The following is a 57,671-nucleotide window of genomic DNA, read 5'->3' on the forward strand; positions in this document are numbered from 1 at the left end:
TTTTAAAATATCTGGATGGACAGAGTAAGAAAGTAACTGAACTGGAGATACAAGATATAGCGGATTATGTATCTATTTTGGATGTGTCCGATATTAAATATTCCACGTTTAACCGATATATAACTCATATACATACATTTCTACAGTTTTTGAAAATGAAAAATATTGAAGTGTTGAAGTTTTATCCGGAACGATTTTTTAAAAAAGGTTTTCCAGAACACAACGAAAGAAGTGTTCCAGAAAAAACAATTGCTCATCTGATTAAGGAGTTGCCGGCATTCCCAGAGCATTTACAGTTGATGTATTTGATTTTGTTTTGCACAGGAATTAGGAAAAGCGAGGTTTGTACAATAAAATCGGGAGCCTTTTATTCACAAGGCAATGAGAATTGGATGCGCATATATCAAAGCAAAATGCGGAGGGAAAAAGTCATTCCTGTTCCGAGTTTATTGGTTGGACTGGTGAACGATTATGAAAAAAAGTACGGAATAAAAAATGGGGAGTATTTATTCAAAAATAAAAAAGGTGGTGCATTTAATGGACAGACATTTTCAAATCAGATGATTCGGGAGTGTAAGGCTCGTGGGATTGCCTGTGGAGATTATATCTTTAGAGCACACGATTACAGACATAACCTTGCAACTTCAATGTACGGAAATGGAGTTTCTATACAAGGGGTACGAGATTATCTGGGACATTCAAGTGAGAATATGACAAAACAGTACATTGATTTCATGCCGGAACGTATTGTATCGGCTGAAGATAAATATTTTTCAAGAAATCAGTCATTTAAATTGAAAGGAGTAGAAGATGATGAAAGGTAATATTAATTTGATTTCTTATGACTGTTATCAACAAGCTACAGAAAAACAGTTGGCTGGGCTGAAATGGAAGGAAAACAGGGTGTACTACATATCAGAGATTCGTAATGAAAAGATACAGGATGAGATTTATGGGTATATCGATGATAGATGCAGACGTTTATCATTATCAACAGCCGTAAATGATATTTACAGATTTGATCTGTTGAAAGAATTTCTGAATGAGAAGTGTACAAGCTGTAGCAGCATTACTGATAAAAAATGGGAAGAACTGGAGAGAAGCTATAAAGCATTTTTATATAAAAAAGGATTGGCGCTGTACGTTAGAAGAAATAGACCGGATAGGCGGAATGTTGAGCAACAAAATAGCGCTCAGGTTTCTTTTCTGAAAATGTATTATGAGTATGTTGTGAAGTGTAAAACAGCAGATATTCCAGAAAATGAAAAAGATGTATGGGATATGAGAAAGCTGGATATTGTGCCAAGGAGTAATCCGATTCGTGGAAGATATAGATTAGATTTTCGTGAGATTAGGCAGAGAGAATTTAAAGAGATAATAAAGAGAATATTGTATAGCCACTGCCAGACAAAAGCAATGGGTAGTATAAAAGGCGAATTGTGTGGATTCCGTCGGTTTGCTAGATTTATGTATGATCGGTTTCCAGAAGTAAAGCATTTTACAGAAATTAGCAGGGATATGATAGAAGATTATCTGGTTTATATAAAAACGGATACCGGTCTTACATCAGTCAGTTACACAACAGAACTGTCGGTTTTGGATAATCTGCTGGATGAAATTGGGCGGGAACTGGAAATAGAAAATTTATGCAATCTTTTTCTGTCCAGTGATTGCAGAGCATATGACAACGCTTTGCCAGAAGCGTATTCAGATGCAGAAATCAGGAGATTTAATAGTGCATTAACAAAATTAAAGCCCCAGTTAGGAAGATGTCTAATAATACATCAGATGCTCGGTACAAGAATAGAGGATACGTTGACTTTGCGAAGGGATTGCTTATCTGAGAAATCTGGGCATTATTTTATAACTATTCTCCAGCATAAAACAAGGAAATACAAAAGACCAGTCAGCGATCAGCTGGCAGAAGTGATTAGAAAAGCAATAGAAGTTTCAGAAAAGGACCATCCAGATTCAGAATATATTTTTCTGCAAGATAATGGGAAATTATATACAGATTCAATGCTGAAATATCATGTAAATATCATGATTTATGAAAATGATATCAGGGATGATAATGGAAATTATTTTGAGTTTCGTACACATCGTTTTAGACACACTTTTGGAGTAAAACTTACAGAAATGAAATTAGATGATGATAGCATTGCAAGGCTGTTGGGGCATAAGGATACACGAACCATACCACATTATCGGCGGTTAAGAAACGAAGCATTAGCGGAGGATACAAAGGCTGTACGAGATGAAATGAATGAATTATTAGCACAATACAGGAGGGAAAAGGAAAATGCAGAAACACGATAAAATGGTAGCACTGGCAAAAGAAAAAAGTGCGGAAATGACGGAAACAGCAATAACAGCTATTGAAACAATGTATAGAAAAAATATAAAAATTTCAGTTGCTGAACTTACAAAATTAACAGGACTTTCCAGAGGTTTTTTCTATAATAATCCGAATGTGAAACAGGTCATGATGGAATTGAAGGAAAAACAACAGGGAATGATATTGCGAAATCCTAAAAGCGATGCTATTGCAAAAGCACAGGAAGCACGGATTAAGAGTTTAGAACAGAAATTATCCGATAGTGTTCCGAAAAACGAATATGAGAATCTACAGAAAAAATATGAAGAATTACAAGTGAAATATAGTCAAATGAAAAAGGGAACACTGTTGAAGATGTACGACCAATTATAGGAAGAAAAGGAGAATATTTTATGCAGAACGAAATTTACGATGAGAAAAATGGACTTACTTATATGTTATGTGGTGATTATTATTTGCCGGAATTGGCACTTAAAGATATTGAACCAACATATGGGAAATATGGGATGCTTCGTAAAAGCTATTTACAGGAACACAGAAGGGCAAAATATCAAATATTGTTGTTACAAGGAAAACTTGTTGAGCATTTGAATCAGATTGATGCAGAAGCAAGGGATAGGGAAGAACAATTAGTAAAACAGATGATGGAGAAACAAGGAATTACAGAGAAATTAAAAAGACAGGACAACATGGAATGGACTAGGAGGATGAATACCATTTGTCATGATGCAGAAGAGATGATTTTGACGGAAATGATATACACGAAAGGATAATGAACTGTATTGGATAGCAAGAATTTTGCAGCCCGGATAGCAAAAAAGTGGAAGTCCGGATAGCAAAAAAATGGAAGTCCGGATGGCAGGATTCTTGCTGTCCGGAAAGATAAAAAAGTGAGGGATTAAAAATGTTGGTTAAGTACATAATAAAAGTGTTTTTGTGTTTGATTCTTGTAGTAATGACATTGATTTGCTGGTTATTAAAAATTCCTATGATGTTGGGAAATATTTTTCTTTACTTTTTATCAATTATATTTATTCTGACAGGTGTTTTGAGCTATGGATTTGCATTGGAATCTGCAAGAGAATGTGGTCGAATGATAATAATTGGGATGGCATTTGGTGCAATACCAGACTTTGTCCCATTTTTGGGAAAAAGTTTAGAGACATTGGTTGACAAACTGTTGAGTATGACAAATGAATGAGAAAGTCGATATGAAAGAGGGCTGTGAAAGGTTCTCTTTTCTTTTTGCAACTGTGAAATGGCAAGATAATAACGTTATATACATTGTGTATTAAGTACAGATATTGTATTTCTGCATGATGGGAACATAGGGAGTCCATATAAAGGCACTCAATACCGGGCATGCGGGATCTTTGAGCACGGCACATGCAAACAGCGTGAAAGATATGATCTCCCGTCTGGAAACGATGGTGCTGATGGGAGTGCAGCTCCCGTTGGAAGCAATCCGCCGCCAGATTGCATCGGGAATCGAAATTCTCGTGCATTTAGGACGCGGAGAGGATGGAAGCCGTCGGGTGGAGGAGATCGCAGAGATCACAGGGATGGAGGAGGACGAAATCAAAACGGTTTCTTTGTTTCGAAGAGAATATGGGAGAGGCCTGCAAAAGACAGGCGAACTGGTACACAGAGAAAAACTGGAGGGGAAAACAGGATGAGAATACGTGCGGGAAGCCAGGCAAAGACGGGCATGGCAGAGGAGAAGGAGACGAAGGGGATTGACTATCAGACCTGGGAATTTACCGGTCGGGAATATCTCGAAATAGCGGGAATCAGTCTTGGGATTGCCGCCGCTGTGAACCTGCTCTGTTACCGGGCGTGGTGGGCATGCATTGCTGTGGTTCCGGTTGGAATCGTATGTTTTCACACGTATCGGAAAAACCGGATTCAGAGACGGAAAGAGGAGCTGTACGACAGCTTCCGGGATCTGATTGCGTGGATGCACACGGCACTGCGTTCCGGCTATTCCATGGAAAATGCAGTGCTGGAGGCGGCAGGACAGCTGGAACAGTCGCTGGGAAAAGAAAACATTCTGGTACAGGAACTGCGCCGGATGCGTCATAAAATGATGATTTCCGTGCCGGTGGAACAACTGTTTCAGGATCTTGCGGTGCGAAGCCGCATTGACGATATTGCGACGTTTGCAAGTGTACTGGTGATTGCGAAGCGGACAGGAGGAAATGTCTGCGAGATCTTTCAGAATACGTGGGATATTTTCTGTACGAGAATTGACACGATGCGGGAAATCCGTGCGGGCGTTTCTTCCCGGCGGTTCGAGCAGAATATTATGAGTGTTGTGCCGTTCGGAATTCTGGGATATGTACAGCTTTCCTTTCCGGAATTCTTAAGTGTGATGTATGGGAATGTAATCGGAGTTTTCTTCATGAGCGGATGCCTTGCCGTGTATCTGGCAGCATGGGTGCTTGGAAAGAAGATTCTGGACATTGAGTTTTAAGAAGCAATTGAAGTTTAAAAAGTAAGACTGCGAATCATAACGATTCGTCCGCAAAAAAGGGGAGAAATCAAATGTTGTGGATTTGTCTGACCGCATGGGCGGGGCTGTTCATCTGGTATTTCCGGATGAGAAAAAAGGCGGAAGATCACAAATTGGTGAGACGGATTTTCTGCCTTGCAGCGACAGGGTTTATAGCGGGCACTGCACTCTGCCTTCCGATCGGAGTGCGAAAAGTTTCAGGAGATGAAAAAGCGGAACTTCAACTGGAACGGGGTGCCTTAGGCAGCCAACCGACAGAGGAAAAACTTGAGGTTTCTGTTGGAAATCAGAAACCGGAAAGAATTACACTGTCTGTACCTGCAAGAGCTTACAGCGCAGAAGAGATAGAAGAGGCGTTCAGTGCGGCGATAGAGGCGCTGGATGAAATCATCTTAGGTGAGAATCTGTCTTTTCATACGGTAAACAGAAACATGGATCTGGTTACGGAAATACCGGGAAGCCCGGTGGCGCTTAGCTGGGAAACAGACAGGCCGTTGTTGATTGACAGCCGGGGTTTGCTGTCAGACGAGATTCCCGAAGAAGGAGTGGAGGTTACGCTGAAAGCGGAACTGGAACTTCAGGGGGAAACAATAGAATATATACGGAAGGTTCAGGTCTATCCACCGGAGATAAAAGGGCGGGATGCGGTTCTTAGGGCACTGAAAAAAGCAGTGGAAAAAGAAAACGAAGCGCATCCCGAAGAAACAGCCTATTATCTGCCGGAGACACTGAACGGAGAAACTGTAACATGGTCAAAAGTGCCGGATCTGACAGGTCTGGAACTTATGGCACTTGCCGCGGCGGCAGGAGCAGTCTGCTGGGCGGCAAAAGGAAGGGAACAAGAAAAAGCAAGGCAGAAAAGAGAAGAACAGATGCTGCGGGATTATCCCGAAATTGTCAGCAAAATGGTTCTTCTTCTGGGTGCCGGGCTTGGGATGCGGAAAGTACTCGAGCGGATTGCAGTGGATTACCGGAAAAATCTGGCGCTTGGCGGGCAGAAACGTTTTGCTTATGAAGAGATTGTATTTACCTGCCAGGAGATGGAAAACGGTGTTTCCGAGCAGGAAGCGTACCAGCGCATGGGAATGCGTATGGGAACCGGAGCGTATCGTTCCCTTGCTGTTCTGCTGACGCAGAATCTGAAAAAAGGCAGTAAAGGACTGCTGGAATTATTGAAACAGGAATCGCAGGAGGCCTTTGAGGAGAGAAGAAGGCAGGCGAAAACAACAGGAGAAAAGGCATCGACAAAGCTTCTTCTTCCGATGGGCATGATGCTTGCGGTTGTATTGGTCATACTCACGGTTCCGGCATTTTTGTCCTTTTATGCATAGGGGATGTTTTTATCCCCACAACAGCTGGTAAAGAGAGGGAGGTGGGAATTATGAAGCTGATATCGGAGTTCTGGAAAGAGGAAGATGCGGTGGGTGTTGTGGAAGTGATTCTGATTCTCGTTGTGCTGATCGGACTCGTACTAATCTTTAAAAAGCAGCTTGTGAGTCTGGTCAATAGTCTGATGGAGAAGGTCACAAACCAGAGCAACACCGTATAAACGGGAAAATGTCCAATACGGAACTCCAAAGAAAAATTTAGAAGCCGGTACGGACCTATATGTCATTTGCATATCTGTGTCTCGGTATATCCTTTATCCGATCCACGGCATCTAAAGTTCGAAAAAGTAAAAGTAAAGTGGAAGGAGCTGTATCCCATGAGGGAAACAGAAAGACAGAAAAGATGGGCAGCCGGAAGCATAACAGCATATTTGTGTCTCGTTCTGATACTGATGCTTTCCCTGATTTCCGGGACAATTGCGTCGGTGCGAAATGCCCATGCACGGGTGATGACGGCCTGCGCAATGGAACAGGGACTGTATTCTCTGTTTGCCGGGTATGACAGAACACTGCTGGGACAGTACGAGCTGTTTTTTTATAACGGCGGGGATAAGAGCGGTGTCTGGAAACCTGAAACCATGAGCAGAAAAGTCGCAGAAACTGCGGGAGAAGTTCTGTCCCCCACTGCATCGGGGATGGGAATTCTATCAGGCAGTTTATCTGGCGGACAGGTTACAGAAGTTTATCTTAGCGGCTATCGTCTTGCGACAGACGAGGAGGGAAGTGCTTTCTCCCGTCAGATCTGTGAGGCAATGAAAGCCAGCCTTGGAACTTATGGAATACAGCAGCTTTCCCAGAAATTAAGAGGAGAACAGGAAACCGTGAAACGTCAGGAGGACGGACAGAGCGGTTACGAGGAAGAGGAGGTTTTAAAACAGTATGAAGAATCCAAACAGCCAGAAGAGGGAACAGAAAAAACAGAAGGTGAAGGAGAATCTGGAAACGGCACGCCTTCGGAACCGGATCAGAAGCAGCCGGTACCGGAAGATTTTGTGAATCCGATTGAGGTCATTCAAAAAGTAATGAAAATGGGAATTTTAGGACTGGTCCTCCCGGAAGGGCAGGCACTGTCACAGGGGGAAACGGATGTATCGTTTCTTGCATCAAAACGGGAGCTGCAGAGTGGGTTTGGCATGGCAGAGTGTGGAAAAGAACTGAGCTTTGTGGATAAGATGCTTTCGTCCGAATATATTCTGTGGAAATTTCCGTGCTATACCAGCAAGGAGAAGAAGGAAGGGCTGCAGTGCCAGGTGGAATATGTGCTCTGCGGAAAAAACAGTGACCAGGATAATCTGGCGGGAACCGTGAACCGTCTGTTGGCGCTGCGGGAGGCGGCAAATCTGGTGTATCTGGCGAAAGATGCGCAGAAGCAGGGCGAGATGGAAGCAATGGCGGGGGTAATTGCCGCGTCATTTGGAGTTCCGGCGGCGATGCCGGTTGTGAAAATGGCACTTGCCGTGTGCTGGGCATTTGCAGAAAGCATTCTGGATCTGCGGGAACTGCTGGATGGTGGAAAAGTAGCACTGTTCAAAACGGCAGAATCGTGGCAGCTTTCTCTGGAACAGCTTCCGAAACTGCTGGAAACAGGGGATCAGAGCAGAAAAAATGCACCGGGCGGCATGGAGTATTCCGATTATCTGCGGCTGCTTTTGATGCAGAAATCGGGAAAAGCGGTAACGTTTGGAGCGATGGATCTGGTGGAATACAATATGCGGACAGAACAGCAGCAGCCGGGTTTCCGACTGGATTGCTGTGTCGATGAACTGGAAGCCGGTTTTACGGCGGTAATTGGGAAACGAGAGTATGAGATTACGAGAAATTATGGATATGAGATGCAGGGAGCAGCCTGAAAAATGGGATGACTCCGGCAGGGATACAAAAGGGTGTTCTTCTGAACGGCACATTTATTTCTGGAACCTTATCAAAAAACTTATCCACTCTTCCGGGAATTTTTATAAATCCGGATCAGGAGAGCAGCCTTTTGTAAAACGAAAATGGAACAGGGCAAGCCTGACGGTGGAAGCTTCACTGGCACTTCCTGTTTTTCTGATCGCGGTTCTTGTGTTATTAAAAATCGTGGATCTTTACCGGCTGCATGGAATGCTGACGGTATCTCTGCAGGAGTCCGCGCGGTATCTTTCCGTCTGTGCCTACGCGGTGGATGAGACGGGAAAAGAAACGTATGAAATACCGGAAACGGCCGCGTGCATTGCTTATGCAGAAGCAAAGATTCCAAAAGAAATCCGCGAAAATGGAATGGTGACACTGGCAGGAAGCCGTGTGAAAAATGGATGGCTGGAACTGAAAGCGATTTACTGGCCGAAAATGGGAAACCGTATCGTTCCGGTGCGGAACCGGGGAATTGCAGCGTGTGCGAAAGTGCATCTGTTCTGCGGAAAGACAGAAGAGGAGGCGGATGAAGAAGAGGGCGAAGCAAAACAGATGGTGTGGGTGACTGAGAACGGCAGTGTGTATCATACCGATTCGTCGTGCAGTCATATCAATCTTTCGATCCAGGTTTCCTCACCGGGTGCGCTTGCGTGGAAACGGAATCAGGATGGAGAAAAATATAAGGAATGCGAACAGTGCGTGGGAAATGGCGCTGCGGGTGCGGAAGTTTACTATACGAAATACGGAAACCGGTATCATAACAGTCTTTCCTGCAAAGGGCTGAAACGTAAAGTAAAACTTGTAGCACTGGAACAGACGGATGGACTGCCGCAGTGCTCGAAATGCGCGAAAAAGGCGGCGTAAGAAAGCCGGATATGAGCAGAGCAGGTGTCTTCTTTCCGGGTGAGACTGGAAAGAAGGACGGTAAACAGAAACTCGGGTTTGCGGAAAGGAGGAAAATATAAGTAACTAAATATATTGTCAAATGTGATATAACGTGTTTAAATATATAAAAGGAGAATCATATTATGAACACATCAAATATCACAAACTACAAGCCGAAAGATTTTGCTGAACTGTTAGGGATATCTGTTAAAACGTTACAGCGTTGGGACAGAGAAGGAATTTTAAAAGCAAATCGAACTCCGACCGACAGGCGTTATTATACGTATGACCAATATCTTCAATTCAAAGGCATAAATATCGAAAATGATAAACGTCAGGCAGTTATTTATGCCAGAGTATCTACAAAAAATCAAAAAGACGATTTGCAAAACCAGGTCGCATTTTTGCGACAGTTTTGTAATGCCAGAGGAATCATTGTAGACCAATGTATCGAAGAGTATGGAAGTGGTCTTAATTACAACCGCAAAAAGTGGAATAAATTATTAGATGAAGTAATGGAACAGAAAGTAAAAACGATCATCATAACCCACAAAGACAGATTTATCCGATTCGGTTATGATTGGTTTGAAAAATTCTGTATGAAATTCAATACAACGATCGTGGTGGTAAACAATGAAGAATTATCACCACAGGAAGAACTTGTACAGGACATTGTTTCCATACTTCATGTGTTCTCCTGCAGATTGTATGGACTTCGTAAGTATAAAAAACAAATAGAGAGGGACGAGGAAATTGCTAAAGAGCTTCAAGACGGAAATCCATCCGACAGAAGAGCAGAAAGTCAGGATTCATAAAACAATAGGAACTTGTAGATTTATTTACAATTTCTATCTGGCCCATAACAAAGAACTTTATCAAAATGGCGAAAAATTCATGAGCAGCAGTAAATTCAGAGTCTGGCTGAATCATGAATATCTTCCACAACATCCAGAATATTTATGGATTAAGGAAGCATACTCAAAAGCAGTGACCCAGGCGGTAAATCATGGACAAACTGCATTTAAAAAATTCTTCGATCATGAAAGTGCTTTTCCGAAGTTCAAAAAGAAAGGCAGATCTGATGTGAAGATGTATTTCGTAAAGAATAATCCGAAAGATTGTCGCTGCGAGAGACACAGAGTTAACATCCCGTCGCTTGGATGGGTTCGCATCAAAGAAAAAGGATACATTCCTACGACGAAAGAAGGATATACCATAAAAAGCGGGCATGTTTCCATGAAAGCGGGCAGATATTATGTTTCGGCTCTTATAGAAATTCCTGACAACAAAACTGCTGATCCTTCTAACGAAGGAATCGGCATCGACCTGGGGCTAAAGGATTTTGCCATTGTTTCAAATGGTAAGACCTATAAGAATATCAACAAATCAGCAAGATTAAAGAAATTAGAAAAACGACTCGTTCGGGAACAGAGATGTCTCTCCCGAAAGTATGAAAATCTAAAGAAAGGAGAGTCCACTCAAAGAGCGAATATACAAAAACAAAAACTTAAGGTACAAAAACTTCATCATAAAATAGACAATATCCGTACGGATTACATCAATAAGACAATCGCAGAGATCGTAAAAACCAAACCATCTTATATAACGATTGAAGACTTAAATGTATCGGGGATGATGAAGAACAAACATCTTTCAAGAGCAGTTGCTTCGCAGAAGTTTTACGAATTCAGAATAAAACTGAAGGCGAAAAGCAAAGAAAATGGCATTGAACTTCGGGTTGCAGACAGATGGTATCCATCATCAAAAATCTGCCATTGTTGTGGAACGATCAAGAAAGATTCAAAACTTTCCGATAGAACATTTCGATGTCATTGTGGCTATGTTGAAGACAGGGATTTCAATGCGGCACTGAATCTGAGGGACGTAAAAACTTACAAGATTGCATAAGGAAGCAAATGTAAGTATGTACCGAAGGCTATTTCGGGAATTAACGACTGTGGAGTGTACATGGACCTACGAGTAGATATGATTTCGGTCAATCAAAAGTATACACACTGAAGCAGTAAGTAAGATTCGTGAGAACTTACATTATCTCGATGTGATAAGTATATTTAATCACATTTTGAGTGGCAGGCCGCGGCTGTGTATCAGGAAGAAGTAAAGAGTGCAATTATATTGCTGTATCTGGGGATTCTTGCCGGAATGGATGTGAGGAAACGGCAGATCAGCCTTGTCCTGACCGGTGTTTTATTCCTTGCAGGCATTGGATGGCAGATTCTGGTGGAACAGACATCGTGGCTGGAATGGCTGCTGTCCCTGCTGCCGGGAGCAGGATTTCTGACGCTCAGTTATATATCACGGGAACAGGTGGGATACGGGGACGGCCTTCTGCTTCTGACGGTTGGAATCTGGCTGGGATTTGGGCAGACGTTCGGCGTTCTGACGCTGGGACTCATTCTCTGTTCGGTACTCTGCGGAGTCCTTCTGATGCGGAAGAAAATACGGAAACAGGATTCCATACCGCTGGTGCCGTTTCTGCTGCTTGGATTTGTGGGGAGGTGCGGAATGCTTTGAAAGTGAAAATGAGAAAAGCAAGTATTACGGTAGAGGCAGTTCTGGTCGTGCCGCTTGTTCTGATGGTGATTTTTCTTCTGCTGTCGCTGACCTTTTTTGTACACGCACGGAGCTGGTATACATTTGCGGCATATGAAAGCACAATGCTTGCCGCCAGTGAAGGCCGTCTGTCTGTGGAAAAAGGAGAGGCAGCCGCCCAAAGCCGGATGGAATGGTGGATTTCCCAGATACCGCTTCCGGCTGAACCGGTGACTGTACAGACGGAATGCAGAGAAAAAGAGATTCAGATAAAAGCAGAAGGAAACATTCTGCCAATCTGGAGCCGGAACGCGTGGGAATATTCGGTTTTGAGTGAAAGCAGGAGAAACAATCCGGTGAAAACGATCCGGAAGATACGGGCAGTAAAACAGATCTGGAACCAGAAGTAAGGACGGAAGCGGAGAAATGCAGATTGATTATAAAAGAGATTTGAATCATACATATGTTATTTTACAGGAGGAAAAAGAGCCGGACACGGCGTCGTATCAGATCCGTATGCTGCTGACAAACACAATCCCAGGGCTTTTGGACTGCAAAATCGGGAAAATGGATGATAAAACATTGTTTTACTATGAGGTGACATCAAAGCAGTCGCTTCAGAGTGTGTTTGAACAGCGCTCGATTGGGGCGGAGGCGCTGCGGAAACTGTTTGAACAGCTGCTGGATCTTCTCGAAGAACTGGGGCAGTACCTGCTTGCACCGGACGGTCTCGTTCTGCAGCCGGAGCTGGTTTTTGCAGATGCAAATCTGGAGAACTTTTCCTTCTGTTATCTGCCGGGAAAGCAGGGACACACAGGCTGTTTTCAGAAGCAGATCCGGGAGCTGATGGAATATCTGCTGCCGAAGCTGGATCACCAGGAGCAGGATGCGGTAGTACTCGGGTATGGACTGTATCGGGAGATTTCGGCGGAGATCTTTTCGGTTGAGATGATTCAGGCACTCTTATATCAGACAGGGAAAGAGAAGAAAGAAACGACGGAGCAGGAGGGAAAAGAGCGTCCCAGGGAAGAAAATCCGCCTGTACAGATGGAGGAAACACTTTGGGGAGAACAAGAAGCGGAAGCGGCGGAAAATTTTTTTGTGGAAGCGGAGGAAGAAAAGGATGAGGGACGCTGGAAAAATATTGTGGAAGCAGTGATCTGCATCGGATTTCTGGGAGGTGTGCTGGCACTGCGGTGGACACAGGCCGAAACTGTTTGGTATCTGGTGCTGGGAGGAGCGGCGGCTGTTGTGGGAATTGTAAGTCTGGCATTGGAACTTGTCAGTCGATGGAAAAGCGGCAGTCGGGAACAGAAACAGGAAGCTATGGGAAGGCCGCAGGAATCCGGAAACAAGGAGAAACAGGAGATGTATTTTCGGAATATCAGAATCGGAAGGGCCTAAAACAGAAAGATGGAACATGGAATCCGAAAAGCGATACAGAACAGCAGGGATGGAAAAGGGATTCCTCAGTCGAAAAAGAGAAAACATGGGAAAAGAATGAAGAACAGGAAAACAGAAAGATGCACAGCCTGATGGAATTGGAGGGGCATGAAGAGGATCTGTTTGGAAAAACGGAACTGCTGACCAGCCCGGAGGATGAGGGAAGGGCATATCTGATTCCGATAGATCCGATTGATCTTCCGCTGATTCCGATTGAACGCGGAAGCACATTGATTGGAAAACTGTCAGCGGCGGCAGATGTAATTCTGCCATACCGTACGGTAAGCCGCCTTCACGCAAAGCTGGTCAGTACAGAAGAGGGAGATTATCTGCTGGATCTGAATTCGCGGAACGGAACAACGGTGAATGGCGTTCCATTGATGGGCGAGACAAAAAAGAAGCTGGAGGATGGAGACGATATCTCATTTGCCGGGAAGAAATACCGGTATAAGGCGGGAGAGAAAAACAGAAATTAGAGAAAAATGACGCATTACACTTTTTCGATTTGGAGAAAGCGCTGGATGCGTTATTTTTAATATGGCAGAATGATCAAAGAAAAAAGTTATGCGAATGAAACAAAAATATTATAGAAAAGAAAATTATGCATAAAATTAAAAAAAGAAATAATGTAAAAAATAATGTCATAAAACGTCGAAAGTCGTCGTGAAGCGTCAATAATTGTCGAAAAACGTTTATCAAAAAAGAAAAAAATTTGACGATTTCTTGCATTTACAAGTGAATTAAATTATAATAAAAAAATAGCACAGATAAGGAAATGATGTAATGGAAGAACAAAGGAAAAACAGTTACGATCCGAACGAAGATATCGTGGACCGTATGTGGAAGAGATCAAAAAACAGCATCAATCTGGTCATCGTTGTATGCAATATTCTGGTATTCCTTGCAGTCACACTGACCGGAGGGACAGAGAGCTCCAGACATATGATGGACTGCGGTGCGGCGTATGCGCCGCTGATTGAGAGCGGAGAATACTATCGCCTGTTTACGAGTATGTTTCTTCACTTTGGCATCCAGCATCTGATCAACAACATGCTGCTTCTTTTGTTCCTTGGGGATTACCTGGAACGCGCAGCTGGAAAGATCCGTTATCTGGTCATCTATATGGGCGGCGGACTCGTCGGAAATCTGTGCTCGTATCTGCATGAACTGTTCCTGATGAAAACAGGGGAAGCACCGGCAGTTTCCGCCGGCGCTTCGGGAGCGATTTTTTCTGCAGTCGGAGCGATGCTTGTTCTTCTGGCATTTCGGAAAGGAAGGCTGGAGGATCTCACCTTCCGGCGGATGGCCGTCATGGCTGTCCTTTCGCTGCTGGTCGGATTCCAGTCTTCAAATGTGGACAACTTCGCACACATCGGCGGTTTTTTGGCAGGTGCAGTCCTGATGGCGGTTCTCTATCCGGGAATGGCAAGGATCAGGAAAAGGGGAAAACGACCGTAAAGGTGCTTCCTTCCCCGGGCACGGAAGAAACGGAAATCGTGCCGTCGTGTGCAGTTACAATTTCCTTGCAGATGGCAAGTCCAAGGCCGGTTCCGTTTTTCTTATGTGTGACAAAAAGGTCAAAGAGAGTCGGCAGATCCTCGGCGGGGATTCCGCAGCCAGTGTCCTGCACACGGATGGTCAGAAAGTCACCGTCGAAACAGAGAGAGATTTTGATCGTTCCGCCGGAAGGCATTGCTTCCGCCGCATTTCGGATCAGGTTCAGAAAAAGCTGACGAAATTGCGTGGTATCAAGGGCAAAGCGCGGAATGGCAGATTCCTTGACAAGTTCAATGGAAACCTGTTGTTTTTCGAGGAGAACGCCGGTATCGGCACAGAGATTCTGGAGCAGAAGATAAGGATTCACGTAAGCGCGTACCGCCCGATATGAATGATTATAGCAGGAGAGCTCATCGAGCAGGGAGTTCAGAAAAGCCATATTTTCCTGGATTTTCTGAAAATAGAGATCGTTGGAAAGCTCCGGATGCGCTAAAAGAAGAAGCTGATGAAAGCTGTGGATAACCGCAACAGGATTTCGAACCTCATGTGAAATCCGGGAAATCATAGCGTGACATTCTTCCGATAAGCCCTGTGAATTGGTTGTTGGTTCTTTTGACATAGCCGTATCCTCCTTATGATGCGTAGGTAATGATTTTTGATTAGGCAAAAGTTTAGCATTGAAAAGGGGGAGCGCGCAACAAAAAGCGTTCTGCATTATTTGACATTTTTCGACAAATAGTGAGAAAATAGAGTTGTCCGGAACCGTGCGAAACGGGATTCGGAACAACAAAAAAATCAAAAAAAGTAAAGGAGAAAAAGATCATGGATTGTATTTTTTGTAAATTAGCAAACGGAGAAATTCCAACCGCAACACTGTATGAGGACGATGAGTTCCGTGTCATTCTGGATCAGGGACCGGCAACGAAAGGACATGCGCTGATTCTTCCGAAACAGCATTTTGCAAACATTTATGAGATTCCGGATGAAACCGCAGCAAAAGCAATGATTCTCGGCAAAAAAATGGCAACAGCCATGACAAAAGCACTGCATTCCGATGGCTTCAACCTGGTACAGAACAACGGCGAGGCAGCAGGACAGACGGTATTCCACTTCCATATGCATCTGATTCCAAGATATGAAGGGGACAATGCCGGTATTGCTGCATGGAAGCAGGGAACTCTCGAGGATGCGGTAAAAGAGCAGATCATTGAGAGCGTGACGGCAGAGCTGAAGGCCTGAGAAAGGGCTGGCAGCAGCCAGAAAAAGAATCAATGACAGACGAACAGGGGCGGAGAACAATGGACAAAAATAACTTTTCAGAAATATATAAAAAGTATGTAATGACAGCCTATTCAGCCGCAATGCAGGCGGTGCACAATGAAGCCGATGCGGATGATATCGCACAGGAAACGATGGTGAAACTGTACCTGAATATTGATGCGCTGGATGAAGACAGAGTAGAAGGCTGGGTCCGTGTTGCTGCAAAGAATCTGGGAATTGATTATCAAAGAAAAGCACAGCGTTTTGACTGGAACGAACTGGATGAGGATCTTCGGGCGGAAGAGATGGAACTTCCGACGCTTGTAGAGGAAGAAAAGCAGGAGAGAAATCATTTTTTTCGGGAAATGATGGACGCACTGAAAGATCATGATGAATCGGGTTACTATATTACGCGTGAAATCAAGGTACATGAGCGTCCGGAAAAGGAAGTAGCATCCGAAATGGGTATTACCATCGGAAATCTGCGGGTGAAAATGACCCGGACGAAAAAATGGCTTTGCCAGCACTTTGCTGACAAAGCCAGAGAATGGGATTTCTGTAGTTACTATTTGCGTTCGCATTCCTGGATCAGGGAAAGGATGCGGCCGATGGAATCGGTGTGGCTGCTCTTCTTCATCGCATTGATGTAGGTCTGACGATTTTCGTAAACCTCACGGATTGCGGACTGAAGGGTCTGCGCATTCACGGATTCTTCTTCCAGAACTTTACTGTAACCCTGACGCTCAAAGGAACGCGCATTTAAAATCTGGTCTCCGCGGCTGGTATTGGCAGAAAGCGGAATCAGAATGTTTGGTTTTGCCAGAGCACTGATTTCGCAGATCGCATTTGCGCCGGCGCGGGAGATGATCAGATCTGCTGCGGCGAAGAGATCCGGGAGCTCATCTTTGATGTACTCGAACTGAACGTAACCTTCGGTACCATTTAAGGATGCATCCAGTTTATCTTTACCGCAGAGATGAATCACCTGGAAATCTTTCAGAAGTTCTGGTAAAATAGAACGGACCGCATGATTGACAGCGACGGAACCAAGGCTTCCTCCGATGACGAGAATAACCGGTTTTACGGCAGTGAAGCCGCAGAACTTCAGACCTTCCCGTGCATCGCCGGACAGCAGTTCCTGGCGGATGGGCGTTCCGGTCAGAACGGCTTTGTTTTCCGGGAGACATTTGACTGTTTCCGGGAAATTACAGCAGACCTTTGCAGCGGACGGAATACACAGTTTATTTGCCAGACCAGGCGTCATATCCGATTCGTGGATGAGCGCCGGGACTTTACATGCTTTGGCGGCAAGGACAACCGGTACCGAAACGAAGCCGCCTTTGGAGAAGACAACGTTTGGTTTCAGCTTTTTGAGCAGTTTTTTTGCTTCAAAGTAGCCTTTTACGACGCGGAATGGATCGGAAAAGTTTTTCGGATCGAAGTAGCGGCGCAGCTTTCCGGATGAAATTCCGTAATACGGAATGCCGAGATCTTCGATCAGCTTGCGCTCCATACCGTCGTAGGAACCGATATAAGAGATTTTATAACCTGCTTCCTTTAATTTTGGAATCAGGGCAATATTCGGGGTAACATGGCCGGCGGTACCTCCGCCTGTCAGAACAATATGCTTCATGAGAATTCCTCCCTGGAATTTGATAATATCATTTGGCTTTTATTATCCCCTCAAGAAGAAAAAAAGTCAAGAGCGGTTACAACATGGAAAATGCCGAGGAACGGAAGAAGATGAAAAAGATAGAAAAAGAAGAACAGCTGAAAAAGAAACTGGAGCAGACGATGGAAGAAAAAATGGCTGCGGATTCGAAAACGGTGGAAGGGGAATCGGCAGTTGTAAAGGCAGAGGAAGGAAACACAGCAACAGAACAGGAGCCGGAGGCTGCGCCTGCACTTTCAGAGGAAGAACTGAACGCAATGTACGAGCGCTTCCAGCAGCGACTCCAGAAGGAAGGACTCGCGGACGCGGAAGGCAACCCGACAGAAAAAACACTGGAGATCCGCCGCCAGATCGTGGAGAGAAAGGCAGAACGCGAAAAGCAGGCGGAGAGACAGAAGAAGATTGCGAAGAGAGCGAAAACAACAAAACACTGGGTACGGACGGCAAAGGCAGCTGGTGTTGTGTTGGTTGTGGGGGCGTGCGTTTTTGGAGCGAGTATGACGAGCGAGGCGAATCGGATTCGGTTGGTGGAGACGATTAATGGAGTAAGAAATACGGGTGATGTGGCTAAGATGAATAATGGAGAAGATAGAGAATATTCAGCGGGAAGTTTTGAGGAAGCAACTCAAGAGATCAGGAATGTTTTACATATTGCGGTTCCAGAACTTTATTATATTCCAGCGGGAATGGAGTATAGTAGAACATATATATCTAAAGAAACAAAATTAGCAATAATACAATATCATTATCGAGAAAAAGAAATTTATTTTCGATTGTCAGCAAATGATAATGATTTATCACAAAGTGATTGGCAGGATAGAGAAAAGATTCAGGTGGAAACGCTTGATAGTGTATTAGATATTGAAATGGGAACAATCTCTGAAAACGATGAAGAAAATTATTATGCAAAATGGTGTTATAGAGATGCCTACTATGAACTAAGTGGACAAATTGATAAAGAAGAATTGATGAAGATTTTAAATGAAATGCAGTATAATTTGTAATTATTATAAAAAGTGTGCGTATATAAGATGTAGGTGAAGACGAGGGGAAAGAGGAAGTATGAAAAAGGTTATGAATTTAAAAAACTTACTCTTTTGTGCTTTGTTCGCTTTAACCATGTCATTGAATGCTGTAAATGTACAAGCCGAAACACTGGATTATTTAGGTCAGACGATAGATGGATCTATTTTAACGGATAAATTGGAATCGAGTGGAGAATATTTAAGCGTAGCAAGAAGTACGTATTTGCATCAAGGAACTGTAAGAATTACTAACAACGGAGGTGGCTATGTAGGAATATTTGGCGGAACGGAATGCAATGTAAGTTGTAACACTGTAAAGCTGAATGTGTATTTGGAGCGTTCGAATGGAAACGGAAATTTTTACAGTTATCAAAAGTGGGAAAATGTTGAGTATAATACTAATTCAGTGTATATGAGTAAACAGGTCAAAGTGGAAAAAGGTTATTATTATCGTTTGAGAGGCTATCATTCATGTACAAAAAATGGTGTGATCGAAAATGGTGGTAGTGTAACGGACGGTATTTACATTGGCTAGTGAAAGTTTCTACATAACGTAAGTAATTAGCTGCAATATAAGCGCAAAAGAGGTAGCGTAAACGAACGGACAAAATTTCTAACCCAGCTCAGTTTACACTCCCTCATCCCCTTTCGGGGCCAGTCCCCTATAGAAACCTTATAACAATGAATATATTAAGACGAAAACGCAGATCTTTCAGGATTTCAACGCGTCGAAATTCCTTTTTCCAACCACAACACAGATCTGAGTCATCATGTGTTACTATGTTCAGCGTGTGAGTGATCATACGGAACATCGGCTGACCCCGATAAGTGAGGCATCGGTATTACTGCAGGAATACCGGTGCCTCTTTTCTGTACGCTTCTACAAGCCGATGCCCATAATTGAACAAAAATATCAAGATTGTTGTGTAATCTGCCTTAAAATTCCGTTGGAATCCGCCAGATATTATGCTATAATAATCAAAAAAGAGAGAATAAGCATAAAATACAAAGGAAATTTCAGATTATTTTCGCGGACAACGCGTCAAAGACCATGCTGGCATGAGAACTTGATGACTGCTGGCCGCGATAACGGGCCAAACGCATAACGCGTGTTTTGACCCGTAGTGACAACATTTTGTCCCCGAACAAAACGGGAGAACAGGAGGCATCTTATGCGTCTTACATTTCTTGGAGCAACACATGAAGTGACGGGCAGTTGTTATTATCTGGAGGCTGCCGGAAAGAAGTTTTTAGTGGACTGCGGTATGGAACAGGGACCGAATATTTACGAAAACAAACCAATTCCGGTCCCGGCATCCCAGCTTGATTTTGTATTGATCACGCACGCGCACATCGATCACACCGGAAATCTGCCGCTGTTGTATGCGCACGGCTTCCGCGGCCCAATCTATATGACTCCGGCGACGGTAGCGCTTTCGGACATCATGCTCCGGGACAGCGCACACATTCAGCTTGCCGAGGCCGAGTGGCGGAACCGCAAGAACCGCCGGGCGGGAAAAGAAGATTACGTCACACCATACACATGGAGGATGCCCTCGGCGTGATCCGCTTACTGGAGGGCATTCCGTATCATCAGCGTGTGACACTATCGGACGGCATTCAGATCCGTTTCCTCGATGCCGGTCATCTGCTCGGCTCCGCATCCATTGAGCTGTGGCTGACAGAGGACGGTGTGACGAAAAAACTGCTCTTCTCCGGCGATATCGGAAATATCCATCAGCCGCTGATCAACGACCCGGAGTACCCAGAGAGCGCTGATTACGTGATTATGGAATCCACCTACGGTGACCGGAGCCACGGTCCGAAACCGGATTATGTACCGGAGCTGGCAAAAATCATTCAGGAAACGCTCGACCGCGGCGGCAACCTCGTGATCCCGTCGTTTGCTGTTGGAAGAACGCAGGAGATGCTGTACTTTATTCGTGAAATTAAGGCAGAACATCTGGTTCACGGCCACGGCGAATTCCCGGTTTACGTGGACAGTCCGCTTGCCGTTGAGGCAACCAATATTTTCCGCGATCATCAGAAAGAGTGCTACGATTCCGATGCAGCTGCGCTCCTTGCGCAGGGCATTAATCCGATTCTGTTTCCGGGCTTAAAGCTCTCGATTACATCCGATGAGTCGAAAGCCATCAACTTCAACGAAACCCCGAAGGTCATCATATCCGCGAGCGGTATGTGCGATGCAGGACGAATCAAGCATCATCTGAAGCACAACCTCTGGCGGCAGGAGAGTACGGTTCTCTTCGTCGGCTATCAGGCCGTCGGTACACTGGGACGGGCGCTGATCGGAGGCGCGAAGGAGGTGAAACTGTTCCAGGAAGAGGTTCATGTGAACGCGCACATCATCCAGTTCCCGGGCATGAGCGGCCACGCAGATCAGGAAGGACTGCTCAAATGGGCGGGCAGTCTGCGGGCAAAACCGGACCGCGTTTTCGTAACGCACGGCGAAGATAAAGTGACGGAAATTTTTGCAGAAAAACTGTGGGACGAATTCCGCTACCCGGCGATGGCTCCGTTCTCCGGAACCGTATTTGATCTGAAAGAAAATGAATTTATCGAGAAAACTGTCGGCATTCCGATCCAGAAAGAAAGTGCCGCAAATGCAGGAACCCTGCGCACGAGAAGCAGCGGAAATGCCGTCTTCGACCGCCTCGTTGCGGCTGGTCAGCGGCTGCTCACCGTCATTACAAGAAACAAAGGCGGTGCTAACAAAGACCTTTCGAAATTTGCTGACCAGATCAACAGTCTCTGCGACAAATGGGACAGATAAAGCAGTCCGGTGGCTGGAAGAAAGACTGTGCTATTAATATAGAAGAAAAACCGGAAGAAAGCAGGCGGCAGGGAAGCTGTGCTGCATCAGAAAAGAAAAAACAGAAGTGGATAAATTACAAACTCCCCGGGGTGAGCATTCCCCGGGGAGTTATTATAATAAAAAAGAGCAAGCGTAAAAAAAGTTATTTCTGGATAGCCTGTTCCAGCGCTTTTGCAAGCTGGTCTGGACATGATGTTCCGCGTCCGTTGCAGTCGATGCCTTTCATGCGGGAGATGGCTTCGTTTACGTCCATGCCCTCAACGAGTCTTGCAACACCCTGTGTGTTTCCGTTGCATCCGCCTACGAACTGTACGTTGTGTACTTTACCGTCTTCTACCTCAAACAGAATTTTTCTGGAACAGGTACCTTTTGTTGTATATTCCATCGATAGGATCCTCCTTTGTGAATAAAAAATTAGAACATTATCGTGAACTTCAGCCACGATAATTCTTCGGTTCCTGCTATTATATCATAGATTACGAAAACAGCAAAGAAAAAAGATACCACAGATCCCAAATTTATTGTATACTGTAACAGGAATTACAAAGAAACCAGAAGGAAAAGAAAATGGACTCCCGGAGTTTTCCGTTCTTACTTTAGCGGCTGACCGCTGACAAAAATGATTTCATAAAAGCAAGAACAGAAAGAATCGGAGAGTACATGTAAAGTTATTGGAGGATATCATAAACATGAAGTTAATCGGAATTATCGGTGCAATGGAAGTTGAAGTTGCAAGCTTAAAGGAAATGATGACGGATGTTACAATCCGCACGAAAGCATCCATGGAGTTCAACCACGGTTACCTGAACGGAAAAGAAGTGGTTGTTGTGCGCAGCGGAATCGGCAAAGTAAATGCCGGTATCTGCACCCAGATTCTTGTAGATGATTACGGCGTGGACTGTGTCATCAACACCGGAATTGCAGGCTCCCTGCGGAATGAAATCAACATCGGCGATATCGTCATTTCGACCGATGCTGTTCAGCACGACATGGATGTGCGCATCTTCGGATACCCGCTCGGCGAGATTCCGCAGATGGGTGTTTTAAGCTTCCAGGCAGACGAGCACCTCGCAGAGGTGGCAGAGGAAGTCTGCAAGGAAGTCAATCCGGAAATCCAGGTATTCCGCGGACGCGTGGTCAGCGGTGACCAGTTTATTTCCAGCAAAGAAGTGAAAAACCGTCTGATCGAGGAATTCAACGGTTCCTGCGCCGAGATGGAGGGCGCTGCGATTGCGCAGGGCGCTTATCTGAACAAGATTCCATACGTCGTACTCCGCGCCATCTCCGACAAAGCAGACGACAGCGCAACAATGGACTACCCGACCTTTGAGAGCGAGGCAGCCCGCCACTGTGTCAACCTGCTGCAGGAAATGGTAAAACGCCTGTAATCTAAAAAAAGCAAGAAGAAAAAATCGACAAACGGGCAGGCGAAAACCAGCGAAACCACGCGAACCGGCACGAAAGCAGTCCCCTGAAGGAACGAAAAATAAAAATTCACGCGAAAAAGCACAGAATCACAAAGAATTTGACGAACGTTTTTTGTTTCCAAATTTTTCCGGCAGTGCTATACTGTGGCACATCGGAGGAGGAGACGTCCTTCTGTCCGATATGCCAGCGGAAGAATCCTGTGCGCGCAAATTCTGCCGCGGCATCCGCCGATGCACCGCAACGGAAGCACCGGCATATGATCATGACAGGCAAATTCAAAAATCATCAGGGGGAATAAGAATGCTGGAGTTTTGTGTGAAACAAAATGTGTTCTTATACGCAATGATAGCAGCAGGAATCGCCGGTGTGTGGTGCCTGTTCTGGAATAACCGTTTCTACACCCGGGCCATCCGCGATCTCGGAAGGCTGAAGGAACCAAAGTCGAAATGGACCAGGTCGGTGCTGGAAACGTGTCAGAGAAAAGCGCATCCCTTTTCGAATGCCGGGGCGTTTATGCGCAGCCAGATTGCACAGGGCAGGTCAGCGGGAATGGCAGTCCCGACGCTTCTGCGCGGAAGCCAGAATATGATCCTCACGGTTCTGGCACTGTCGATTCTTTCGCTGTGGGCGATCTACCGATACCGTTATGGAGAGGCGGAGCTGATGCGCTACCTCGGAACGGGCACCGCGCTCGCCGGAGGCCTTGTCTTTTTCCGGCTCTGTCTGGATTTCGGCGGAAAAGAGGAAATTCTGCTGAACGGCTGGACAGACTATCTGGAAAATGAGTTTGCAGCGACGAAACAGAGTGCGGTGCTGGAAACCGTACAGCAGACCGAACGGCAGCCGGTGCAGGCGGAAACCATGGCACAGGCAGGAACCGGAGCGGCGAAAGCAAAACCGCAGACTGCGGGAAGCGAGTCCGCCAAAGAGCGGAATGAACTGTTCGCAGACCCGGAAAAAGAAGCGAGGATTTCGAAAGTCAGGGAGGGCATCCGCCAGACCGCCGCGGCCGAGAGCAGGTTTGCCGGAATGCTGACGCCCGAGGAAGAGAAGCTGATGAGGGAAATTATCAGCGAATACGTGTAAATACCAGGGGATCAGGCCGGGGAGCATGGCATATCGACATGACCATATTTCCGAATCGGCAGTCCGCAGGTATCTAAGATAAAAATATTTCAGGCAGTGCTGTCTTTCAAAACAGACAGGCGGCACTGCTTTCCCGGATAAAGCAGAATCATCATCTGCAAAAGGAGGAACCAACATGAGACTTGTAATTCTTGAGGCAGAGTCACTGGGAAAGGACATGGATCTGTCCGGCTTTTCCCGTTTTGGAGAAGTGACAGTATATGAAAAAACAACGGAGGAGGAATGCCCGGAGCGTGTGCGGGAGGCGGATATTGTCATCTGCAACAAGGTGCGCATGTGCAGCCGCACCCTGTCCGGCGCGGAGAACCTGAAACTGATCTGCGTCACCGCAACCGGCATCAACAACATCGATCTCGATTATGTGAAGCGCCACAACATCGCCGTGACGAACGTCGCCGGCTATTCCACCGTCAGCGTGGCCCAGCACACCTTTGCGATGTACTTCTATCTGGCAGAAAAACTCCGTTATTACGATGATTACGTAAAAAACGGCAGCTACGCCGCCAGCAGTCTTTTCACCTGCATGGACAGACCGTTCACCGAGCTGGAGGGCAAGACGTGGGGCATCATCGGCCTTGGCGCGATCGGCAGAAAAGTGGCTTCGATTGCACAGGCATTCGGCTGCCGTGTGATCTATTACTCCACCTCCGGTGCACACGACGATCCGGACTACGAGCGGGTCGATCTCTATCGTCTGCTGAAGGATTCTGATGTGGTTTCCATCCACGCCCCGTTAAATGAGGCGACCGAGAACCTGATGAATATCGAAACGTTTGCCAACATGAAGCGGAACGCAATTCTGATCAACGTCGGCCGCGGCTCGATCGTGAATGAGCGTGACCTCTGCTGTGCCCTGCGCGAGGGCCTGATCGCCGGAGCAGCGCTCGATGTACTTTCCAGCGAGCCGATCCGCAGTGACAGTCCGTTGCTGAAAATGGCGGACGATGACCGCCTGTACATTACGCCGCACATCGCCTGGGCATCGAAGGAAGCCCGCACGCGCCTGATCGGACTGGTGCAGAAAAATATTGCTTCGTACCTGGAAGGCGGCATGGAAAACCGCGTGGTATAAAAGGGGTACAAAGCCAGGGACAAAATACATAAAAAGAGCCGGACATCCGACGGAACCGCAGAGGGGACTGTAAGAACAGCCGCTCCCAAGTTCCGCCGGATGCCCGGCTTTTGCATTTGCTTTATTCGCTGCAAAAACGAGAGAACATTATTCCTCTGTAATCTGAATTTCCAGATAATCAAACTCCAGCGATTCAATAAAATTATCCTGTGTGAACCGCGTTTTCGATCTCCGTTTAAACTCCGAAATATTCGTATCGAGCCAGATCGGCTTCGCCAGATCCAGGCATCACAGATTTCATCGAGCGCACGGAAGACCTTGTGCGTTCTGGTATCCTCATCGTCGATGCAGACGGTAAGATCCTGAAGAATATGATTGTTTTCCACTAATTTTCCCCACATCTGAAACATATTAAAAATCCTCCTGAAAAGTACAAAGTGAACAGTGCATTTGGAACGACCGTGTTAATCGCTGGTAACGGTATGCAGTTCTTTAAAATCCTTCGGCGAGATCCCGTACTCTTTTTTAAACGCGCGGTAAAAACTCGAATAGTCGTGAAATCCGAACAGCAGATACACCTTCGTGACCGGTACATCGCCGAGCAGCGCTTCACGGCACCTTGCCAGCCGCTTTTTGGAAATGTACTGGTGGATCGACATGCCGATTTCATCCTTGAAAACGTGTGCAATGTGATATTTGCTCACAAAAAGTTCCGCCGCCAGCCGTTCGAGCGACAGATCCTCGGACAGGTGCTCATCAATATAGAAACAGAGCTGTTCATACAGCGAAAGCTGCGCCTTCCGGGTGAGCGGGTGGTGCTGTTCATACACCGTGCGGTTGATCTGCATCAGCAGGTCGCTGACGTAGAGAAAAATCTGCGTCTCTTTTCCAAAATGATCGGACCGCATTTCCTCAATCAGTCGGATGGTGCGGTACTGGATCGTGTTGAACTCGACGGAATCGAGCGGGAACAGATATTTCTGATTTTCGGCAGCGTATTCCATCAGGTAAACGTAGTCGGCGGAACGGGCGCGGAGCTGTTCTGCAAAAGCGGCGCTGACCCAGAACACAAAGCGGCGGTACGGCACAGACAGGTCGTGCATCACCAGATGATGCGGCACGCCGGGCGGAATCAGAAGAAGATCGCCGGGCGTCGGTGTGTAGAGCACTCCGTCGATTTCCAGTGAGATCGCCCCTTCGAGAAAGAGATAGAACTCATAATGCGTATGCGTATGTTCTTTTACGCCGGGCACATCGTCGGTGCTGTAATAGTATAACTCAAACGTATCCGAAATCATGTACTGCCGGGTGGCAAATTTCGTCTGCAGTTTTTCTTTCATAATAAAAGCATCCTTGCAAAAAAATGATATTTTTGAACCATAACAACAATTCCCAGCATATCACAAAACAGCAAGTTTTACAATGTATTCGGCAATCCGCACAATAGAAAAAAATAACCTGTCCGGTTATGATACAAGGGAATAAAATAAAAACAGAATGCAGAATAATTTTCAGATAAAGATCAAAACGGAGGAACAGCTATCATGAATCAGATTCTCGAACAGCTTGGAACATACGGCATTGTGCCGGTTGTCGTTTTACAGGATGCAGCAAAAGCAGAGCCGCTTGCCGAAGCTCTCTGCAAGGGCGGACTTGCCTGCGCCGAAGTGACCTTCCGCACCGATGCGGCAGAAGAATCCATCCGCATTATGAGCGAAAAATTCCCGGAGATGCTGGTGGGAGCCGGAACTGTGCTCACAATCGAGCAGGCGGACTGCGCCGTGAAAGCCGGAGCAAAATTTATCGTCAGCCCGGGCCTCAACCCGGAGGTAGTAAAATGGTGCCAGGCACACGAAGTACCAGTGATCCCGGGCATCGTGACCCCGACTGAGATGGAGCAGGCGATCGGTCTTGGGCTCACCATGGTGAAATTCTTCCCGGCAGAACCGGCAGGCGGACTGAAATACATCCGTGCCATCGCAGCACCGTACACCATGATGAAATTCATGCCGACCGGCGGCATCAACCCGCAGAATGTAAGAGAATACCTGGCATACGACCGCATCGCAGCATGCGGCGGAAGCTGGATGGTAAAAAATATGATGATTGAAAACAACGAATTCGACCGCATTGAAGAGCTGGTGAAAGAGGCGGTTGAGATCGTAAAGGAAAGCCGGACGTGACGACATCCTTCCCGCAGCCGCTGGGCACCGACCGTTGACCTCGAGCGTGATCCGAGATGGGGAAGAAACGAGGAGGGCTACGGCGAGGACCCTGTGCTGACCGGAAAAATGGCCGGCGCTTACATCGAGGGAATGCAGGGCGACGATCCAAAATATCTGCGCTGTGCATCAACCCTGAAACACTTCTATGGAAACAACACCGAGGTCGGCCGCGGCTGGAAGAACTCTTCGATTGACCCGCGGAATAAATATGAGCTGTATCTCGAGCCGTTCCGCAGATGTATTGAGGAGAGCGGTGCAGAGGGCATCATGACGGCGTACAACAGAATCAACGGCACCGTCGGCGGAATGGTCCGGGAAAACATGGAAATCTCGGAATCCGTCATCATGAAACAGGCGGACCAGAAGATGTATGAAAATAAAAAAAGTTCACGGTGAATCGCCGCAATGGATTGTCCCCGCGGGTCTTTTCGTGGTACAATGAAACATAACCGATAAAAAGAAAAACGAGGGCAGAACATGAACGAATTATATGAAATGATTGAAAAGAAAATTAAAGAATCCGGCTATCCGCGGCCGATTTCGGGAAGCGATGTTTACGATGACATCTGCGACCAGATCGAGGGAAAAGAGAACGGTTCCTATGTGGTATTATCGAAATTTGATGATGATGTGATTTTCGAGTACCACATCACGGTGATGGATGATGAATTCAACCTCGGCGTGCTGACGATGCGCACCCCGGAGGGCGTGTTTGAGGCTGATTTTGATGCGTAAAGAAGGGGGAGCGATACCATGCCGAAGATTGAAAAAATTACGAAACAGACGGAGAATCCATATGTAAATCTTTATCTGGTGGAAGGGAAGAACAAGGTGGATCACCTGTTCCGTTACTATGTTGCTTCGCGCGCGAAAACGATGGAAGCGCTGAAGATCAAGACGAAGAAGAATACGCCGGACGGCGTGCTGATGTACAGTCTGTACGGGGAGAAGCGCGATAAAATCGTTCTGGTTCGCCAGTACCGTGTTTCCATTGACGACTACATCTACGAATTTCCGGCAGGCCTCGTAGAATCAGGTGAGGAGTTCCACGAAGCGGCAGTGCGTGAGATGCACGAGGAGACGGGGCTTACGTTCCACCCGTTAAAAGTAGATCCGTGTTATGAAAAACCGTTCTTCACAACCATTGGAATGACAGACGAGGCATGCTCCGCAGTTTACGGCTGGTGTGAGGGTGAGATCAGCCGGAAATACTTGGAGGAGAGCGAAGTTATTGAGGTTGTCTTGGCGGACCGTGAGGAGGCAAAGAGAATCCTCAGAGAAGAGAATGTAGCGATTATGTGCTCGTATCATCTGATGCATTTTATTCATGATGAGGAGCCGTTTGCATTCCTGAAATAAGTGGAGGGGAGCCAGAAAAACACAACCCCTGGAAGTTCTTAGCACGAACTGCCAGGGGTTGTGTTTTTCTGACTCCCATTTACGTTGTGGGGGACGGGAGGGTGAGGACTCAGGTGTAGTATTGGGCCTGGGTTTCGTAAAGATTGGCGTAGATGCCGTGGTTTGCGAGGAGGGTGTCGTGGGTTCCGTCTTCGGCGATGCGGCCGTGGTCGAGGACGATGATGCGGTCGCAGAATTTGCAGCTGCTCATGCGGTGGGAGATGTAGACAGCCGTTTTACCGGCGGTCATCTGGCTGAACTGTTTGTAGATTTCGGCCTCAGCGATCGGGTCGAGGGCTGCGGTCGGCTCGTCGAGGATGACGAACGGGGCATCCTTGTAGAGGGCGCGGGCGATGGCGGTGCGCTGGGCCTCGCCGCCGGAAAGGTCGACACCGGAGCCGTTGTTGTTGTAAAGGCGGGTGCGGACGCCCTGCGGGAGTTGCTGTACACGGTCGGTGAGACCGACTTTTGCAAGAGAGGATTGCAAAGCAGCTTCATCAATCTCGGTTCCGGCGGCGATGTTTTCGTCGAGCGGGAGGGAAAACAGGTGGAAATCCTGGAAAACGACGGAGAATGCCTGCGTGTACTCTTTGTAGCTATATTTGCGGATGTCAATGCCATTCAGGGTGATGTAACCTGAAGTTGGCTCATACAGGCGGCAGAGCAGCTTGATGAGTGTTGTCTTTCCGGCTCCGTTACGGCCAACGAGGGCGGTTTTTTCGCCGACGGCAAAGGACAGTGTCACATGTTCGAGTACCGGAATATTCGTACCGGGATAAGAGAATGAGACATCGTGGAACGCAAATTCGTACTGGCCGTCGTCGCGTTTCTCAATCGGCAGTGTACCGTCGTAGGCCATAGACGGCTGCGCAATGAAATCCTCATAGGTCGAGAGATAGGAATTGATATAGTCGAACTCCGATCCGGTTGCGAGAAATGTCTGAAGATCACTCATGGCGCGTGTCACGGAACCGGCATACAGAAGAACATCCCCAATGGGGAGAACGCCGTACAGAGCCCTGGCGCCGATCACAAGGTACGCAGCGAAATTGGAAAGGAGCGAAAGCAGCGCGTTTTTTCCGTCTGTGATGGCGGAGAAGCGGGCGAAGTCGAGGTACATCGGCAGAAAGTGTTCCATGGCTTTTCCAAACTGTACGTCGAGAAAATGATCGAGATGACCGATGCGGATATCGTCCGCGCGCCGTTCTTCAAGCATCACATTAACGAGATAATTGGCAACCGAGTTGGAATGGTCGTTGCCCTGGTTCAGCTCTATCTTTTTCTGCGTACTCCTGCGGTTGATGCGGGAGGAAAGTGCAAGCTGCACACCACAGAGCAGGAGCAGTGCAAGCATCGAAAACGACGAGGTGAAAAAGTTATTCCTGCTGCTGTCGGACAGAAGAAACAGACGGAGCAGGAAAAACAGGGCATAGAGAACCGAGAGCAGGGAAGTGATCAGCGTATGAATGACAATGAGCTGGTCACCCACATTTCCCGATCCCATGGAGGAGACGTTGGTGCGCCGGATGGCATCCATCGTCTCTGTTTTTCGAATTTCTCAAACTCCAGCTCCAGCGCCTTTGCGGTGATTTTCTGTTCCGTGCGTGCAAGACAGAGTTCTTTTTGGCCGTCGAGATACTGACGGCAGATTTTTTCAAACAATCCCAGCCCATACTGCGTAAGCAGAAAGACGACAACAGTATACAGACAGGCGCGGTACGACTTTGCAAGCAGTAAATTCAAAATTCGCGCCGAGAAAAACAAGGAGAGATACGGCAGCGTTGCAGCTGCAAAAGCGCTTCCGAGAAGCCAGAACAGCACGCGGTGATTGCCCTGGCTCACCATAGTTAAAAAGCGGCAGATGGCATGAAACCGTTCTTTCATTTTCATCAGATATCTTCCTCCGTTTCCTGATAATACTGGCTCTGCACCTCAAACATATGCGCATACGATCCGCCAAGGGCAATCAGCTCATCGTGGGTTCCGCATTCTTTGATCTTTCCGTTTTCGAGAAACAGGATCGTATCGCAGAAGCGTGTCGATGCAAGACGGTGCGAGATGAAAAGCGCAGTCTTATTTTTCAGCAGTGTGCTGTAGGTTTCGTACATTTTATTTTCCGAGATTGCATCGAGCGCAGCCGTCGGCTCATCGAGCAGGAGCAGATGGCAATTTTTATAGAGTGCCCGCGCCATCATCAGTTTTTGCATTTCACCGCCGGAAAGCGTAATGCCGTCGTCCGCCATATCCTTGCCAAGATAGGTTTCTTCTTTCTGCGGCAGACTTGCAATTTTTTCCCAGAGTCCGGCGCGGATGAGTGCTTCTCGGCAACGGTTACGATCGGTCTCTTCCAGTGGGGAGCAGCTCACATTTTCTGCAATCGAAAACGAGAGTGCAAACGGGTCCTGAAAGACCGCCGCGATTGCTTTGTAATACTGTGCCGGATTCAGACTGCCAAGGGGAATGCCGTTGATGGTGATATTCCCTTCCGTTGGCTGATATAGCCCGCAGATCAGCTTGACAATGGTGGATTTTCCGGCGCCGTTGATGCCGACAAGTGCCGTATGCTCGCCCGCATGGAGTGTAAAACTGACATCATCGAGGATCCTTTTATCGCCGCCCGGATGGGAAAACGAGACGTGGGAAAAGCAGATTTCCAGCGGTTTTTCTTCCGCAAGTTCCGGCCGGAACGGCAGCGTGTGGCCTGCAGGGAACGGGAGATCGAAGAATTCCCGCATCCAGCGGATCTGCTCGAGACAGAGCACGGATTTGGAGAGCGCGGCGGTGATCTCGTTAAAATATGAAGAAAAACCGGAGACGGCACCGAGCGCAAGCACAAAGCCGGATACGGTCATCGTGCCGTGGGATAGACGGTAAATCAGAAAGCCATAGCAGATTCCGTCGCGCAGAAGCTGTAGTGTAAGTGTCAGCAGATCATTTGCAAAGTAGGCGCTGCGGATGCGGAACAGAATTTTCTGATACCGCTTGTTGAGCTGGCGATAAACACCATCGAGCCATCCGTTCAGCTGATACAGACGGATATCCTTTCCGGCGGATGTGTTGTACGACTGTTTCTGGAAATAGCGCTGCGATACTTCAATTTCAGACAGATCGTCTCTGCGGCGGACTTCGTAAGAAGCCGCGCGGCGGTAGCTGAGAAACTGCAGAACCGAGAGCACAAGCAGCAGAAGAATGATAGCCGGATGGACGGTTCCGATCAGTCCTGCGTAGAGAATCAGCCCAAGAAACGAAGAATAAATTGTGACATCGTATCGGAACATGCCTTCCACGCCGACCCAGTTGCTGCAGATGGCTCCGACGGCTTTTTCGGCGAGCTGCAGCGTTTTTGGTTCTGTCAGAACCGCATAATCTATCTGCATGAAATGACAGAGAAGGCGGCGCGTAAAAAAGCCGGTCCGGAATTCGGTATACTGCCAGGCGTTCCGCGATTGCAGAAAGGTGTGGCTGACAAAAACAACGGCATAGCAAAGAAAGAGAACGAGCGTTCCAAGTGCAAATCCGGAAAAGCCGCTGCTCTGTTCCAGAAACAGGAGAATCCCGGCAGGAAGCAGAATCCCGAAAAAGCCGGTGAGCACCTGTGAGACGATTTCGAGTGCCTGAAAGAGAAACGGCTTTTTGCTGTAATGCCACAGCTCCCGATGAATATAAATGTAGTTAGACCATAATGAATACATAAAGACCTCCTCTGTCACATGTCTTTCGTGAACTGTAGTTATCCTACCATATTCATGCAAAACACGGGGGAAAAGTACGTAAATGGAACAAAAAAGAACGCGAACAGCAAAAAAAGTGTTCACGTTCTGCAAAATTTTTCTGTAGAATCATCGGACAAAATCAAAAAATTCTGGAAAGAGCTTTTTACAGCGGCAGCATAATCTCCGTCACGAAAACGCCGGGCTCGTTCTGCCGGTTGATATATCCTTCGTACTTTTCCACAACAAGATTGATCCGTTTCAGCCCATGCCCGTGATTTCCGCGCTTCGTGGTGATATACTCGCTGTCCAGCTTCCGCACAGTATCCTTTGTTGCATTCGTAACGGAAATATACAGCTGGTTTTTCAGCACACCAATATAAAGCCGGATATAGGGATCCGCAAGGCCCTCGCATGCTTCCACCGCATTGTCAATCAGATTTCCGATCAGCGCGCAGAGATCAATATCACTCACCGTAAGATTGGCCGGGCAGGCTGCCTTGTAATCCACGCGGATGCCGTTCTTTTCGGCGAGTGAAATTTTGGAATTTAAAATCGCATCGAGATTCACATTCCCCGAGTCGCAGAGCTGGTTGACCTGATCGAGATCATTTTCGAGCAGCCCGAGATATTCCTGCAGCTTATCATACTGTCCCATCTCAACATATGCCTTCATTGACTGCAGATGATTGTGGTAATCATGGCGCCAGCCGCGCATTGTCAGATAGATATTCTGCACTTCCTCGACCTGGCGGGCGAGAAGCTGGTTCTGGTATTCGATATTTTTGCGTTCCAGATAATGGGATAAAAATGGAATGTGCGCCATGAAACATCACCTCGGTTCGTTCGGAATTGGAAATTAAAAAATGCAAAACCTTTAAAACGCATTCGGCCGGTAAAACTGCAGGAACGCATGGTTGAGTGATGCATAGCATCCGCGGCTGACCGGAATTTTTGTTCCGTCCGACAAGAGACATTCCGTCCGCGTGATCCGCTCCACATGAGCGAGATTCACAAGATAACTCCGGTGTGCGGCCGCAAAACATTCCCCCGTCTCACCAGAAGCCTGCCATGCGGCAGAAAGTTCTTCGCGGAACTCCGACAGATTTTTCTTAAAAGTTTCCATTCCGGCGGCTGTATGCAGCGTCAGATAATGATTATCGGATTCCACAAAAAGCAGGTCGGAGAGAAACAGCTTCTGCGTCTCCCCGCCAAGTGAAAGCAGCAGATGCGGCTTTTCCTGTCCGCGCATCGCCTGCAGCTCCTCGAGCAGCGGAAACAGTGTATCCTCTGTCACCGGCTTTAAGAGATACCGGAACGCCTGCACCTCATATCCTTCGAAAACATATTCTTTATGATTCGTCAGAAAGAGAATCGGCACCTCACTGTCCGTTTCACGGATTTTCCGCGCCAGCGCCATGCCGTCCATTCCGCCGAGATCAATATCGAGAAAGATGAGATCAAACGGATACGAGCCGGGATACTGGAACAGAAAAGCGGCGGAGTCTGAAAAGGCTTCCACGGTCAGAGGAAGCCTTTTTCGCTCCGCAAAGGTGCGGAGCAGCAGTTCCATCCGGGAACGCTGCGCCGGTTCATCTTCGCAGTAAGCAATTCTCATGTTATTCACCCAAACATTTTTTGAAGAAGTTATCGTAAACGGTAATCATTTCCTCGGTCCAGAATGCGGCACCGCCGTGGTCTGCGCCGCGAAGAAGATACAGCTGTACATCTTTTCCGGCATCCTTTAATGCGTGGTAGAGATCGACACTCTGCTGGCAGAACACCATCGTGTCCTTGGTGCCGTGTGCGATCAGCATCGGCGGGAAATCCTCGTTCACGTATGTTTTGGAGCAGGCTGCCTTAGCCTCCTCAAGATGCTCGGTAATGTCATAGCCCATCAGCATGCCCTCCGGGCTGTCTGGTTTCTGATGGTTCAGCGTTATCGGATAGCCGTACGGCAGTGTCACATCAACAGCTCCGTACAGATCGATAATACCGCATACCTCGCAGCTTTCCTCATTGATCGGCTCGTCAAGTTTTCCGCTCTTTGCGGTCATGCCGGCAACGGAAGAAACCTGTCCGCCGGAAGAATCTCCCATCAGGAACATCTGCGATGGATTCAGCTTGTATTCCTCCGCATGCGCACGCAGAAAACGTACCGCATTTTTTGCGTCGATGATCTGCGCTGGGAAATGTGCGATTCCGCTGTGACGGTATTCGACGATTGCAACAACGTAGCCGCGCTGCGCCAGACGGGCGATCATGCCGACCTTCTGGTAGACATACTGTTTCATCCAGGCGGATCCCTGAATAAATGTGATGCACGGCCAAGTGCGCTCCGGGTGCGCCATCTGGAATGGTGTGAAAATTTCCAGATGAAGATTGTGCGCCTCGTCGTAGACAACTTCATGCGCATAGCGGATCTCAATTTCCTCTCCGGTCACCGGAATTTCCACGGCGCCGTCTACCGCGTCTGTGTAGTCCGGCATTGTCTCATACGTGTAGTTTGATGGTTCAATGATCATGTGTAAAAACCTCCTTTTTCAAAAACCCATTTTTCGGTCCGAAACAGCAATCCACAGGATTTACGATTTCTTCGACTCCTCATATGATTTTAACTCGGAAAGCGCCTCACCTGCAAGTGGATACAGTGCAATAATGTTGAAAATTGTCATCAGCCCGATGCCGACATCACCAAGATCCCACACAAAAGTGTATGCGGCAATACCGCCGATAAACAGCATTACAAGTGCAAGAACCTTGTAAGCGGTCTGGAAACACCACTTGTCACCGAACAGGTAGGCAACGTTGCTTCTGGCATAGAACAAAATGCCGAGGAACGTGGAAAAGCTGAACAAAAACAGCGTAAGTGCAATGAAAATCACACCGAATTTTCCCAGATGATACTGCATGGCGGTCTGCAAGAGATCCATGCCGGAAAGGCCATTAATCAGATCCTTTGGTGCAAGCAGCATAATCATTGCGGTGCAGCTGCAGATGACGATTGTGTCAACAAAAACGCCGAGCGCCTGTACAAGGCCTGCTTTGGCCGGGCGGTCACATTCTGCGGCGGCAGCGGCGCATGGAGCGGAGCCGGAACCGGCTTCATTCGAAAACAGACCACGCTTTACACCGTTCATCAGAACAGCACCAAAACCGCCGGCTGCCATCTGACGAAGTCCGAAGGCTTCCTCAAAAATGCGTGCAAACACAGAAGGAATCTGACGGAGGTTGACTGCGATGATAAACAGTGTGATAAAGAAATAGCAGACTGCCATGACAGGAACTATAAAATCCAGCACCTTTACGGTTGCATTTTTCCGCAGTACGATGATTGCAGAAAGAATCACCAGCATGATACTGGTGTAAAGCGGCGGAATGGAAAATGCATTTTTAAAAGAAGAAGCCACGGAGTTGCTGATTACCTGACTGATACCGCACCAGCAGATCAGACCGGCAATGGCAAACAGAACAGCCGGCAGAACGTATCGTTTTTTCTTCTTGAGGTGGTCTTCAACCAGATCGTGAATGTAGTAGCAGGACCGCCGCGGTAGCCGCCGTACAGAGGATCTTCTTCTTTGTGAAGCTGTGCGAGCGTAGCTTCGATAAACGCGGTAGACGAGCCGATGATAGCCGTCACCCACATCCAGAACACAGCACCTGCGCCTCCGGCGGAGACTGCAGCGACAACGCCGACCAGATTTCCCATACCGACACGCGTTGCGGTGGAAACGATCAGTGTCTGAAAAGAAGAAAGGCTGCTTTTTTCATTTTTCTTTTCCGACAGGGCACGGATCATGTCCGGGAACAGACGGATAGGAAGAAAACGTGTCCGGATCGTAAAATAGATGCCGGTTGGGATCAGCAGAAGAATCAAAAGGGAGATTCCGAGACTGCCGCCGCCCGGGAGCGGAATCGTAAAAAGATCGCCCCAGAGAAAGTTGTAGACTGTGGTGATGAGATTGACAATCATGTTTTCAAAAACCCTCATTTCAAAATATTTGCGGCACTGTGAAACGTCAAAGCATAAAAGCACCGTTACCTGCTATTATATCGGTTTCTGTTTGGAATGTAAAGAAGGGAAGAGAAAAGATAAGAGGCAAATATCAGCTTTTTCCGAAACCAGAAAAAGTTGATATCTGCCTCTTAAAAATTTTTCAGTCGTATCAAAAGATCAGCCTGCGAGATGCAGCATCTCGATCAGGAACAGCCAGCTCAGGCCATAGAATGTAACGACAGCGACAAGGTCGTTGACCGTCGTGATGAGCGGACCGGAAGCAACCGCCGGATCGATGTGGATCTTTTTGAAGAACAGCGGAATGCAGGTGCCGACGGCACTGGAAATCAGCATTGCCAGCAGCAGTGCGATGCCGATGCAGGCGGAAACGGAAAATGCGAACATCATGGTCTTTCCCTTGAATAAGAAGATGAAAAGTCCGATGACAGCAAAGGACAGAACACCAAGCAGAAGACCATTGCAGAAACCGATGCGCATTTCCTTGAAAACAAGCTGTAATTTCTGTTTTCCGGTCAGGGACTCATCCATCAGGACACGGATGGTAACAGCCAGGGACTGGGTACCAACGTTTCCGGCCATGTCAAGGATCAGGGACTGGAAGGTCATGATGATCGGAAGGGTTGTGACAACCTGTTCGAAAATACCGACTACAGAAGAAACCAGCATGCCAAGACCGAGCAGGATGATCAGCCATGGAAGACGTTTTTTCATACTGTCTTTTAACGGCTCTTTTAAATCCTCCTCTGCGGTCAGACCTGCGAACATCGCGTAGTCCTCACCCATCTCATCATCAACCAGGTCGATGATGTTTGATGATGTGATGACACCGAGTAGGCGGTTGTCATTGTCGAGGACCGGAATAGAATCCTCGGAATAATCCTTCAGTTCTTCGATACACTCGTTGATCGGCTCCTCTGCATATACGTACGGGTAAGAAGTTACGGTCAGATCCTCGAGCGTCTCGTCGCGTCTTGCGATGATCAGGTTTTTCAGATCGATCGCTCCGTAAAATTTCTGCTGCGCATTGACAACAAAGATGGTAGAGATGTTGTCGTTCTTTGCGGCCTGATCGATCAGGCTGCTCATCGCCTGTTTGACATTCAGATCCTCGCGGATGATGATGCAGTTTGTCGTCATGCGGCTACCGATTTCATCTTCATCGAAGGAGGCGATCATCTCAATATCGTGGCGTACTTCCGGATCGAGCAGTTCGATCAGAAGTTTTTTCTTTGCTTTGTCGAGTTTCTGCAGAACCTCGGCCAGTGCATCGGTCTCCATTTTGGAGAGGATGGAAGCGGCTTTTTTGACATCCATCTCTTCGAGGTACTCGGCTACGTTGTCGGATTCAGCATACTCAAAAATATCGGACAGCATGTCCGTGTCCAGAATGCGGTACAGTTTGCATCGCTCCGGAACCGTTAAAAGCGGCAGAACATCTGCCAGGTCATTTTCGTGGTAATCTTCCAGGCGGCTGCCCATGACAGCCGGAGAAGAGTTACTGCGGATTGTATCCAGGATCTCCTGGGTATAATCCTGTACTCGTTTTTCCATTTTTTCGTTATCCTCCATTCTTTTTTTGACAGCAGAAAAAAACATGCGTGCTGTCGGTGCGAAAAAGCATGTTGGAACCCTCACAGGGCAGTAAAAGCACACGAAAAAAGAACCAGAGAATTACGTTTCAAAACTGGTTTGGATCATGTGTCTTACTTCGGGTTTTCATAGGATAAGAAGGGAAAATATTTAAGATTAAAGCAGGACAGAAGGATGGCCGTCATCCTGCATATTTTCCGGTTCCCGTCCTATGCTGGTACTTCGCCCATGAGAATCACAACTATCCATTCTGTTCACCTGCCTTTTTTTAGAAATTTTTTGATCAAACAGCCGTTTTTGCCGGTCTGTTTCGCTTGAAATACAGGATTCAAAAATCATCCCTCAAGTATTCTAACTGCTTTCCAGAAAAAAATCAATTCCTATTTTGGTAAAATTTTCGCAACATTCTTATCTCGTTTCTGTTTCTCCTCGTAAAGCATTGCATCCGCATGCGCGAGCATCTCCGGAAGTGTGGAATCCATGTCTTTCGGAAGCAGATAAAAGCCGGTGGAAACGGTAATATTATATGCTTTTTCGCTCGTTCTATTAAAAATGTCGAATGCGGAGTGCAGCGTCCGGTACAGATCCCTGGACATTGTTTCGTCGGAACACGGAACAAGACATGCGAATTCATTGCCGCCGATGCGTCCGCAGACACCGCGTTTGCCGATGGAATCCTGCAGAAACTGTCCGACAAGGCGGATGGAGAAGTCCCCTTCTTCATGCCCGTACCGGTCGTTGATGATCTTTAAATTATTGCGATCCGCATAGACGGCAAGCAGGGATGTGCTAAGAAAATAATTGCAATTGTCTAAAAAATGTTTGAGCTCTGAATTCACAGACAAAACTTTATAGAAACTTAAGATTTTCCTTTGCGGACCTAAAGATTCCTTTGGTACAGTAAGGATGAAAACAAAAGACATCTGGCAACTTGAGGGAATTTGCGGTACAATCATCTTTGAATCATGTGGGAGGTCCGGCGCGGAAAAAAAGTGCCGGAAAAGAAAAAATGAAAGGTGGAGAAAGAAGAAATGTACAACATTTTAGTATGTGATGATGATAGAGAGATTGTAGACGCCATTGAGATTTATCTGACCCAGGAGGGCTATCATGTGCTGAAAGCATATGACGGCATGCAGGCCATCCAGATGCTCGAGAGGGAGGAGATTCAGCTGCTGATTATCGACGTCATGATGCCGAAACTGGACGGCATCCGTGCGACGCTGAAAATCAGGGAAAAGAGCAGTATTCCGATCATTATTCTGTCCGCAAAATCAGAGGATGTGGACAAAATTCTGGGACTGAACATCGGCGCGGATGATTACGTGACGAAGCCGTTCAATCCGCTCGAGCTGGTGGCGAGGGTGAAATCTCAGCTGCGGCGCTACACGAAACTTGGAAATCTTCCGGCGGACGACGGAGAAAATGTGTATCAGGTCGGGGGTCTTCTCGTCAACGACGATTTAAAAGAAGTCAGCGTCGAGGGCGAACCAGTCAAACTGACCCCGATCGAATACAATATTCTCCTGCTGCTGGTAAAAAATCCAGGCAAGGTATTTTCGATTGAACAGATCTACGAGAGCATCTGGAACGAGGAGGCGATCGGTGCGGACAACACCGTTGCGGTCCACATCCGTCACATCCGTGAGAAAATCGAAATCAACCCGAAGGAGCCGCGCTATCTGAAAGTTGTATGGGGAATTGGGTATAAGATTGAGAAACAATAATAAGGAGTGAATAATTGTGAAAGAACGAAAACTCTACAGCCTGACGGGGAAGCTGATCGTTTTTCTTCTGCTGATCGTTTTTGCCGCCAGTGCGCTGTTCGGGGGCATTCAGACACTGATGCTTTCCAGCGTCGGCCTGACGCCGAATGCGGCAGCAAAAAAGTATGCGTTTGAAGAAACCACCGCATGCGGCACACTGGTGCAGCGGCAGCTTCATAACGTCATGAGCTACTATAATGATATGAGTAAATTCGGCACAAACGGTCGATACGACGGAACAAAAGAGATTGATTACCGTGCCTTTGCAACCGATGGAGAGGGAAGCGGCGGGATAAGTACAACGTACACCATTGACCAGCTTGTCAAGATGTACGATGACGGCAGCAGCGCAGACCTCAATGAGGTGGCAGCGTATACTGCGGACAATTATGCGACGAACGATGCCGGAATTGACAAAGAAGCCTATCTTGCATACGAAGATGGAACTGACGTGAGCCAGGAAACAGAAGAGACGGATGTAGCCGCACTCACCGAAGAAGTGAGCGCGGCAGATGCAGAGACGTTTGACAGCTTTTCCCCGGACGGCGAGGTCTACTTTCCTTCCGATAATGCAGTGAAAAGCCTGAAAGAGAAAAAAATTGATCCTGCTGATGTTTCCTCCCAGTTTTTGTATCTATACGATCAGGGAATGAGCCTGGAAACGCAGAAAACGAAAGCGGGAACGTACCTCTATGAGTACGCGGCGGCAAATCTGAAAAAGGTATCCATCCGCGATCTGTATATGACACTTTCCGGGGTCACGGAAGAAGTTGCTGCTTTTAAAAACCAGGAGAGCGGCATCAGCGTCGATGCGGACGATGCCAATCTCTGGTACTGTCTGGAGGATAAAGAAGGAAATATCTATACGAATGTGGATTCCTGGAAAAATGGTTACACAACAGCCATTGCGCAGAAATCGCCCTATCCGTTCGCCTTTGCTGTTGACCGGACCGGCGGTGCCGACAAAGTCCGTTCTTATGCAACAAGAAAAAACAGCCCGGCCGTGGAAGCAGCGAGAAGCTATCTGCTGAACAATCAGATTGCAGATAATTATCAGAAGATCTTTGTTGCACTGGATCCGGATCTGGCAGCAAGCGACTATTTCTCCCAGTACAGTGAGATCTACAGCCAGTGGCTTCCGAAAATGCAGCTCCTTCTTCTGATGATTGCAGTTGGCGGAATCGGAACGCTGGTCTGCCTGGTCCTGTTCACACTGCAGGCAGGAAGAAATGGAAAAAACAAAGAAATCCGCCTTTACTTTTTCGATCAGTGGTACACGGAAATCGCAGCTGCAGCCGCCATCCTGATTGTGATGGGAGCAGTTGGAATCGTTGCTGTCTGCATCGAACTTTCCTATGGCGGCGTTCATTATATCCAGAATTTTGACGGAAACTACATCTACAGCGGATCCTATGGAAATGAAGCAGATACATGGCGAAGCCTGGTGGCCGCATCGGGCATCCTCGCCGGATTTCTGATCACACTGATTCCGTACTGCTCACTGGTGCGCCGGATCAAAGCACGCAACGTCTGGAAACAGTCGTTTTTGTACTGCGTCGGCCACCGGATCGTGTCTGCCGGAAGAACCTTCTATGAAGGCAGACAGGAGTCGGAGCGAACGATCCTTATGTTCTGCGTTTTCTGCGGCGTGCAGATCATTCTCTGCTGCGGCTTCGGAATGTTCGGCGTATTCCTTACCCTGGTGATGGATGCCGCAGTGCTGCTTCTTCTGCTGCGCGAGGCATCCGGAAGAAAACAGATTGAACATGGCTTAAAAGAGATTGCTGCGGGCGATCTGGATTACAAGATTGACCTGACGGAGCTGCAGGGGGAAGACAACCTTCAGCTTGCCGGAATTGTCAATTCGCTCGGAGAGGGAATGAAAGCGGCAGTGCAGGAGCAGATGAAGAGCGAGCGCTTAAAAGCGGATCTGATCACCAACGTATCCCACGATATCAAGACACCGCTTACTTCTATTATTAATTATGTCGATCTGCTGAAACGGGAAAATATTGAAAACGAGAAAGCGAAAGATTATATCCGCGTACTCGACGAAAAATCACAGCGCCTGAAACAGCTGACGGAGGACCTTGTCGAGGCATCGAAGATCAGTCCGGAAATATTAAACTGGAATTCATGAACGTGAACCTGAATGAACTGGTACAGCAGGTGAACGGAGAATTTGCGGAGCGGTTCGAAGGCCGCAATCTCGACCTGATCTGTATTCTCCAGCCGGAACCGCTTCTGATCCGTGCGGACAGCCGCCGCATCTGGCGCGTGCTTGAGAACCTGTACGTAAATGTCTGCAAATATGCCATGCCGGGAACACGGGTTTATGTGGATGCCATCAAAAAAGACGGAAAGATTCAGCTCTCGATTAAGAACATTTCCGAGAACCCGCTGAACTTCCAGGCAGATGAACTGACGGAGCGTTTTATCCGCGGCGATGTCAGCCGGAGCACCGAGGGCAGCGGCCTGGGTCTTTCAATCGCAAAGAACCTGACGGTATTGCAGCATGGAAGCTTCAACATTTATCTGGACGGCGACCTGTTCAAGGTTACGATTACGTTTGATGAAGCTGTAAAGGAGAAAAAACCGATGCCTCCGATGATCGTACCGGAAGCGGTACAGGAGGAAGCACAGCAGGATGCCTGAGAAGTGTTGAAAAATAAAAGAGAATAGAAAACGACAACTCCCCGCCGGGAAACACGCAGCAGATGCGGTTCGGCGGGGAGTTGTTTATGAAATGCAGTTTATTTATTCGTTTGTTTCGTCTGTTTCTGTCTGTTCAGCCGGGCTTGCAGATTCCTCTTCCGAAGCAGTTTCTGCAGCATCGGTAGTTTCAGCCGGAGCAGCGTCATCGGAACGTTCAGTCAGCGGGCTTGGTCTGTCCATTGCTTCCAGTGCCCGCAAGGATTCTTCTTCCGGTGTCAGAACCTCTTTTTCTTCCTCAGGCATATAAAATGGGAAGATTTTGTTTACAAAGAACCAGGAGCATCCAAGCGCTACCGTGGAAAAGCCCAGAAGGAACATCAGAAGAATCAGATAGCTGACAATCTTTGTCGTGGAGAATACATAGATCAGCAGTGGACAGAGATTGACGAGCAGGATCATGATGGTCCACGGCAGGTGGCGGATTGCCATCAGGATGGAGTTCTTGATTGTGTTTTTTACAGTATTGTCAAAGCGGCTCAGTACCGGAAATACATAGGAAAGTACCATGGCCTCGAAAAAGATCAGTACCAGGAAAACAAAACGCAGGTAGGTGATGGTACCCGGCATTCTCATGACCAGCAGAAGATCAAGAATCAGAACAATCAGAACCGCCAGCAGGATGAGCCAGATGGCAGTTGCCTGCTTGAAGTTTTCGCGGAAGGATTTCCAGTAGGTACGGAAGATATACGTCTCCTCATTTTTGATCATCTTCAGCGTGACGTAGTACATTGCTGTGAAATTGGCGCCGATTGTCACAATCGGGATACACATAATAAGGAAAATAATGTTCAGCATCATCAGGTCGAAGACACGGCCCATAATCTGCGAGAACTTACTGTCCAGGCTGAAAAAACTCATAATTTGTTCCTCTTTTCTGTTGAATTAAGTGTGCCGCCGATTAACGTTCCGGCTGGCAGACATCATAGAAAAGTATAGCGAATTTTTCAGAAAAATGCAATGAAGAGAATATAAACTTTTCGTTTCGTCATTTTGTATAAGAGTGAACATTTTGTTTGTGCAAAGTGGACAGAAGAGAACGGTTCGAGAAAATCCGAAAGCAGAATTGCCAATCTGCCGGAGGAAAGTTTGTGTAATTGTGGCATGGTCGAATGCGGGTAGAAAAGGTATACTAGTCCCATAAGCAAGAGAGATGCAAATGCAAAACTCATAATAAAACGCATGATGTTCATTTAGGGAGGATTCAAAAATGGCAAGTTTATCTTTACAGCACATTACAAAAAGATATCCGAACGGTTTTGAAGCAGTAAAAGACTTCAACCTGGAAATCGCTGACAAAGAGTTTATCATCTTCGTAGGACCATCTGGATGTGGTAAATCTACAACACTTCGTATGATCGCAGGTCTTGAGGAGATCTCCGATGGTACTCTGAAAATTGACGATAAAGTAGTAAACGATGTAGAGCCGAAAGACCGTGATATCGCAATGGTATTCCAGAACTACGCTCTGTATCCGCACATGACCGTATATGATAACATGGCATTCGGTCTGAAACTGAGAAAAGTTCCGAAAGATCAGATCGACAAACAGGTTAAAGAAGCAGCTAAAATCCTTGACCTGGAGAAACTGCTTGACCGTAAACCGAAAGCTCTTTCCGGTGGTCAGAGACAGCGTGTTGCTATGGGACGTGCCATCGTACGTGATCCTAAAGTATTCCTTATGGACGAGCCTCTGTCAAACCTGGATGCAAAACTTCGTGTACAGATGCGTACCGAGATTTCCAAACTGCATGAGAGACTGGGCGCTACCATCATCTACGTAACACATGACCAGACCGAGGCTATGACACTTGGTACCAGAATCGTTGTTATGAAAGACGGAGTTGTTCAGCAGGTAGATACCCCGCAGAACCTGTACAACGCACCGGGCAACCTGTTCGTTGCAGGATTCATCGGATCTCCGCAGATGAACTTCCTGGATGCAAAAGTAAAAGTTAACGGAAACGACGTTACTCTTACTGTTGGTAAATACAACATGAAACTGCCGGCTTCCAAAGCAAAAGCTGTTATCGACGGCGGATATGACGGAAAGACCGTTGTTATGGGTATCCGTCCTGAGAACGTACATGATTCTCAGATGTTCATCGAAACTTCCAAAGACAGCGTAGTTGAGTGCAAGATCAACGTATACGAGCTGTTAGGTGCAGAAGTTTACCTGTACTTCGATTGCGAAGGCTTCCCGATGACAGCCCGCGTAGATCCTCGTACAACTGCAAGAAGCGGTGATACCGTTAAATTTGCTCTGGATATGGAGAAAGTTCATCTGTTCGACAAAGAGACAGAGATCACCATTACCAACTAATCCATATGAACATCAGCGCGTATGCGCAAACATAGAGAAAAGGATCGACATCCGTTCGGATGCCGGTCCTTTTTGCATATGCACCGCCCTCCTTTTGCGAAGCAAAAAATAGTTGCCAATGAGAAAAAAATAAGCTATAGTTATAGATAAGATGCACCCTGGAGTAAAATACGCCAGGAGAAAGGAAGTGGCAGATTTGGTATCAAGTCAGGTATTACAGAAAACCCTTGATGAATTAAGAAATATTACGAGAATTGATTTATGTGTGACGAATACGGATGGTGTTCTGCTGGTGACCACATTCCCGGAAACCGCGATTGATGCAGAAAGCATCCGTTCTTTTGTATTATCCGCTGCGGACAGCCAGATTGTACAGGAATATCATTATTTTAAAGTATATGACAACCAGAATGTGGAGTATATTCTGATTTCTAAAGGAAGCAGCGACGATGCATATATGATCGGAAAGGTTGCCGTATGTGAGATTCAGAATCTTATCATTGCATACAAAGAGCGTCTGGACAAAAACAACTTTATCCAGAACCTTCTTCTCGACAATCTTCTTCTGGTGGATGTCTACAACCGCGCGAAAAAGCTTCGCATCGACACAGATGTACGCCGCGTTGTTTACATGGTAGAGACGAAGCTGGAAAAAGACATCAGCGCACAGGAGACAGTAAAGAGCCTCTTTGCTTCAAGACCGAGAGATTTCATCACCGCAGTCGATGAGAAGAGCATTATCATTGTAAAAGAACTGAAGGATACCGACACCTTCGAGGATATGAACCAGACCGCAAGAATGCTGGTTGATATGCTGAATGCAGAGGCAATGTCCCAGGTACGTGTTTCTTACGGAAATCCGGTCAGCGAGATTAAGAGTGTTTCGCGTTCCTACAAAGAAGCGAAGATGGCGCTTGAGGTAGGAAAAATTTTCTACGCAGACAAAAATGTGGTGCCGTACAACAACCTCGGCATCGGCCGTCTGATCTATCAGCTCCCGATTCCGCTGTGCGAAATGTTTATGACCGAAGTCTTCGGCGAAAATCTGCCGGATACGTTCGATGAGGAAACACTGACCACAATCAATAAATTTTTTGAAAATAACCTGAATGTGTCCGAGACATCCCGTCAGCTCTATGTACACAGAAATACTCTGGTGTACCGTCTGGAGAAGCTCGAGAAGAGCACAGGACTCGACATTCGTAAATTTGACGATGCGCTGACCTTTAAAATTGCCATGATGGTCGTAAGCTACATGACGTATATGAACAACAGCGAAAATCTGTAAAACCGTTCAGAGCCGTACAGGATTGCGGGAGTGCAAAGCACGGAGCAATCCGGGTATCGAAGGGGTCAAAAGACTTTTTGACCCTGACATTTTATCAACAACAAGAGGAGAGGAACGACATGATTGAATTACTGAACACAGGTGCATACCTTGTCAACGGAATCGATATCATCCCGGATACAGAAGAAGGCCGCGCGGAACTCAAAGCGCGTACCGGCGCTGTGCCGTGTCCGGCGGATGCTGCAAAAGAAACCATTGCCTATGGAATCTTAAAAGACCACAATGTTTCCGGCAACATGGAAAATCTGCAGATCAAATTTGACAAACTTACATCGCATGACATTACTTTTGTTGGAATCATTCAGACCGCGCGCGCGTCAGGACTGGAAAAATTCCCGGTACCGTACGTGCTGACCAACTGCCACAACTCCCTTTGCGCAGTCGGCGGAACCATCAACGAAGATGACCACATGTTTGGTCTTACCTGTGCGAAAAAGTACGGCGGCGTCTATGTACCGCCTCATCAGGCAGTAATTCATCAGTTTGCCCGCGAGATGCTTGCCGGCGGCGGAAAAATGATCCTCGGATCCGACTCCCACACCCGTTACGGTGCACTCGGAACCATGGCCATGGGCGAGGGCGGACCGGAGCTGGTAAAACAGCTTCTCTCCAAAACATATGATATCGCTATGCCGGGAGTGATCGCAATTTACATGACAGGCGCACCGCAGCCGGGCGTAGGACCGCAGGATATTGCACTTGCCATCATCGGTGCAGTCTTTGCAAATGGTTACGTAAAGAACAAAGTTATGGAGTTCGTAGGACCTGGCGTATCTTCCTTAAGCGCAGATTACCGGATCGGTGTGGACGTTATGACAACCGAGACAACGTGTCTGTCCTCCATCTGGAGAACCGATGAGAAGATCAGCGAGTTCTATCAGATCCACGGCAGAAGCGCAGATTACAAAGAGCTGAATCCTGGCGCGGTTGCTTACTATGACGGCGTTGTAAAAGTAGAACTCGACAAGATCAAACCGATGATCGCGATGCCGTTCCATCCGAGCAATGTTTATACCATTGAAGAGCTGAAAGCAAACCTCGATGACATCCTGAACGATGTAGAGAAGAAAGCAGCCATCAGCCTCGACGGAAAAGTTCCGTTCACTCTGAAAAATAAAGTACACGACGGAAAACTCCTGGTAGACCAGGGAATCATCGCAGGATGCGCCGGCGGCGGATTTGAGAACATCTGCGACGCAGCCGATATCCTGAAAGGCCACAGCATTGGCGACGATGCGTTCACCTTAAGTGTTTACCCGGCAAGTACCCCGATCTATATGGAGCTGGCAAGAAACGGAAAACTGGCAGATCTTTTGGAAACTGGTGCGATCGTAAAAACCGCATTCTGCGGACCGTGCTTCGGCGCAGGCGATACTCCGGCAAACAATGCGTTCTCAATCCGTCACTCCACCAGAAACTTCCCGAACCGCGAGGGATCCAAGATCCAGAACGGCCAGATTTCTTCCGTTGCCCTGATGGATGCACGTTCCATTGCAGCAACCGCAGCAAACAAGGGATTCCTGACCGCAGCAGACGAGTTCACCGGAACATACACGAAGCCGGCATACCACTTCGACAAGAAGATTTACGAGAACCGTGTCTTCGACAGCAAGGGTGTGGCAGATCCGTCTGTAGAAATCCAGTTCGGACCGAACATCAAAGACTGGCCGGCTATGCCGCAGCTTGCCGAGAACCTGATTCTGAAGGTTGTTTCCGAGATCCACGATCCGGTTACGACAACCGATGAGCTGATTCCATCCGGCGAGACTTCTTCCTTCCGTTCCAACCCGCTCGGACTGGCAGAGTTCACCCTGTCAAGAAAAGATCCGGCTTACGTGGGACGTGCAAAAGAAGTACAGGTCGCAGAGAAAGCCATCCAGGAAGGAAACTGCCCGGCAGAGGCACTTCCGGAACTGAAACCGGTCTTCGCAGCCATCCATACCCAGTACCCGGATATCGACAAGACAAACGTCGGTGTCGGATCCACCATCTTCGCTGTAAAACCGGGCGACGGCTCTGCGCGTGAGCAGGCAGCTTCCTGCCAGAAGGTATTAGGCGGCTGGGCAAACATCGCCAACGAGTATGCAACGAAGCGCTACCGCTCCAACCTGATCAACTGGGGCATGCTTCCATTCCTGATCCCGGAGAGAGATCTGCCGTTTACAAACGGAGATTACATCTTTGTACCGGAGATCCGCAAGGCAGTGGAAGAGAAAGCCGATGTGATCAAAGCGTACGTTGTAAAAGACGGAGCACTTGTTCCGTTCGAGATGACGTTAGGCGCGCTGACCGATGATGAGAGAGAAATCATCCGCAAGGGATGCCTGATCAACTATTATAGAGGATAAGTATTTGAGAAAGAGCTGTGTGGCAGGAGAAAAGTCTGTTTCATAGCTCTTTTTCTGCGCACTTATTTGAAATAAAATATCAGAAAATAATATAAAATTCAGAAAATAAACACAATAATTAAGAAAAGGAAAAGTGATATAAAAAAACAGTAAAAATATTTTAAAAATGTGTTGACAAATGCTGACGGATCTGTTATATTAAAATCACAAAGAAACAAGAAAACAAAAACCTAACCAAGAGGTACAAAGAGAAAGACTTGGGACCCCCTTTTCAAGAGAACAAACCATTTTCATAGAAAGAGACGAGAAATCTTCTATAGAAGAATGGAAAAAAAGGGAAAAGGAAGATGTTCTTAAGATGAGAGACTTCCGAAAGGAAAGAAAACCTGAGATAAAGATCCATACAAAAGAAGTTCGAAAGAAAACCTTTTGATAAACATGAGATCAGAGCAGATCTTAGGAAATCCTAAGGAAAAGATTTTCGGAGTGGAAATCTTAACCGCAAAGGAAAAGCCTCTGAAAAAGAACATCTTCCCGAAAAAAAGAAAATCTACAACAGGGAAATGGAAGAGAAACGATCTTTGAAATATCAAACGAAAGCGAAAACAAAGATCACAGATCGGTAAAGAAAGAAAACCAGTGAAAATCCTTGAAAGTAGAGAAAAAACTGAATATGGAAAATAAAGAAAAAGCGGTCGCTGTATCAGAAAAAATGATTGGTATGGCGATCGCTTTCTGTGTTGTGTAATTCGTCCGCCGGGCATGTTTTTCTTGACAGATGCGGCGGAAATGGTGCATACTTCTTAAAGCATAACAGCGGAGAAATCCGTGTATCGAAAATAAGAAGTCAGAACAGGAGAAGAAAGTGGCTGGATTTTGCAGAGAAGATATTTTAATGGAAGATAACGATATTCTTGTTGTTCACAAGCACGCGGGTATGGCAGTGCAGAATGCGCGGATGGGACAGATGGATCTGGAGCATGCGCTGCTGAATTATTTGGCGAAGCAGGCAAGGGCGGAAACACCGGGTCAGGCGCGGACTCAGATTCCATATCTGGCGGTCGTTCACCGGCTCGATCAGCCGGTTGAGGGCGTGCTGGTGTTTGCGAAAAACAAAGACGCCGCAGGAAAACTGGGACGGCAGGTGAAGGACGGGACGATGAAGAAAGAGTATCTCGCCGTCTGTGAGGGAAAAATCGAAAAACAGGGCGTGCAGAAGTTTGAGGATTTCCTTGTGAAAGACGGACGGAGCAACACATCCCGCGTCGTACAGCCAGGCACCGCCGGAGCGAAAAAAGCGGTGCTGGAATATGAAGTGATAAGGACACAGGAGAACCGAACCCTGGTGCAGATCCACCTCGGAACGGGCCGCCACCACCAGATCCGCGTCCAGTTTTCCCATGCGGGATATCCGCTGGCGGGTGATGCAAAATATGGGGCGAAAGAGAAAGGATCTCTGGCGCTGTGCGCGCATCATCTCGAGCTGAAGCATCCGCGGACAGGCAAACGGCTTTCGTTTACCGTAAAACCAGAAGGTGAAATCTTCCACAGCTTTGTGTAACTATTCAGAGCTATGTGAAATTGCAAAAAAGTTCAGAAAATCATAAGAAAACAGGACTGGACTATTTTTACGGTTTGTGTATAATAGAGAAAGGTTATGTAATAAAACTGTAAAAAGTAATGGAAAATGATTCATCAGGCAAAGCAGAAAGGGAGAATTATGAAACGCAGAATGATTGCAGTACTGCTTTCCGGAATCCTGCTGTGCTCGGCAGCTGGATGCGGAAAAGAAGCAGTGACAGACAAGAGCACCGCAGCATCGTCGTCTCAGGAAGTGACAGAAACTCCGGCGGCAGAAGAAAGCCGGAGGCCTCATCGTCCAGCGCAGATTCTACAGCAGAGTCAGCCAGTGCATCCACATCTTCTGAAAGCTCTGGAGATGAAGGAAAAGAAGCAGACAAAAAACGAATAGAAATCACCGTTCCGCACAAAGACGGCATGGAAGCATTGTACGACACCGTGGATGGACTTAACGTTGAAAAAGGCTCTTACATCGCCGTGGTTGCAAAAGACTTAAGTGCCGGTTTTTGGAAAGCCGTAAAAGCCGGTGCGCAGCAGGCACTTGACGATCTGAACGCCTCGCTTGGCTACACCGGAAACGACAAAGTTTATATGACATTTGAAGGCCCGGAAAATGAAAGTGACACCAACTCTCAGATCAATATCATCGACTCTGTCATTTCGGAAAATCCGGACGCGCTGATCCTTGGCATCATTGACCAGCAGTCGGGACAGGCACAGATGGAAGAGGCTTCCGACAGCCAGATTCCGGTCGTCATCGCGGATTCCGGTATCGAGAGTGATCTGATCACCTCGACATGTGCGACTGATCACGCAGCGGCAGCAAAGCTTGCGGCAGATCATCTCTGCGAGGCCATCGGCAACAGCGGAGAGGTTGCGATTGTTGCACATCAGTACAACACCGAGAGCAGCGTAGAGCGCGTGGAAGCATTTAAAAAAGAGATCGAAGAAAAATATACCGATGTGAAAGTGGTTCAGGTGAATTACGGAGATGGAGAAGAATCCATCGCGGACATGCTGAAAAATACACTTGAAACCTACCCGGCTCTGAAGGGCATCTTCTGTACGAACGAAGACATGGCAGACCAGACGCTGGATGCGCTGGCAGATATGGAAAATACTGAGCAGATTCAGATTGTCGGTTTTGATTCCGGTGAAAAACAGCAGAAAGCGATCCAGGAGGGACGCGAGTACGGTACCGTAACGCAGAATCCGTACGGTCTTGGCTATGCGGCAATCGTGGCGGCCGTCCGCGCGATTCAGGGACTTCCGGTAGATCAGAAGATCGATACGGGATATCAGTGGCTCGACAAAGACACGATCGATCTGGAGACAAATCAGAAGTATCTTTATAACTGAAAATCAGGATAAAAAATGAACCCGGCAGACAAGGGAATGTTCCTTTGCCTGCCGGGTTTTCTGCGCTGCAGTGCGGATTACGAGTTCTGATCGTCTTCGTAAATTCTCTGTACCTCTTCGGAAATCTGCTGCCGGATCGCGGAGAGATCGACATCCGGGATGCCGTCCTCGGTGATCTGCGGTTTGGAAGGAGAGGTATACGGCTTCGTGTCGCCCATGGAAGCTTTTGGGGATGTTTCTTCTTCGTCAAACTCCTCCGGAGCGGCCGGTTTTGCGGATGGCCGGCGGCGGATGATTTTTGGAAGATCTTTCTCATCGTCGTCATCGTCAGGTTCTTCCGGAACAAAACGGAAATCGTACATGGTGTTCTGCGAAACACGGGTACGGTTCGACGGTTTCTGATAGCTGCGGTACGGATCTCTTGCGTTGCCGGAAGAAGAGGAAGAGGAGCCGCGGCGTTTCTTTTTCTTCTTTCTGGATGGAAGAGGGTCGAAACCGGATCTGCGCTTCCGTCTGGCGCGCGCTTTTGCACGGTGTTCGCGTTCTTCTTCGTCGTCATCCTCCCAGTAGTCCGCCTCTTTCCACGGTTTAAACTGGAAGAGCATGCCTGCTGCGGCGAGAATGGCAGAGACAATCCAGAACATCATGTTCAGATCGAGGTCCTTGAAGAAATATGCCATGCGGATCGTCGTGAGGGCGCCGCAGATGGAGGTGACCAGGATTACGGAAATGCGTTCGAACGGAACGCAGATCAGGCCGATCACGAAAGCGACGAGGGCGACGAGTCCATAACCTGTGATATCGTTTGGATTGACGAGATGCCAGAGGCAAAAGCCGACGAGCCCGCAGATCAGAAGAAAAAGTCCGATCCGGTAGAGGACGAAGGCAATGATTGCGGTCAGAAGACCGATGCCGACGGCAAGCGCCAGGGTGATCGTCGTGGTCTGATTCGTGTAGGTACCCGCTGCATAACCGGCGGCCGCGCCGAGAAAAAATCCGGGAATGACGCTCCAGAGCTTGCGGAGCGTATAGCCGAAGAAACAGTTCAGCAGGGCAAAAACAATCACAATCAGAAGAAGCTGCTGCTGGTAAACATCCATGACGTCCCGGACTTTATCGAGACCGCCAAGCAGCGTGTTGATGTTGAAAGCTTGCATATTCAGATTCATGATATTCACTCCTATATGATGTATCGGAAAAATAGATACAGGTTGTATTTTAGTACGGAACGGCGGTTTTGGCAAGTGAAATTGTGTTTGAGATCTGGGAAACGGCAGAATGGCGGCGGTGTGCATATGGTATAAGGAAGAGCAAAAAGGAAATAAAACAGGCATGAATCAGGATAGAGTGTATGAAAATAGAAGAAATTCCTATCAGGGAAACCCGATGGAGCGGCCAGAGCCGTTTTTGCAGCACAGCCTTATGGGGAAGAAGTATGGAGGAGCAGCAGGAAGCGCGGGAACGGCAGCGGATGCAGTCGTATTATTCCCGGACGGCATCTGATCTGCAGCGGCTGGTGGAGGCAGAGTGTGACCGCATGGATTACCGCGGCAGCATGATGTACGACGAATTCCCGGACCGACTCATGATGGAGCACACCTGCCGGAATATCGCACGTCAGTACGGCAGGGAAAACGGCGGGAAGGATGAGAAAACGGCAGAAGAGGAACTGCTCGATTTGATCGGCGTTCTTTTTTATAATGAAATGTTCCGGAGGCGGAGCAGGAGGAAACATTATTACAATCTGTGGCTTTAAACTGCGCCATAAAGTAATAAGAGGGTAACACATTTTTAATAATTTTTCTGTTGTGGTTTTGCGGAAAACAGATTACAATATTAGCGAGGTTGTAAGGGGCTTTATTACACATGTTTACAAACGATTCAGGAAGTTTGGAGAGTATAAATGGAATTACAGAAATTATTACAGGATGAAATCCGGGAAGGGCTGTACCGTATCACGATCAGCGGCCCAAGAGGGGACAGTGAAGTGTCCAAAGTGAGAATACGCCCGGTTGAAATAAAAGGAAAACTGCTCTTTCAGTGCCAGGAGACTGTCGGCACGAAGGAGTTTCATAAAAATATGACAAAAGACGACGTGATCACCCGGATCAGCGACTGGATGAACGGAACCTTCAAGCAGATGCAGCGCGAATCCGACACCTGCACAGCATCCGTTCTGGTCAGCAAAAAGGGAACGATGACGATCAAAAAGAAACCGCATATGAAAGGAACCGGCAAACCCGTCAATCTGGCGCACAACCGGAAGAAACGGTATATTCTGGAAGAAGGAATCCCGGTTCCTTTTTTACAGGATCTCGGTGTTATGACAAAAGAAGGCAAAATCGTGCGGACCCGCTACGACAAGTTCCGCCAGATCAACCGCTTTCTGGAGTTCATCGAAGATATCCTGCCGCAGCTCCCATCGGACCGCGAGATCACGATTCTCGATTTCGGCTGCGGAAAATCGTATCTGACGTTTGCGATGTATTATTACTTCCGCGAACTGAAAAAACTGGATGTCAATATCATCGGACTTGACTTGAAAGAGGATGTCATCGCAATCTGCAACGGACTGGCGGAGAAATACGGCTATGAAAAGCTGCATTTCTATCAGGGTGACATCGCTTCTTATACCGGCCGCGACGAGGTCGATATGGTGGTGACGCTGCACGCGTGCGACACGGCGACTGACTATGCGCTGGAAAAGGCCGTCAAATGGAATGCAAAAGTTATTCTTTCCGTTCCGTGCTGCCAGCATGAGCTGAACCGCCAGATTGCAAACAAAGAACTGTATCCGATCATGGATTACGGCATCTTAAAAGAGCGCATGGCGGCGCTTCTGACCGACGGAATCCGGGCAAAGCTTCTGGAGAATGCAGGCTATGAGACACAGATTCTTGAGTTCATCGACATGGAGCACACGCCGAAGAACCTTCTGATCCGCGCGGTAAAACGCCAGGAAGGCTCGAAAAAACTGCCGGAAGAACTGAAAGCGTGCATGGAAGCATACCATGTGAAGCCGACACTGGCAGACCTCCTCACAGAAAAGGAGGAGCCGTGATGAATAAAAGAGCAGCAAGGATTCTGATCCTTTTTCTTGTTTTTGCCGCATCAGTCGGTGTGTTCACACACCTGATGAGCCACGAGACGACGGAGAATGCGACCGATCTGGACGCAGCGAGTCTTCCGGTGCTGTACATGAAGACCGCGGACACGACAGTGAACCGCATGTACGGATACCGCCAGGAGATGAACGGCGTAACGACAAGAGAAAACCTGACACCGCTGCCGATGGACCGTTCGCTTACGCTTGAAATTGATGCGAAAGGACAGAAAATTATAAACGTGACCTATACGGTGGAAAGCACAGACGGCGGAGCGCTGATTGAAAACTCGGTGCTGAAATCGTTTGACGAGGACGGAAGCTATCTGAAAGCAGACTTCCAGTTAGAGACCGCGATTCTGATGAATCAGGAATATACGCTGAAGCTCGAGGTTGCCTACGGGGACGGCCAGTCTGCCTGGTATTACACCCGCATTGTACAGCGCAACGGCGTGGAGGTCGGCGATTATCTGGCCTACACACAGATGTTTGCGCAGACATGCCTGGATAAAACGCAGGCAGAAGCGCTCGTTCCGCAGCTTGAGCCGGATGAGACGGGGGATAATTCTTCGTTCCTCAATGTCAACATTCATTCCAGCCTCGACCAGATTTCCTGGGGAAGCCTCGCACCGACGATCGTACAGCAGCCGGTGCAGCAGATCAAAGAAGCGAATGAGACGACGACCAGCATTACACAGGAGTACATGATCAGTGCGCAGGATGAGAACGGACAGACGGAGTATTATACCGTAAGCGAGTTCTACCGGATGCGGGAGTCCGGCGGAGAGATTATTCTGCTGGACTTCGAGCGGAGCGCACAGCAGATCTTTGATCCGGAGCTTGGTGTTCTGACGAAATCCGGCATCAACCTCGGTGTGACCGGCGAGGATACCGAGTATGTGACGAATACGGCAGGTGATATTGTCGCATTTGTAGTAAACGGTGATCTCTGGTGCTACAACCGCAGCGCCAACAAGACGATCCGCGTTTTCAGCTTCCGTGAGAACGGCAGCATGGATGACCGGGAACAGCACGGAGAGCATGATGTCAACATTGTGCGTGTGGATGATGCGGGCGATGTGACGTTTGTTGTTTATGGCTATATGAACCGCGGAAACCACGAGGGTGAAGTGGGAGCAGCCGTTTACTATTATCGCGCCGAGCGGAATGTGGCAACCGAGGAGATTTTCGTTCCGGCGGATATTTCCTACGAGATGCTGAAAAAACAGCTCGACCGCCTCTCCTACGTCAACAAGCAGAGAGAGATGTATCTCTATCTGAATGAGAACCTGTGCAAGGTTGATATTGGAACCGGCACGACGACGGTGGTCCGGGAAAGTATCCCGGAGGACTGCTTTGTAGTATCGGAAAGCCAGGAGAGCATCGCGTGGATGGATGCGGACAATGCAAGCAGTGCGATGAACATCACCGTGATGAATCTGGAGAGCGGGGAAACGCAGCGCTTTGCGGCGGATGACGGACAGAAGATCCGGGCACTTGGCTTTATCAATGAAGACTTTGTTTATGGTATGGCAAACGACAGCGATATTTTAAAAGATATTTCCGGCAATGAAGTTTTCGCTATGCATACGGTGCGGATTGCCAGCATCGACGGAAACGTGAAAAAAGAGTATCACCAGGACGGCTATTATGTGACAGGCGTGTCGATTTCGGACGGCCTTCTGGAGCTGGACCGCGTGGTACGCCAGGAAAACGGCTATGCGGATGCGCCGGAGGATCACATCATGAACGGCGAGCAGCAGAGCCAGGAACTGGTGACGGGCCGCCTGGCAACGGTGGACGACAGAAGAGAGCAGCAGTTCCTTCTGGAATTCTCGACGAGCGGCAAAACACAGTCGCTTCTGACACTGACACCGAAATATATCTATTCAACCTTACGGACCGATCTTACGATGTCGTACGACACGGGCAGCGCAGATCTTTACTATGTATATGGAAAAGGAAAACTGATCGCCATTTTAAGCTCCCCGGCCGAGGCCGTACAGCTTGCCGATGAGAATGTCGGCGTTGTGCTGAACAGCAGCCAGTCCTATGTGTGGGAGCGCGGAAACCGCCAGCAGGGCATGCGCCTCGACGAGACAACGATGCCGTCGGGATTCCAGAGTGCATCTCTGGACGAAAACGTGCTGAAGGAGTCACTCGGTGATGATTACGAACTGCTGAACCTGACGGGCTGCACAAGAGAAGAAATTCTCTACATGATCAGCAGCGGCTACGGCGTTGTTGTAAAGACCGGCGCGAACGAGAGTCTGCTTCTGACCGGATACGATATTTTTGGAAATTCCTGGCTGTATAACCCGGCAACGGGCGAGACAACTGCACTTTCTGACGATGACAGCGATGCATTGTTCGCACAGAACGGCAATGTCTTCATCAGTTATATTAAAAAAGTAAAGATCGAGTGATTTGCGGGGTTTTCTAATGACGCAAAAAGTGCTAGAATAAAGAAAGCACTATGAATATTTAGGGAGAAAAAAGACAATGAAACTTACAACCATCCGAGAGATTTATAAAAACCGGGAAGCATACCTGGACAAAGAAGTAACCGTAGGCGGCTGGGTGCGCAGCGTACGTGATTCCAAAACCTTTGGTTTCATCGTTCTGCACGACGGAAGCTATTTCGAAACCCTGCAGATCGTATACCACGATGAGATGGAAACTTCGCTGAGATTTCCAAAATGAACGTCGGCGCAGCATCATCGTAAAAGGTATCCTCGTTGCTACCCCGCAGGCAAAACAGCCGTTTGAGATTCAGGCAGCAGAAGTTACCGTAGAGGGCGTTTCCGCACCGGATTACCCGCTGCAGAAAAAACGCCACTCCATGGAATACCTTCGTACCATTTCCCATCTGCGTCCGAGAACCAACACCTTCCAGGCAGTCTTCCGTGTTCGTTCCCTCTGCGCCTATGCGATCCATCAGTTCTTCCAGGAGAGAGACTTCGTTTATGTCAATACCCCGCTGATCACCGGAAGCGACTGCGAGGGAGCCGGCGAGATGTTCCAGGTAACCACCATGGATCTTGACAATATTCCGAAAACCGAGGACGGCGCTGTTGATTTCACACAGGACTTCTTCGGAAAGAAGACAAGCCTTACCGTAAGCGGACAGTTAAACGGCGAGACCTTTGCACAGGCATTCCGCAATATCTACACCTTCGGACCGACTTTCCGTGCAGAGAATTCCAACACCACCCGCCACGCAGCTGAGTTCTGGATGATCGAGC

Annotated in this window: 54 protein-coding genes and 5 pseudogenes (1 of these 59 running past the window's edge); 43 read left to right on the forward strand and 16 right to left on the reverse strand. The window is 47.6% G+C overall.

All coding sequences use genetic code 11. The features are described from left to right. The 18 genes from DWZ60_RS11745 to DWZ60_RS11830 all read left to right on the forward strand — a co-directional run. Positions 1-824: tyrosine-type recombinase/integrase (locus DWZ60_RS11745; protein ID WP_147397745.1), on the forward strand; the 824-nt coding region annotated here is incomplete at its 5' end. Continuing rightward, entirely contained in the window at positions 811-2,319 is a 1,509-nt protein-coding gene (locus DWZ60_RS11750; RefSeq protein ID WP_225877012.1) for a tyrosine-type recombinase/integrase, read from the forward strand. The genes DWZ60_RS11745 and DWZ60_RS11750, both read left to right, overlap by 14 nt. After that, positions 2,303-2,710, forward strand: coding sequence for a DUF6262 family protein (locus DWZ60_RS11755; RefSeq protein ID WP_117592877.1), 408 nt, complete (start codon positions 2,303-2,305; stop codon positions 2,708-2,710). Before DWZ60_RS11750 ends, DWZ60_RS11755 begins: the two co-directional genes overlap by 17 nt. 20 nt (positions 2,711-2,730) lie before the next feature. Beyond that, the gene (locus DWZ60_RS11760; protein WP_117592879.1) at positions 2,731-3,111 is read left to right on the forward strand and encodes a TnpV protein; all 381 of its coding nucleotides are present in this window, start codon (positions 2,731-2,733) and stop codon (positions 3,109-3,111) included. A 167-nt stretch (positions 3,112-3,278) separates the two neighbouring features. After that, positions 3,279-3,539 carry a hypothetical protein gene (locus tag DWZ60_RS11765; RefSeq protein WP_243038314.1) on the forward strand — a complete coding sequence of 87 codons (261 nt, stop codon included), beginning with the start codon at positions 3,279-3,281 and terminating at the stop codon, positions 3,537-3,539. A gap of 172 nt (positions 3,540-3,711) precedes the next feature. Continuing rightward, positions 3,712-4,014, forward strand: coding sequence for a hypothetical protein (locus tag DWZ60_RS11770; RefSeq protein ID WP_055219111.1), 303 nt, complete (start codon positions 3,712-3,714; stop codon positions 4,012-4,014). Then, positions 4,011-4,811, forward strand: coding sequence for a type II secretion system F family protein (locus DWZ60_RS11775; RefSeq protein WP_055265537.1), 801 nt, complete (start codon positions 4,011-4,013; stop codon positions 4,809-4,811). The genes DWZ60_RS11770 and DWZ60_RS11775 overlap by 4 nt, the downstream gene beginning before the upstream one ends. Before the next feature lie 71 nt (positions 4,812-4,882). Beyond that, the gene (locus DWZ60_RS11780; protein WP_119221672.1) at positions 4,883-6,181 is read left to right on the forward strand and encodes a type II secretion system F family protein; all 1,299 of its coding nucleotides are present in this window, start codon (positions 4,883-4,885) and stop codon (positions 6,179-6,181) included. A gap of 50 nt (positions 6,182-6,231) precedes the next feature. Further along, positions 6,232-6,399, forward strand: a complete 168-nt coding sequence (locus DWZ60_RS11785) for a Flp1 family type IVb pilin (protein WP_022461946.1) — start codon at positions 6,232-6,234, stop codon at positions 6,397-6,399. A 156-nt stretch (positions 6,400-6,555) separates the two neighbouring features. Beyond that, a complete protein-coding gene (locus DWZ60_RS11790) occupies positions 6,556-8,088 on the forward strand; it encodes a DUF5702 domain-containing protein (RefSeq protein WP_119221673.1) in 1,533 nt (510 codons plus the stop codon). A gap of 166 nt (positions 8,089-8,254) precedes the next feature. Beyond that, a complete protein-coding gene (locus DWZ60_RS11795) occupies positions 8,255-8,992 on the forward strand; it encodes a hypothetical protein (protein WP_147397746.1) in 738 nt (245 codons plus the stop codon). A gap of 179 nt (positions 8,993-9,171) precedes the next feature. Further along, positions 9,172-9,828, forward strand: a complete 657-nt coding sequence (locus DWZ60_RS11800; RefSeq protein WP_172680768.1) for an IS607 family transposase — start codon at positions 9,172-9,174, stop codon at positions 9,826-9,828. After that, entirely contained in the window at positions 9,767-10,921 is a 1,155-nt protein-coding gene (locus tag DWZ60_RS11805; protein ID WP_119221675.1) for an RNA-guided endonuclease InsQ/TnpB family protein, read from the forward strand. Before DWZ60_RS11800 ends, DWZ60_RS11805 begins: the two co-directional genes overlap by 62 nt. Positions 10,922-11,116: 195 nt before the next feature. Then, positions 11,117-11,548: a prepilin peptidase gene (locus DWZ60_RS11810; protein ID WP_022461943.1), complete on the forward strand. Its 432-nt coding sequence runs from the start codon at positions 11,117-11,119 to the stop codon at positions 11,546-11,548. Positions 11,549-11,550: 2 nt separating this feature from the next. Continuing rightward, positions 11,551-11,976, forward strand: coding sequence for a TadE/TadG family type IV pilus assembly protein (locus tag DWZ60_RS11815; RefSeq protein WP_226906365.1), 426 nt, complete (start codon positions 11,551-11,553; stop codon positions 11,974-11,976). 16 nt (positions 11,977-11,992) lie between these two features. Next, positions 11,993-12,970 carry a DUF6382 domain-containing protein gene (locus DWZ60_RS11820; protein WP_119221676.1) on the forward strand — a complete coding sequence of 326 codons (978 nt, stop codon included), beginning with the start codon at positions 11,993-11,995 and terminating at the stop codon, positions 12,968-12,970. Positions 12,971-13,089: 119 nt separating this feature from the next. Further along, a complete protein-coding gene (locus DWZ60_RS17320) occupies positions 13,090-13,485 on the forward strand; it encodes an FHA domain-containing protein (protein WP_158576393.1) in 396 nt (131 codons plus the stop codon). 307 nt (positions 13,486-13,792) lie between these two features. Continuing rightward, positions 13,793-14,467 (forward strand): rhomboid family intramembrane serine protease, encoded by a 675-nt coding sequence (locus DWZ60_RS11830; protein ID WP_243002061.1) that lies wholly within the window; start codon positions 13,793-13,795, stop codon positions 14,465-14,467. Here DWZ60_RS11830 and DWZ60_RS11835 read toward each other — a convergent pair. Continuing rightward, the gene (locus tag DWZ60_RS11835) at positions 14,442-15,125 is read right to left on the reverse strand and encodes a two-component system sensor histidine kinase NtrB (RefSeq protein ID WP_055219129.1); all 684 of its coding nucleotides are present in this window, start codon (positions 15,123-15,125) and stop codon (positions 14,442-14,444) included. The genes DWZ60_RS11830 and DWZ60_RS11835 overlap by 26 nt on opposite strands. A gap of 203 nt (positions 15,126-15,328) precedes the next feature. Here DWZ60_RS11835 and DWZ60_RS11840 point away from each other — a divergent pair, with 203 nt between their 5' ends. Both DWZ60_RS11840 and DWZ60_RS11845 read left to right on the forward strand, forming a co-directional pair. Beyond that, entirely contained in the window at positions 15,329-15,745 is a 417-nt protein-coding gene (locus DWZ60_RS11840; protein WP_172680766.1) for an HIT family protein, read from the forward strand. Between the two features lie 59 nt (positions 15,746-15,804). After that, positions 15,805-16,416 (forward strand): RNA polymerase sigma factor, encoded by a 612-nt coding sequence (locus DWZ60_RS11845; RefSeq protein WP_279220337.1) that lies wholly within the window; start codon positions 15,805-15,807, stop codon positions 16,414-16,416. On the opposite strand, the gene DWZ60_RS11850 is transcribed toward DWZ60_RS11845, so the two are convergent. Then, positions 16,332-17,399, reverse strand: a complete 1,068-nt coding sequence (locus DWZ60_RS11850) for an undecaprenyldiphospho-muramoylpentapeptide beta-N-acetylglucosaminyltransferase (RefSeq protein ID WP_119221678.1) — start codon at positions 17,397-17,399, stop codon at positions 16,332-16,334. The genes DWZ60_RS11845 and DWZ60_RS11850 overlap by 85 nt on opposite strands. Before the next feature lie 83 nt (positions 17,400-17,482). Here DWZ60_RS11850 and DWZ60_RS11855 point away from each other — a divergent pair, with 83 nt between their 5' ends. The 3 genes and pseudogenes from DWZ60_RS11855 (at position 17,483) to DWZ60_RS11865 (ending at position 21,257) form a co-directional block, all read left to right on the forward strand. Next, positions 17,483-18,442, forward strand: coding sequence for a DUF4367 domain-containing protein (locus tag DWZ60_RS11855; protein WP_119221679.1), 960 nt, complete (start codon positions 17,483-17,485; stop codon positions 18,440-18,442). A 58-nt stretch (positions 18,443-18,500) separates the two neighbouring features. Next, on the forward strand, positions 18,501-18,998 hold the full coding sequence (locus tag DWZ60_RS11860) for a DUF6147 family protein (protein ID WP_119221680.1): 498 nt from the start codon (positions 18,501-18,503) through the stop codon (positions 18,996-18,998). Positions 18,999-19,635: 637 nt separating this feature from the next. Next, positions 19,636-21,257: pseudogene (locus DWZ60_RS11865) on the forward strand (MBL fold metallo-hydrolase RNA specificity domain-containing protein). Between the two features lie 184 nt (positions 21,258-21,441). Here the strand turns inward: DWZ60_RS11865 and DWZ60_RS11870 are convergent. Then, positions 21,442-21,684 carry a TIGR03905 family TSCPD domain-containing protein gene (locus tag DWZ60_RS11870; RefSeq protein ID WP_022461364.1) on the reverse strand — a complete coding sequence of 81 codons (243 nt, stop codon included), beginning with the start codon at positions 21,682-21,684 and terminating at the stop codon, positions 21,442-21,444. Positions 21,685-21,988: 304 nt separating this feature from the next. Here DWZ60_RS11870 and DWZ60_RS11875 point away from each other — a divergent pair, with 304 nt between their 5' ends. The 3 genes from DWZ60_RS11875 (at position 21,989) to DWZ60_RS11890 (ending at position 24,945) form a co-directional block, all read left to right on the forward strand. Next, positions 21,989-22,687: a 5'-methylthioadenosine/adenosylhomocysteine nucleosidase gene (locus DWZ60_RS11875; RefSeq protein WP_117804838.1), complete on the forward strand. Its 699-nt coding sequence runs from the start codon at positions 21,989-21,991 to the stop codon at positions 22,685-22,687. Between the two features lie 340 nt (positions 22,688-23,027). Then, positions 23,028-23,813 (forward strand): hypothetical protein, encoded by a 786-nt coding sequence (locus tag DWZ60_RS11885; RefSeq protein ID WP_117802479.1) that lies wholly within the window; start codon positions 23,028-23,030, stop codon positions 23,811-23,813. A gap of 175 nt (positions 23,814-23,988) precedes the next feature. Next, entirely contained in the window at positions 23,989-24,945 is a 957-nt protein-coding gene (locus DWZ60_RS11890; protein WP_022461361.1) for a D-2-hydroxyacid dehydrogenase, read from the forward strand. A gap of 147 nt (positions 24,946-25,092) precedes the next feature. Here the strand turns inward: DWZ60_RS11890 and DWZ60_RS20865 are convergent. Both DWZ60_RS20865 and DWZ60_RS11900 read right to left on the reverse strand, forming a co-directional pair. Next, positions 25,093-25,355, reverse strand: a pseudogene (locus DWZ60_RS20865) (hypothetical protein). 54 nt (positions 25,356-25,409) lie between these two features. Next, complete coding sequence (locus DWZ60_RS11900; protein ID WP_055265553.1) at positions 25,410-26,285, reverse strand: AraC family transcriptional regulator; 876 nt, start codon at positions 26,283-26,285, stop codon at positions 25,410-25,412. Positions 26,286-26,489: 204 nt separating this feature from the next. Here DWZ60_RS11900 and DWZ60_RS11905 point away from each other — a divergent pair, with 204 nt between their 5' ends. From DWZ60_RS11905 to DWZ60_RS11920, 4 genes and pseudogenes are all read left to right on the forward strand, one after another. Continuing rightward, positions 26,490-27,128, forward strand: coding sequence for a bifunctional 4-hydroxy-2-oxoglutarate aldolase/2-dehydro-3-deoxy-phosphogluconate aldolase (locus DWZ60_RS11905; protein WP_118659454.1), 639 nt, complete (start codon positions 26,490-26,492; stop codon positions 27,126-27,128). Positions 27,129-27,158: 30 nt separating this feature from the next. Next, positions 27,159-27,566: pseudogene (locus DWZ60_RS11910) on the forward strand (glycoside hydrolase family 3 N-terminal domain-containing protein); the annotation flags it as partial. An 81-nt stretch (positions 27,567-27,647) separates the two neighbouring features. Continuing rightward, positions 27,648-27,905, forward strand: a complete 258-nt coding sequence (locus DWZ60_RS11915; RefSeq protein WP_119221681.1) for a hypothetical protein — start codon at positions 27,648-27,650, stop codon at positions 27,903-27,905. 18 nt (positions 27,906-27,923) lie between these two features. Next, positions 27,924-28,529, forward strand: a complete 606-nt coding sequence (locus tag DWZ60_RS11920) for an NUDIX hydrolase (RefSeq protein ID WP_119221682.1) — start codon at positions 27,924-27,926, stop codon at positions 28,527-28,529. Positions 28,530-28,638: 109 nt separating this feature from the next. Here DWZ60_RS11920 and DWZ60_RS11925 read toward each other — a convergent pair whose 3' ends face one another. The 9 genes and pseudogenes from DWZ60_RS11925 to DWZ60_RS11965 form a co-directional block, all read right to left on the reverse strand. Continuing rightward, positions 28,639-30,105: an ABC transporter ATP-binding protein gene (locus tag DWZ60_RS11925; RefSeq protein WP_119208736.1), complete on the reverse strand. Its 1,467-nt coding sequence runs from the start codon at positions 30,103-30,105 to the stop codon at positions 28,639-28,641. Next, positions 30,024-30,458 (reverse strand): hypothetical protein, encoded by a 435-nt coding sequence (locus DWZ60_RS11930; protein WP_119206918.1) that lies wholly within the window; start codon positions 30,456-30,458, stop codon positions 30,024-30,026. Before DWZ60_RS11930 ends, DWZ60_RS11925 begins: the two co-directional genes overlap by 82 nt. Beyond that, positions 30,458-32,260, reverse strand: coding sequence for an ABC transporter ATP-binding protein (locus DWZ60_RS11935; protein WP_119221683.1), 1,803 nt, complete (start codon positions 32,258-32,260; stop codon positions 30,458-30,460). Before DWZ60_RS11935 ends, DWZ60_RS11930 begins: the two co-directional genes overlap by 1 nt. A gap of 184 nt (positions 32,261-32,444) precedes the next feature. After that, positions 32,445-33,104 carry a sensor histidine kinase gene (locus tag DWZ60_RS11940; RefSeq protein WP_055219159.1) on the reverse strand — a complete coding sequence of 220 codons (660 nt, stop codon included), beginning with the start codon at positions 33,102-33,104 and terminating at the stop codon, positions 32,445-32,447. 51 nt (positions 33,105-33,155) lie between these two features. Beyond that, the gene (locus DWZ60_RS11945; RefSeq protein ID WP_055219161.1) at positions 33,156-33,896 is read right to left on the reverse strand and encodes a LytR/AlgR family response regulator transcription factor; all 741 of its coding nucleotides are present in this window, start codon (positions 33,894-33,896) and stop codon (positions 33,156-33,158) included. Between the two features lies 1 nt (position 33,897). Next, positions 33,898-34,803 (reverse strand): alpha/beta hydrolase, encoded by a 906-nt coding sequence (locus DWZ60_RS11950; protein ID WP_055219163.1) that lies wholly within the window; start codon positions 34,801-34,803, stop codon positions 33,898-33,900. A 60-nt stretch (positions 34,804-34,863) separates the two neighbouring features. Further along, a pseudogene (locus tag DWZ60_RS11955) lies at positions 34,864-36,251 on the reverse strand (alanine/glycine:cation symporter family protein). A gap of 201 nt (positions 36,252-36,452) precedes the next feature. After that, a complete protein-coding gene (gene mgtE / locus DWZ60_RS11960) occupies positions 36,453-37,847 on the reverse strand; it encodes a magnesium transporter (protein WP_022461398.1) in 1,395 nt (464 codons plus the stop codon). A 419-nt stretch (positions 37,848-38,266) separates the two neighbouring features. Continuing rightward, positions 38,267-38,725: a GGDEF domain-containing protein gene (locus tag DWZ60_RS11965; RefSeq protein WP_158568585.1), complete on the reverse strand. Its 459-nt coding sequence runs from the start codon at positions 38,723-38,725 to the stop codon at positions 38,267-38,269. 192 nt (positions 38,726-38,917) lie between these two features. Here DWZ60_RS11965 and DWZ60_RS11970 point away from each other — a divergent pair, with 192 nt between their 5' ends. The 3 genes from DWZ60_RS11970 to DWZ60_RS11980 are packed head-to-tail and all read left to right on the forward strand — an operon-like array spanning position 38,918 to position 42,307. Then, positions 38,918-39,613 (forward strand): response regulator transcription factor, encoded by a 696-nt coding sequence (locus DWZ60_RS11970; protein WP_022461396.1) that lies wholly within the window; start codon positions 38,918-38,920, stop codon positions 39,611-39,613. Positions 39,614-39,629: 16 nt separating this feature from the next. Next, entirely contained in the window at positions 39,630-41,792 is a 2,163-nt protein-coding gene (locus DWZ60_RS11975) for a sensor histidine kinase (protein ID WP_119221684.1), read from the forward strand. Between the two features lie 2 nt (positions 41,793-41,794). After that, positions 41,795-42,307 (forward strand): ATP-binding protein, encoded by a 513-nt coding sequence (locus DWZ60_RS11980; protein ID WP_158576397.1) that lies wholly within the window; start codon positions 41,795-41,797, stop codon positions 42,305-42,307. A 102-nt stretch (positions 42,308-42,409) separates the two neighbouring features. On the opposite strand, the gene DWZ60_RS11985 is transcribed toward DWZ60_RS11980, so the two are convergent. Beyond that, positions 42,410-43,225: a YesL family protein gene (locus tag DWZ60_RS11985; protein ID WP_022461035.1), complete on the reverse strand. Its 816-nt coding sequence runs from the start codon at positions 43,223-43,225 to the stop codon at positions 42,410-42,412. A 349-nt stretch (positions 43,226-43,574) separates the two neighbouring features. Here DWZ60_RS11985 and DWZ60_RS11990 point away from each other — a divergent pair, with 349 nt between their 5' ends. From DWZ60_RS11990 to DWZ60_RS12010, 5 genes are all read left to right on the forward strand, one after another. Then, a complete protein-coding gene (locus tag DWZ60_RS11990; protein WP_055219170.1) occupies positions 43,575-44,687 on the forward strand; it encodes an ABC transporter ATP-binding protein in 1,113 nt (370 codons plus the stop codon). Between the two features lie 196 nt (positions 44,688-44,883). Beyond that, positions 44,884-45,975 carry a PucR family transcriptional regulator gene (locus DWZ60_RS11995; RefSeq protein WP_055219318.1) on the forward strand — a complete coding sequence of 364 codons (1,092 nt, stop codon included), beginning with the start codon at positions 44,884-44,886 and terminating at the stop codon, positions 45,973-45,975. 119 nt (positions 45,976-46,094) lie between these two features. Further along, a complete protein-coding gene (locus DWZ60_RS12000) occupies positions 46,095-48,383 on the forward strand; it encodes a hydratase (RefSeq protein WP_195997431.1) in 2,289 nt (762 codons plus the stop codon). An 895-nt stretch (positions 48,384-49,278) separates the two neighbouring features. Then, positions 49,279-49,944, forward strand: coding sequence for an RluA family pseudouridine synthase (locus DWZ60_RS12005; RefSeq protein ID WP_055265689.1), 666 nt, complete (start codon positions 49,279-49,281; stop codon positions 49,942-49,944). Between the two features lie 203 nt (positions 49,945-50,147). Further along, a complete protein-coding gene (locus DWZ60_RS12010) occupies positions 50,148-51,323 on the forward strand; it encodes an ABC transporter substrate-binding protein (protein WP_158576398.1) in 1,176 nt (391 codons plus the stop codon). Positions 51,324-51,400: 77 nt separating this feature from the next. Here the strand turns inward: DWZ60_RS12010 and DWZ60_RS12015 are convergent, their stop codons facing one another. Next, positions 51,401-52,492: a TM7S3/TM198-like domain-containing protein gene (locus DWZ60_RS12015; RefSeq protein ID WP_158576399.1), complete on the reverse strand. Its 1,092-nt coding sequence runs from the start codon at positions 52,490-52,492 to the stop codon at positions 51,401-51,403. A gap of 163 nt (positions 52,493-52,655) precedes the next feature. On the opposite strand from DWZ60_RS12015, the gene DWZ60_RS17325 reads away from it, so the two are divergent. The 5 genes and pseudogenes from DWZ60_RS17325 to asnS form a co-directional block, all read left to right on the forward strand. Further along, on the forward strand, positions 52,656-52,826 hold the full coding sequence (locus DWZ60_RS17325) for a hypothetical protein (protein ID WP_158576400.1): 171 nt from the start codon (positions 52,656-52,658) through the stop codon (positions 52,824-52,826). Then, positions 52,759-53,079: a hypothetical protein gene (locus DWZ60_RS12020; RefSeq protein ID WP_147397747.1), complete on the forward strand. Its 321-nt coding sequence runs from the start codon at positions 52,759-52,761 to the stop codon at positions 53,077-53,079. Before DWZ60_RS17325 ends, DWZ60_RS12020 begins: the two co-directional genes overlap by 68 nt. Positions 53,080-53,226: 147 nt before the next feature. Continuing rightward, on the forward strand, positions 53,227-54,384 hold the full coding sequence (locus DWZ60_RS12025; RefSeq protein WP_119221690.1) for a class I SAM-dependent methyltransferase: 1,158 nt from the start codon (positions 53,227-53,229) through the stop codon (positions 54,382-54,384). Next, a complete protein-coding gene (locus DWZ60_RS12030) occupies positions 54,384-56,852 on the forward strand; it encodes a hypothetical protein (protein WP_119221691.1) in 2,469 nt (822 codons plus the stop codon). The genes DWZ60_RS12025 and DWZ60_RS12030 overlap by 1 nt, the downstream gene beginning before the upstream one ends. 76 nt (positions 56,853-56,928) lie before the next feature. Then, positions 56,929-57,671, forward strand: a pseudogene (gene asnS / locus DWZ60_RS12035) (asparagine--tRNA ligase); it runs 647 nt beyond the window's last position.

The organism is Blautia sp. AF34-10, assembly GCF_003477865.1.
Classification (GTDB): Bacteria; Bacillota; Clostridia; order Lachnospirales; family Lachnospiraceae; genus Fusicatenibacter; species Fusicatenibacter saccharivorans.

Excerpts from the sequence above, each read along its gene's own strand:
- DWZ60_RS11750 (WP_225877012.1), top strand. The coding sequence starts at position 811 with ATGATGAAAGGTAATATTAATTTGATTTCTTATGACTGTTATCAACAA.
- DWZ60_RS11755 (WP_117592877.1), top strand. The coding sequence starts at position 2,303 with ATGCAGAAACACGATAAAATGGTAGCACTGGCAAAAGAAAAAAGTGCG.
- DWZ60_RS11760 (WP_117592879.1), top strand. The coding sequence starts at position 2,731 with ATGCAGAACGAAATTTACGATGAGAAAAATGGACTTACTTATATGTTA.
- DWZ60_RS11775 (WP_055265537.1), top strand. The coding sequence starts at position 4,011 with ATGAGAATACGTGCGGGAAGCCAGGCAAAGACGGGCATGGCAGAGGAG.
- DWZ60_RS11780 (WP_119221672.1), top strand. The coding sequence starts at position 4,883 with ATGTTGTGGATTTGTCTGACCGCATGGGCGGGGCTGTTCATCTGGTAT.
- DWZ60_RS11785 (WP_022461946.1), top strand. The coding sequence starts at position 6,232 with ATGAAGCTGATATCGGAGTTCTGGAAAGAGGAAGATGCGGTGGGTGTT.
- DWZ60_RS11790 (WP_119221673.1), top strand. The coding sequence starts at position 6,556 with ATGAGGGAAACAGAAAGACAGAAAAGATGGGCAGCCGGAAGCATAACA.
- DWZ60_RS11820 (WP_119221676.1), top strand. The coding sequence starts at position 11,993 with ATGCAGATTGATTATAAAAGAGATTTGAATCATACATATGTTATTTTA.
- DWZ60_RS17320 (WP_158576393.1), top strand. The coding sequence starts at position 13,090 with ATGCACAGCCTGATGGAATTGGAGGGGCATGAAGAGGATCTGTTTGGA.
- DWZ60_RS11830 (WP_243002061.1), top strand. The coding sequence starts at position 13,793 with ATGGAAGAACAAAGGAAAAACAGTTACGATCCGAACGAAGATATCGTG.
- DWZ60_RS11835 (WP_055219129.1), bottom strand. The coding sequence starts at position 15,125 with ATGTCAAAAGAACCAACAACCAATTCACAGGGCTTATCGGAAGAATGT.
- DWZ60_RS11840 (WP_172680766.1), top strand. The coding sequence starts at position 15,329 with ATGGATTGTATTTTTTGTAAATTAGCAAACGGAGAAATTCCAACCGCA.
- DWZ60_RS11845 (WP_279220337.1), top strand. The coding sequence starts at position 15,805 with ATGGACAAAAATAACTTTTCAGAAATATATAAAAAGTATGTAATGACA.
- DWZ60_RS11850 (WP_119221678.1), bottom strand. The coding sequence starts at position 17,399 with ATGAAGCATATTGTTCTGACAGGCGGAGGTACCGCCGGCCATGTTACC.
- DWZ60_RS11855 (WP_119221679.1), top strand. The coding sequence starts at position 17,483 with ATGGAAAATGCCGAGGAACGGAAGAAGATGAAAAAGATAGAAAAAGAA.
- DWZ60_RS11860 (WP_119221680.1), top strand. The coding sequence starts at position 18,501 with ATGAAAAAGGTTATGAATTTAAAAAACTTACTCTTTTGTGCTTTGTTC.
- DWZ60_RS11870 (WP_022461364.1), bottom strand. The coding sequence starts at position 21,684 with ATGGAATATACAACAAAAGGTACCTGTTCCAGAAAAATTCTGTTTGAG.
- DWZ60_RS11875 (WP_117804838.1), top strand. The coding sequence starts at position 21,989 with ATGAAGTTAATCGGAATTATCGGTGCAATGGAAGTTGAAGTTGCAAGC.
- DWZ60_RS11885 (WP_117802479.1), top strand. The coding sequence starts at position 23,028 with ATGCTGGAGTTTTGTGTGAAACAAAATGTGTTCTTATACGCAATGATA.
- DWZ60_RS11890 (WP_022461361.1), top strand. The coding sequence starts at position 23,989 with ATGAGACTTGTAATTCTTGAGGCAGAGTCACTGGGAAAGGACATGGAT.
- DWZ60_RS11900 (WP_055265553.1), bottom strand. The coding sequence starts at position 26,285 with ATGAAAGAAAAACTGCAGACGAAATTTGCCACCCGGCAGTACATGATT.
- DWZ60_RS11905 (WP_118659454.1), top strand. The coding sequence starts at position 26,490 with ATGAATCAGATTCTCGAACAGCTTGGAACATACGGCATTGTGCCGGTT.
- DWZ60_RS11915 (WP_119221681.1), top strand. The coding sequence starts at position 27,648 with ATGAACGAATTATATGAAATGATTGAAAAGAAAATTAAAGAATCCGGC.
- DWZ60_RS11920 (WP_119221682.1), top strand. The coding sequence starts at position 27,924 with ATGCCGAAGATTGAAAAAATTACGAAACAGACGGAGAATCCATATGTA.
- DWZ60_RS11925 (WP_119208736.1), bottom strand. The coding sequence starts at position 30,105 with ATGGATGCCATCCGGCGCACCAACGTCTCCTCCATGGGATCGGGAAAT.
- DWZ60_RS11930 (WP_119206918.1), bottom strand. The coding sequence starts at position 30,458 with ATGAAAATGAAAGAACGGTTTCATGCCATCTGCCGCTTTTTAACTATG.
- DWZ60_RS11935 (WP_119221683.1), bottom strand. The coding sequence starts at position 32,260 with ATGTATTCATTATGGTCTAACTACATTTATATTCATCGGGAGCTGTGG.
- DWZ60_RS11940 (WP_055219159.1), bottom strand. The coding sequence starts at position 33,104 with ATGGCGCACATTCCATTTTTATCCCATTATCTGGAACGCAAAAATATC.
- DWZ60_RS11945 (WP_055219161.1), bottom strand. The coding sequence starts at position 33,896 with ATGAGAATTGCTTACTGCGAAGATGAACCGGCGCAGCGTTCCCGGATG.
- DWZ60_RS11950 (WP_055219163.1), bottom strand. The coding sequence starts at position 34,803 with ATGATCATTGAACCATCAAACTACACGTATGAGACAATGCCGGACTAC.
- mgtE (WP_022461398.1), bottom strand. The coding sequence starts at position 37,847 with ATGGAAAAACGAGTACAGGATTATACCCAGGAGATCCTGGATACAATC.
- DWZ60_RS11970 (WP_022461396.1), top strand. The coding sequence starts at position 38,918 with ATGTACAACATTTTAGTATGTGATGATGATAGAGAGATTGTAGACGCC.
- DWZ60_RS11985 (WP_022461035.1), bottom strand. The coding sequence starts at position 43,225 with ATGAGTTTTTTCAGCCTGGACAGTAAGTTCTCGCAGATTATGGGCCGT.
- DWZ60_RS11990 (WP_055219170.1), top strand. The coding sequence starts at position 43,575 with ATGGCAAGTTTATCTTTACAGCACATTACAAAAAGATATCCGAACGGT.
- DWZ60_RS12000 (WP_195997431.1), top strand. The coding sequence starts at position 46,095 with ATGATTGAATTACTGAACACAGGTGCATACCTTGTCAACGGAATCGAT.
- DWZ60_RS12005 (WP_055265689.1), top strand. The coding sequence starts at position 49,279 with ATGGAAGATAACGATATTCTTGTTGTTCACAAGCACGCGGGTATGGCA.
- DWZ60_RS12015 (WP_158576399.1), bottom strand. The coding sequence starts at position 52,492 with ATGAATCTGAATATGCAAGCTTTCAACATCAACACGCTGCTTGGCGGT.
- DWZ60_RS17325 (WP_158576400.1), top strand. The coding sequence starts at position 52,656 with ATGAATCAGGATAGAGTGTATGAAAATAGAAGAAATTCCTATCAGGGA.
- DWZ60_RS12020 (WP_147397747.1), top strand. The coding sequence starts at position 52,759 with ATGGAGGAGCAGCAGGAAGCGCGGGAACGGCAGCGGATGCAGTCGTAT.
- DWZ60_RS12025 (WP_119221690.1), top strand. The coding sequence starts at position 53,227 with ATGGAATTACAGAAATTATTACAGGATGAAATCCGGGAAGGGCTGTAC.
- DWZ60_RS12030 (WP_119221691.1), top strand. The coding sequence starts at position 54,384 with ATGAATAAAAGAGCAGCAAGGATTCTGATCCTTTTTCTTGTTTTTGCC.